47 protein-coding genes and 1 tRNA gene (2 of these 48 only partly in view) are annotated in these 57,466 nt (G+C 67.7%); 24 read left to right on the top strand and 24 right to left on the bottom strand.

Going from position 1 to position 57,466, the window contains the following annotated elements:
• From ASF16_RS15225 to ASF16_RS15235, 3 genes are all read left to right on the top strand, one after another.
• Nucleotides 1–520: the 3' end of a serine/threonine-protein kinase gene (locus tag ASF16_RS15225; protein ID WP_156372081.1), read on the top strand. Its footprint begins 2,174 nt before the window's first position; only the last 520 of its 2,694 coding nucleotides appear in the window; its start codon lies off the left edge, out of view; its stop codon occupies nt 518–520.
• A 203-nt stretch (nt 521–723) separates the two neighbouring features.
• Nucleotides 724–1,749, top strand: a complete 1,026-nt coding sequence (locus ASF16_RS15230) for a glycoside hydrolase family 5 protein (RefSeq protein WP_162241083.1) — start codon at nt 724–726, stop codon at nt 1,747–1,749.
• A 2-nt stretch (nt 1,750–1,751) separates the two neighbouring features.
• The gene (locus tag ASF16_RS15235; protein WP_162241084.1) at nt 1,752–2,852 is read left to right on the top strand and encodes a glycoside hydrolase family 5 protein; all 1,101 of its coding nucleotides are present in this window, start codon (nt 1,752–1,754) and stop codon (nt 2,850–2,852) included.
• 73 nt (nt 2,853–2,925) lie between these two features.
• On the opposite strand, the gene ASF16_RS15240 is transcribed toward ASF16_RS15235, so the two are convergent.
• The 3 genes from ASF16_RS15240 to ASF16_RS15250 all read right to left on the bottom strand — a co-directional run bounded on the left by ASF16_RS15240 (nt 2,926) and on the right by ASF16_RS15250 (nt 4,430).
• Nucleotides 2,926–3,528, bottom strand: coding sequence for a hypothetical protein (locus ASF16_RS15240; RefSeq protein ID WP_056168633.1), 603 nt, complete (start codon nt 3,526–3,528; stop codon nt 2,926–2,928).
• 160 nt (nt 3,529–3,688) lie between these two features.
• On the bottom strand, nt 3,689–3,982 hold the full coding sequence (locus ASF16_RS15245; RefSeq protein ID WP_056168635.1) for a hypothetical protein: 294 nt from the start codon (nt 3,980–3,982) through the stop codon (nt 3,689–3,691).
• A gap of 160 nt (nt 3,983–4,142) precedes the next feature.
• On the bottom strand, nt 4,143–4,430 hold the full coding sequence (locus ASF16_RS15250) for a hypothetical protein (RefSeq protein WP_056168637.1): 288 nt from the start codon (nt 4,428–4,430) through the stop codon (nt 4,143–4,145).
• Between the two features lie 499 nt (nt 4,431–4,929).
• Here ASF16_RS15250 and ASF16_RS15255 point away from each other — a divergent pair, with 499 nt between their 5' ends.
• The 5 genes from ASF16_RS15255 (at nt 4,930) to ASF16_RS15275 (ending at nt 12,721) form a co-directional block, all read left to right on the top strand.
• Entirely contained in the window at nt 4,930–6,234 is a 1,305-nt protein-coding gene (locus ASF16_RS15255) for an HD-GYP domain-containing protein (protein WP_056168648.1), read from the top strand.
• Between the two features lie 123 nt (nt 6,235–6,357).
• A complete protein-coding gene (locus tag ASF16_RS15260) occupies nt 6,358–6,762 on the top strand; it encodes a VOC family protein (protein ID WP_056168651.1) in 405 nt (134 codons plus the stop codon).
• A gap of 132 nt (nt 6,763–6,894) precedes the next feature.
• Nucleotides 6,895–7,785 (top strand): translesion DNA synthesis-associated protein ImuA, encoded by an 891-nt coding sequence (imuA, locus tag ASF16_RS15265; RefSeq protein WP_156372082.1) that lies wholly within the window; start codon nt 6,895–6,897, stop codon nt 7,783–7,785.
• On the top strand, nt 7,745–9,253 hold the full coding sequence (locus tag ASF16_RS15270; protein ID WP_056168653.1) for a DNA polymerase Y family protein: 1,509 nt from the start codon (nt 7,745–7,747) through the stop codon (nt 9,251–9,253). The genes imuA and ASF16_RS15270 overlap by 41 nt, the downstream gene beginning before the upstream one ends.
• 174 nt (nt 9,254–9,427) lie before the next feature.
• Complete coding sequence (locus ASF16_RS15275) at nt 9,428–12,721, top strand: error-prone DNA polymerase (RefSeq protein WP_056168655.1); 3,294 nt, start codon at nt 9,428–9,430, stop codon at nt 12,719–12,721.
• Between the two features lie 28 nt (nt 12,722–12,749).
• Here ASF16_RS15275 and ASF16_RS15280 read toward each other — a convergent pair whose 3' ends face one another.
• Entirely contained in the window at nt 12,750–13,265 is a 516-nt protein-coding gene (locus tag ASF16_RS15280) for a M23 family metallopeptidase (protein WP_056168663.1), read from the bottom strand.
• A 133-nt stretch (nt 13,266–13,398) separates the two neighbouring features.
• Entirely contained in the window at nt 13,399–15,771 is a 2,373-nt protein-coding gene (locus tag ASF16_RS15285) for an AsmA family protein (RefSeq protein ID WP_056168665.1), read from the bottom strand.
• Nucleotides 15,772–15,988: 217 nt separating this feature from the next.
• On the opposite strand from ASF16_RS15285, the gene ASF16_RS15290 reads away from it, so the two are divergent.
• Nucleotides 15,989–16,897 carry a pseudouridine synthase gene (locus tag ASF16_RS15290; RefSeq protein ID WP_056169336.1) on the top strand — a complete coding sequence of 303 codons (909 nt, stop codon included), beginning with the start codon at nt 15,989–15,991 and terminating at the stop codon, nt 16,895–16,897.
• Nucleotides 16,898–17,082: 185 nt separating this feature from the next.
• Complete coding sequence (locus tag ASF16_RS15295; RefSeq protein WP_056168667.1) at nt 17,083–19,101, top strand: Cache 3/Cache 2 fusion domain-containing protein; 2,019 nt, start codon at nt 17,083–17,085, stop codon at nt 19,099–19,101.
• Nucleotides 19,102–19,125: 24 nt separating this feature from the next.
• On the opposite strand, the gene ASF16_RS15300 is transcribed toward ASF16_RS15295, so the two are convergent.
• On the bottom strand, nt 19,126–20,004 hold the full coding sequence (locus ASF16_RS15300) for an AraC family transcriptional regulator (protein ID WP_056168670.1): 879 nt from the start codon (nt 20,002–20,004) through the stop codon (nt 19,126–19,128).
• A 94-nt stretch (nt 20,005–20,098) separates the two neighbouring features.
• Between ASF16_RS15300 and ASF16_RS15305 the strand changes: the two genes are divergently transcribed.
• On the top strand, nt 20,099–20,830 hold the full coding sequence (locus tag ASF16_RS15305) for an aspartate/glutamate racemase family protein (RefSeq protein WP_056169339.1): 732 nt from the start codon (nt 20,099–20,101) through the stop codon (nt 20,828–20,830).
• 134 nt (nt 20,831–20,964) lie between these two features.
• On the top strand, nt 20,965–23,646 hold the full coding sequence (locus ASF16_RS15310) for an excinuclease ABC subunit UvrA (RefSeq protein WP_056169342.1): 2,682 nt from the start codon (nt 20,965–20,967) through the stop codon (nt 23,644–23,646).
• A 195-nt stretch (nt 23,647–23,841) separates the two neighbouring features.
• On the opposite strand, the gene ASF16_RS15315 is transcribed toward ASF16_RS15310, so the two are convergent.
• Nucleotides 23,842–23,915 (bottom strand) — tRNA-Gly (locus ASF16_RS15315).
• 249 nt (nt 23,916–24,164) lie between these two features.
• Between ASF16_RS15315 and ASF16_RS15320 the strand changes: the two genes are divergently transcribed.
• The 3 genes from ASF16_RS15320 to ASF16_RS15330 all read left to right on the top strand — a co-directional run bounded on the left by ASF16_RS15320 (nt 24,165) and on the right by ASF16_RS15330 (nt 27,765).
• Entirely contained in the window at nt 24,165–25,058 is an 894-nt protein-coding gene (locus tag ASF16_RS15320) for a sulfurtransferase (RefSeq protein WP_156372108.1), read from the top strand.
• Between the two features lie 183 nt (nt 25,059–25,241).
• Entirely contained in the window at nt 25,242–26,453 is a 1,212-nt protein-coding gene (locus tag ASF16_RS15325) for a YeeE/YedE family protein (protein ID WP_056168674.1), read from the top strand.
• A gap of 166 nt (nt 26,454–26,619) precedes the next feature.
• Nucleotides 26,620–27,765 carry an ROK family protein gene (locus ASF16_RS15330; RefSeq protein ID WP_056168676.1) on the top strand — a complete coding sequence of 382 codons (1,146 nt, stop codon included), beginning with the start codon at nt 26,620–26,622 and terminating at the stop codon, nt 27,763–27,765.
• 109 nt (nt 27,766–27,874) lie between these two features.
• Here the strand turns inward: ASF16_RS15330 and ASF16_RS15335 are convergent, their stop codons facing one another.
• The 8 genes from ASF16_RS15335 to ASF16_RS15370 all read right to left on the bottom strand — a co-directional run bounded on the left by ASF16_RS15335 (nt 27,875) and on the right by ASF16_RS15370 (nt 36,834).
• A complete protein-coding gene (locus ASF16_RS15335; protein WP_056168679.1) occupies nt 27,875–29,365 on the bottom strand; it encodes an NAD-dependent succinate-semialdehyde dehydrogenase in 1,491 nt (496 codons plus the stop codon).
• 358 nt (nt 29,366–29,723) lie between these two features.
• On the bottom strand, nt 29,724–30,398 hold the full coding sequence (locus ASF16_RS15340; protein ID WP_056168681.1) for a GntR family transcriptional regulator: 675 nt from the start codon (nt 30,396–30,398) through the stop codon (nt 29,724–29,726).
• 172 nt (nt 30,399–30,570) lie between these two features.
• Nucleotides 30,571–31,965, bottom strand: a complete 1,395-nt coding sequence (locus ASF16_RS15345) for an FAD-dependent oxidoreductase (RefSeq protein ID WP_056168684.1) — start codon at nt 31,963–31,965, stop codon at nt 30,571–30,573.
• A complete protein-coding gene (locus tag ASF16_RS15350) occupies nt 31,962–32,240 on the bottom strand; it encodes a 2Fe-2S iron-sulfur cluster-binding protein (RefSeq protein WP_056168687.1) in 279 nt (92 codons plus the stop codon). The genes ASF16_RS15345 and ASF16_RS15350 overlap by 4 nt, the downstream gene beginning before the upstream one ends.
• Nucleotides 32,237–33,358 (bottom strand): FAD-binding oxidoreductase, encoded by a 1,122-nt coding sequence (locus ASF16_RS15355; protein WP_056168691.1) that lies wholly within the window; start codon nt 33,356–33,358, stop codon nt 32,237–32,239. Before ASF16_RS15355 ends, ASF16_RS15350 begins: the two co-directional genes overlap by 4 nt.
• A gap of 175 nt (nt 33,359–33,533) precedes the next feature.
• Nucleotides 33,534–34,487: a 4-hydroxyproline epimerase gene (locus ASF16_RS15360; RefSeq protein WP_056168694.1), complete on the bottom strand. Its 954-nt coding sequence runs from the start codon at nt 34,485–34,487 to the stop codon at nt 33,534–33,536.
• A 167-nt stretch (nt 34,488–34,654) separates the two neighbouring features.
• The gene (locus ASF16_RS15365) at nt 34,655–35,803 is read right to left on the bottom strand and encodes a branched-chain amino acid ABC transporter substrate-binding protein (RefSeq protein WP_056168697.1); all 1,149 of its coding nucleotides are present in this window, start codon (nt 35,801–35,803) and stop codon (nt 34,655–34,657) included.
• A gap of 113 nt (nt 35,804–35,916) precedes the next feature.
• Complete coding sequence (locus ASF16_RS15370) at nt 35,917–36,834, bottom strand: dihydrodipicolinate synthase family protein (protein ID WP_056168700.1); 918 nt, start codon at nt 36,832–36,834, stop codon at nt 35,917–35,919.
• A 343-nt stretch (nt 36,835–37,177) separates the two neighbouring features.
• Between ASF16_RS15370 and alaS the strand changes: the two genes are divergently transcribed.
• Both alaS and ASF16_RS15380 read left to right on the top strand, forming a co-directional pair.
• The gene (gene alaS, locus ASF16_RS15375) at nt 37,178–39,805 is read left to right on the top strand and encodes an alanine--tRNA ligase (protein ID WP_056168703.1); all 2,628 of its coding nucleotides are present in this window, start codon (nt 37,178–37,180) and stop codon (nt 39,803–39,805) included.
• Between the two features lie 419 nt (nt 39,806–40,224).
• The gene (locus ASF16_RS15380) at nt 40,225–43,230 is read left to right on the top strand and encodes an HD domain-containing phosphohydrolase (RefSeq protein ID WP_056168706.1); all 3,006 of its coding nucleotides are present in this window, start codon (nt 40,225–40,227) and stop codon (nt 43,228–43,230) included.
• Between the two features lie 76 nt (nt 43,231–43,306).
• Here ASF16_RS15380 and ASF16_RS15385 read toward each other — a convergent pair whose 3' ends face one another.
• The 5 genes from ASF16_RS15385 to ASF16_RS15405 form a co-directional block, all read right to left on the bottom strand.
• Nucleotides 43,307–44,356, bottom strand: a complete 1,050-nt coding sequence (locus tag ASF16_RS15385) for a GGDEF domain-containing protein (RefSeq protein WP_056168709.1) — start codon at nt 44,354–44,356, stop codon at nt 43,307–43,309.
• 34 nt (nt 44,357–44,390) lie between these two features.
• On the bottom strand, nt 44,391–45,149 hold the full coding sequence (trmB, locus tag ASF16_RS15390) for a tRNA (guanosine(46)-N7)-methyltransferase TrmB (protein ID WP_235507388.1): 759 nt from the start codon (nt 45,147–45,149) through the stop codon (nt 44,391–44,393).
• Nucleotides 45,146–46,159: a tRNA glutamyl-Q(34) synthetase GluQRS gene (gene gluQRS, locus ASF16_RS15395; RefSeq protein ID WP_082516942.1), complete on the bottom strand. Its 1,014-nt coding sequence runs from the start codon at nt 46,157–46,159 to the stop codon at nt 45,146–45,148. The genes trmB and gluQRS overlap by 4 nt, the downstream gene beginning before the upstream one ends.
• Nucleotides 46,156–47,298, bottom strand: a complete 1,143-nt coding sequence (locus tag ASF16_RS15400) for an NAD(P)/FAD-dependent oxidoreductase (protein ID WP_156372083.1) — start codon at nt 47,296–47,298, stop codon at nt 46,156–46,158. Before ASF16_RS15400 ends, gluQRS begins: the two co-directional genes overlap by 4 nt.
• Before the next feature lie 111 nt (nt 47,299–47,409).
• Nucleotides 47,410–48,348, bottom strand: coding sequence for a LysR family transcriptional regulator (locus ASF16_RS15405; RefSeq protein ID WP_056168716.1), 939 nt, complete (start codon nt 48,346–48,348; stop codon nt 47,410–47,412).
• Nucleotides 48,349–48,453: 105 nt separating this feature from the next.
• Here ASF16_RS15405 and ASF16_RS15410 point away from each other — a divergent pair, with 105 nt between their 5' ends.
• The 5 genes from ASF16_RS15410 (at nt 48,454) to ASF16_RS15430 (ending at nt 51,828) form a co-directional block, all read left to right on the top strand.
• On the top strand, nt 48,454–49,155 hold the full coding sequence (locus tag ASF16_RS15410) for a pirin family protein (RefSeq protein WP_056168719.1): 702 nt from the start codon (nt 48,454–48,456) through the stop codon (nt 49,153–49,155).
• 79 nt (nt 49,156–49,234) lie between these two features.
• Complete coding sequence (locus tag ASF16_RS15415) at nt 49,235–49,648, top strand: DoxX family protein (protein WP_056168722.1); 414 nt, start codon at nt 49,235–49,237, stop codon at nt 49,646–49,648.
• Between the two features lie 180 nt (nt 49,649–49,828).
• A complete protein-coding gene (locus ASF16_RS15420) occupies nt 49,829–50,383 on the top strand; it encodes a flavodoxin family protein (RefSeq protein ID WP_056168725.1) in 555 nt (184 codons plus the stop codon).
• An 85-nt stretch (nt 50,384–50,468) separates the two neighbouring features.
• Nucleotides 50,469–50,876: an OsmC family protein gene (locus tag ASF16_RS15425; protein WP_056168728.1), complete on the top strand. Its 408-nt coding sequence runs from the start codon at nt 50,469–50,471 to the stop codon at nt 50,874–50,876.
• A gap of 61 nt (nt 50,877–50,937) precedes the next feature.
• Nucleotides 50,938–51,828 carry a pirin family protein gene (locus tag ASF16_RS15430; RefSeq protein ID WP_056168731.1) on the top strand — a complete coding sequence of 297 codons (891 nt, stop codon included), beginning with the start codon at nt 50,938–50,940 and terminating at the stop codon, nt 51,826–51,828.
• A 177-nt stretch (nt 51,829–52,005) separates the two neighbouring features.
• On the opposite strand, the gene ASF16_RS15435 is transcribed toward ASF16_RS15430, so the two are convergent.
• The 4 genes from ASF16_RS15435 to ASF16_RS15450 form a co-directional block, all read right to left on the bottom strand.
• Nucleotides 52,006–52,848 carry a sulfurtransferase gene (locus ASF16_RS15435; protein ID WP_082516943.1) on the bottom strand — a complete coding sequence of 281 codons (843 nt, stop codon included), beginning with the start codon at nt 52,846–52,848 and terminating at the stop codon, nt 52,006–52,008.
• A gap of 174 nt (nt 52,849–53,022) precedes the next feature.
• Nucleotides 53,023–53,877 (bottom strand): MinD/ParA family protein, encoded by an 855-nt coding sequence (locus ASF16_RS15440; protein ID WP_056168733.1) that lies wholly within the window; start codon nt 53,875–53,877, stop codon nt 53,023–53,025.
• Between the two features lie 10 nt (nt 53,878–53,887).
• On the bottom strand, nt 53,888–54,658 hold the full coding sequence (locus ASF16_RS15445; RefSeq protein ID WP_056168736.1) for a GGDEF domain-containing protein: 771 nt from the start codon (nt 54,656–54,658) through the stop codon (nt 53,888–53,890).
• 83 nt (nt 54,659–54,741) lie between these two features.
• Entirely contained in the window at nt 54,742–56,427 is a 1,686-nt protein-coding gene (locus ASF16_RS15450; RefSeq protein ID WP_056168739.1) for a SulP family inorganic anion transporter, read from the bottom strand.
• A 146-nt stretch (nt 56,428–56,573) separates the two neighbouring features.
• On the opposite strand from ASF16_RS15450, the gene ASF16_RS15455 reads away from it, so the two are divergent.
• Together ASF16_RS15455 and ASF16_RS15460 are read left to right on the top strand one after the other, a co-directional pair.
• A complete protein-coding gene (locus ASF16_RS15455; RefSeq protein ID WP_056168741.1) occupies nt 56,574–57,065 on the top strand; it encodes a BON domain-containing protein in 492 nt (163 codons plus the stop codon).
• A gap of 86 nt (nt 57,066–57,151) precedes the next feature.
• Nucleotides 57,152–57,466, top strand: partial view of a PLP-dependent transferase gene (locus tag ASF16_RS15460; protein ID WP_056168744.1) — the beginning only. It continues 915 nt past the right edge of the window; only the first 315 of its 1,230 coding nucleotides appear in the window; it begins with the start codon at nt 57,152–57,154; its stop codon lies off the right edge, out of view.

Raw genomic sequence — 57,466 nt, forward strand, 5'->3', positions numbered from 1 at the left:
GGCGCTGGTGCGGCGCGATGGGGGCGTAGCGCTGTGGCGCTTAGGCCGTGAACGCGAGGCCCTGGCAAACATCCAGCGGGCACAGCAGCAGCTGCAGGCGCTGCACCAGACGGCACCCGATCAGCCATTGCTGCAGCTCGGCGTGGCCGAGGTGTCGCTGGCGTTGGGAGACATCCTGCTGGCAACCGGGACTGCCGATGCGGCTGTGCAGGCCCTCGCGCCCGCGGTGGCGCTGTGGACAGACCTGGCACCGTGGCCTTCCTCCGACAGGCGGGCACAGCTTCGGCATGCGCAGGCGCTTTATGCCTTGGGCAAGGCGCTGCTGGCGCGGGCACCCGTGTCGTCGAACACGCTGAACGAGCCCATTCCGGCTGACTGGCTGCAGGCCTGCGAGAGCTTTGGCCGCAGCCTGAAGCTTCTTGCGCCCATGCAGCCGCGCTGGCCCGGTGATCCGCTGGTGCCCGATGCAGCCCGTGTGCTGGAAATGCGGCAGGTGCTTCGCACCTGCCCGACCGCGTGATGCCGGGAGGCCCGCTGGGCGGGGATCGCGTCGCGCAGCGCTGGCCTTGGTGTGCGCAGGCGCTGGTTTTGTGGTTCGTGCCACTGCCACTGCCACTGCCGCTGCTATTGATACGGATATCGATGGCGATATTGGTACCGCTGCTTTTGCTGAGTGCAGGCATGCGGCAGGCCCAGGCGCAAAACTCGCCATCGGCCGCTGTAATGGCCCCTGTCGCCAGCCAGCCCATGGGCGCCGGGTCTGGTGCATCGCGCAAGGCGTGGGCCACGTCGGCGGCGTTGTCACGTGGCATCAACCTGACGGTGTATGCCGCGCCGCGCGAGGGAGACTGGGGCCTGCGCATGGACGACCAGTGGATCGACACCCTGGCCCAGGCAGGCTTTCGCAGCGTGCGGCTGTCGGTGCGCTGGAGCAACCACGCTGCCGCAAGCCCCGATGCGCTGCTCGACGAAGCCTTTGCCCGGCGCATCGACCGGGTGGTGGATGCCCTGCTCGCCCGCGACTTGCGGGTGGTCATGAACATGAGTTTTTACAGCCAGCTCAGCGGCTGGCCGCTGGACGAAGGCGAGGCTCCCGTCGCCGCCCGCGTCGTGCGCACGCGCTTCATCAACATTTGGCGGCAGTTGGCCCGGCGCCATGCGCATCGCTCGGATCGCCTGGTGTTCGAGCTGTACAACGCGCCGCAGGGCCCGCCGCAGCAGTGGAACAGCCTGGCCGCAGCGGCGCTGGCAGGCATCCGGCAGAGCAACCCCGTGCGCATCGTCGTCATTGCGCCCCTGCGCAATGAAGCCAGCCACCTGGCGGATTTGTCATTGCCCCGCGACCCGCATCTGGTGGTTGCCATTCACAACCGGGAGCCACGCACGTTCACGAACCAGGGCCTGCCCTGGTTTGCCGGTTCCGACAAATGGCTGGGTACGCACTGTTGCGACGAGGCTCAGCGCGTGTCGCTCGAACGCGATCTCGACCTGGCCAAGGCGTGGTCTGATGTGCATCGCTATCCCCTGTGGATCGGGTCTTTTGGCGCAGCCAGCACGGCGCCCATGGAGTCGCGGGCCCGGTATCTTCGCCTGATGCGCGAGGCTGCCGAAGCGCGTGGCATGGCCTGGGCCCATGCGGATTTTGCGGCCAACTTCAATGTGCGCGACCCGCCGCTGGACTCGGGCATCTACGACGTCGTGAAGCGGCAATGGCACCGCCCGTTGCTCGACGCGCTGCTCGGGCCATGAGGATGAAGATGCGCTGTGGCACGGGCTCGTGCTTGGCGGCCGTGGGCCTGTGGCTGGCCCTGCTGTGGGGTGGTGCAAGTGCGCAGGCCCAGGCGCTGCCATCGCCACCATCTACTCCATTGACGTCATCGCCACTACTGGGCGCTGCGTCCGGGGCTTCACGGCAGGCATGGGCCGCGGCTGCCGGGTTGTCGCGCGGCATCGGGCTGGTGGCGGCGCTGGAGCCCTCCACGCCACTGTCGGAAGGCAGAGAGATCGCCGACACCCTGGCGCAGGCGGGCTTTCGGTCCGTGCGGCTGACGGTGCCGCAGGCCTCCTTGCGCGCATTGGCCGGGCTGCAGAACCGCGAGCAGGCGGCGCGCCTGAAGGAGCTCGATGCCATGGTCGATGCGCTCCTTGCGCGTGGGCTGTCGGTGGTGCTGGCCCTGCGCAACGAGCCGGGGCATGGGGCCGCCGCTTCGACCGTGCAAGACAAAGGCGGGTCTGCGGGCCCAGCAAGGCATCGTGAAGCGATGGTGATCTGGCAGCACCTCGCGCAGCGTTATGCCACGCGGCCTCAGCGTTTGTTGTTCGAGGTGTCTCTGGTGCCGGGCGGGACTGGGGCGGTCAAGAACCAGCGAATGTCCTCGCTCTTGAAGGCCATCCGCCAGAGCGATGCCACGCGGGTCGTGGTGGTGGGGTGGAGCGAGGCTGTCGGCGTGTCGGAGCTACGTGTGCCTGCCGACAGGCATCTCATCGTCGGTATCACGCATGCAGAGCCTTTCCGATTCATCCGCCAGGGCGCGCCGGGCGTTTCCGGGTCCGACCTATGGCGCGGCAGCACGTGTTGCAGCCCACAGGAAAAGCAGTTGATGGCATTGCCGCTGGACATCGTGCACGCCTGGTCGCTGGAGCACCGCTACCCAGTGTGGGTGCAGGAGTTCAGCTCCTACCAAGACATTCCCGCCGAACTGCGCGCCCGCCATGCCCGCCTGGTGCGCCAGGCCGCGGAGGAGCGTGGGTTGCCGTGGGCGTACGGAGATTGGTCCGGCGAGTTCGGTGTGTACGACCCCGTACGCCGCGAATGGGAGCCTTCGATGCTGCGGGCCTTGACGGGGCCTTGATCGGGCCTTTATCGGGTCTTGAAGCCAGGGTGCCTTCAGGCCGGCGGATTCTCACTGCACCGGGTGCCGTGTGTCAGGACACCCACCAGTCCTGCACCAGGAAAGGCGCGCTCTGCCCAGGCACCGACACCATGAGGAGCCCGCGGCCACACAGCGGGCCGCAGCGGGTTCCCAGGTAGCGGATGGCCACCGCAGCGGCAGGGCGCTTGTCGCCCGCCACGAGCACGGTGGCCGAACCCGCCTCCAGAGCCGCCAGCAGTGTGTACTGCGCCTGGGCATCCAGCGTGGTGACCGTGTGCGAGCAGCCGTGAGCGGTGGCGGTGGAGCCGTTGGGTGGGACGGTGGCGGTTGCCGCGGCCAGCAACGCAGCGGCACGCTGGCCTTCGATCAAGGCCATGCGTTCGGACTCGGTCGTCCATTGCGCAGGCCGCGCGGCAGCCCTGACCGCCAGTTCCTGCGGGTCGAGCAGCACGGTCACGCGGCCCAGCGGGACTGCAATGCACGGCTGGGGTGGTGCAGTGCGTTGGCTGACCATGCGGGTCTCGTCCACGTCCGTGCCAGAAGGAGGGCGGACGACCGGGGCTGCAGTGAGGGCCGTGGAGACAAGCATCAGGGCGATGGAAAACAGCGTGCTGCGGTACCGCGGATACGCCGATGGAGGCAGGGTCTCTGGCATGGACAGCAGCGGGGTGGCCGAATGGGGGATGTGAAGCGCCTGTGATGGCCGCTGTGCATTGTGCAAAGGCCTGGGCCAGGAGTCTACCGTCGGCAAACGCGGCGCCCCAAGCAAAACGGGCTCCGAATGGAGCCCGTTCAGGGTGGCAGTCAGCCGCGAATTACATCGCGCTGATTTCGCCCGAAGGGATTGTGCCGGTGCGCACGGCTTCAGCAGCCTGTGCACGCACTGCAGCGCGGTCGGCCGTGGACTTGTAGGTCACCACGCGCGAGCCTGCTGGCTCGATGCTGCGGGTCTGGGCGACGCTCGAAGCTTCGGCAGCCACTTCAGCGCGGGTGCGGTTCGTTTCAAACTTGGTGGCGAACTGCGAAGCGTCGGCTTCGTCAGCGTGGGCGCCGAAGGCAGCGAAAGCGGACACAGCGGCGATGGAGAGGAAACGTGCGGTCTTGTTCATGATGAAAGTCCAGTGTATTTTTTAGAAATCAGGTTTTTATAAAGAGAGTCAGGAAGCTGAATCCGTCGGATTCAGATCAGCCTTGCTCACCCGAAGGGATCTGGCCGGTGCGCACAGCGTCAGCAGCCTGGGCACGCACAGTGAATCCGTCGGATTCAGATCAGCCTTGCTCACCCGAAGGGATCTGGCCGGTGCGCACAGCGTCAGCAGCCTGGGCACGCACAGCAGCGCGGTCAGCGGTGGACTTGTAGGTCACAACGCGCGAACCTGCTGGCTCGATGCTGCGGGTCTGAGCAACGCTCGAAGCTTCTGCAGCCACTTCAGCGCGGGTGCGGTTGGTTTCGAACTTGGACACATATTGCGAAGCATCGGCCTCGTCGGCTTGTGCACCGAAGGAAGCGAAAGCGGCAACGGCGGCGATGGAGAGGAAGCGTGCGGTGTTGTTCATGATGGAAGTCCTTGAATTAAATGAGCGTCTCAAAAAAACCGGAGAGAAGACAAACAGGTCGATGCTTCCTGCCGGGTTCGGTGAGTCGCCTTGCGGGTTCGGCTCATCGATGGGTTGAACTGTACGCGGATGGACGCTCAAGAAAAACCACCGAGTCGCGAACTAACTGTTCCAGTATTGGAAACAATCGGCGCGGAACTTTTCAGGGTTTACCCGCCACATACCGCTGGTGGGGGCTTTTCAGGGGTACCTATGGTGGAAACCCCTTATGCGATTTCGGGACAGTGAAATCGTACAGAACATGCTGTTTTCTGGCGGTGTCGGCTGGCAGAAGGCCTGCAAAGCGCCGGGTCTCCTACCTCCCATCTCTTGCCATCCCCTGCCATCTCTTCCCATTTGCACTTGATGCATCTCAAGGCTTCAAAGGCTGCGGCATCTTTGTGGTCCTGGCAGGCGGGCGAAGGTCTTATATTCGAAGGCCACCATTTGTGCCCTTTGCATGACCGAACCTTCCGTACCGGCAGACATCGATACCGCAGACAGTCCCCACTACCTGCGTGCCCTGACCGACATGGCCGACCGGCGCACCGTGGTGGCCGATGCAGCCATCTACACCGACAACGGCATCAAGCTGGTGGAGAAGGGCACGCGCATCGACAGCCGGCTGTACGACCGGCTGGTGCAGCACAAGCTGCGTGAGCCCATCGATCGGCACTTGTCCATCGAGAACCCTGTGGATGTGCCGGCCCTGATGGCCGCAGCCCAGGCGCTGGTCGAGCAGGAATCACTGCCCAACATGCTGGCCCAGGCCCTGGGCTCTGGTGCGCGGCTGCTGTCGCCGCTGCGAGCGGTACCGCTGCCGGCCCCCATGGCCTGCAAGCTCACGGTGATGCGCGAGCAGCGGCCGGAGTTGTTCCAGCACAGCCTGCAGATGATGACGGTGGCGCTGTTCCTGGGGTTCAAGACCGGCCTGGGAGAGCGCGACTGCGCCACCCTGGCCGCCGCCGCCTTGCTGCACGACCTGGGGGTGCTGCACATGGACCCGGCCTGGAGCGACCCGGACCACAAGGTGGTCGGCGTGCAGCGCAAACACCTGGTGGCGCACCCCATCACGGCCATGCTGATGATCCGGGACACCCGGGCGTATGCCAAGGCGGCTGAAGTGGCCGTGCTGGAGCACCACGAGCGCATGGACGGCAGCGGCTACCCGCGGGGCCTGGCGGGTGGGGACATCACGCCGCTGGGGCGCATTTTGTTGCTGGCCGAGGTGGTGGCCGCCTTCTACGAAAAATACGAGGACATGCCGGCGCAGCGGCTGTCGCTGGTGCTCAGGCTCAACCACCGCAAGTTTCCGGCGGCGCTGGTGGCCTGCATCCTGCCCCTGCTGCAGGAAGAAGTGGCCCGTGAATCGTCGCTCATGCCGCTGGGCAACGATGCCCCACGCCAGATCGAACTACTGGCCGAGGCCTTTGCCTACTGGGACAGTCTCAAGGCCGCAGTGCCGGGCGGTGCCAAGGCTTTGCCCGGCAGCGCTTTTGCATTTGCCGACGCCCGTCTGCTGGCCTTGCAGAAGACCTTGCTCGAATCGGGCTCCCATCCGCGGCAGCAAAGCGAACTCATGGCCCAGCTCGACGGCGATGCCATCGGTCTGGCCGAGGTGGCCCTGGTAGGCCGTGAAGCGCTGTGGCAGCTGGAAAGCATCCTGAACGCCTGCCACCGCCGCTGGCCCCAGTTGGCCGACCGTGCCACAGCAGAAGACACGGCCGTGGCCGACTGGTGCGACTGGGCTGTCCGCAGGCTGTAGTGGGCAGGACGCGCGAACATGCGCGCACAGGTGGCGAGGACACGTGGCCGTAGCGCGGCAGGCGGGTGGCGTTGGCCCGCGCGGATTTCATGCACATCGGAGATCTGAGATAGGAGGCTTGAAATGATCGACCACACAGGCATCACCGTTTCGCAACTCGGGCGCAGCCGGCAGTTCTATGAGTCCGTGCTGTCCACGCTGGGCTACGGCGTGACGCTGGCGCTGGAGGATGCCGTGGGCTTTGGTGCCCGGGCCCTCAAGCCCGGGGATGATCCGGGAGGGGATTTCTGGATCTCCGCCGGTCCACCATTCACGCCCCGCTCGCACATTGCGTTTCGCGCAGACAGCGAGGCCCAGGTGGTCGCATTCCACCAGGCGGCGCTGGCTGCGGGCGGCAGCGACAACGGCGCACCGGGCCTGAGACCCCGGTACCACGCGCAATATTTCGCTGCCTTTGTGCTCGACCCGGACGGCTACAACATCGAGGCCGTTTTTCATGGTGGGAGCGCTGCGCCCACCACGTCTTAGAGCAGCAGGTTCGTGCAGGCGCAGTCTTCCGCTGCGGTCAGGCGCCTGAAACAATCTGCTGAATTTTTGGGAGGTGCGGCAAAATACTGTGTATATTTACAGTATTGATGTTGTTGAAAGACGCCCCTTCCCATGTCTGCGCTGCCCATTCCCCGCCGGATGGTCGCATCCGATCTGCCGTCCGCCGTACCCGGCGTATGGCATGCGGATTCGCTGGGCGCGAGCTTGCAGCAGACCCAGCCGTCGGGCTATGCGCTGCTGGATGAGCAGCTGCCAGGCGGGGGGTGGCCGGTGGGTGCGCTGAGTGAGGTGCTGCAGCCTTTGCCCGGTTTGCACGAATGGCAGCTGGTGCTGCCAGCCCTGGCGCAGGCCGTGGCCGCGCGCACCGGCGCTGTGGTGGGCGTGGCGCCGCCGTATGAACCCTTTGGCCCGGTGCTGCAGGCCCGCGGGCTGGCTGCCCAGCGGTTGTGCCTGGTGCAGGCCGAGGGCGCCTCTGCGCTGTGGGCCGCAGAGCAGGCATTGCGATGCCGCGACGTGCTGGCCGTGATGGCGTGGCTGCCCCAGGTGCAGCCTGCCGCACTGCGCAGGCTGCAGTTGGCGGCCGCCCAGCATCAGCAACTTTTGTGGGTCTTCCGGCCTTTGGCGGCGGCTCCGCAGGCGTCGCCGGCCTTGCTGCGGCTGCAAGTGCAAACACCGACCCCGCAGTCAGGGCGCGGGCAGGGGGCGCAGGGCGATGCCTCTGCATTCCCTGCGATGCAGGTGCAGATCCTCAAGCGCAGAGGTCCCCCGCTGATGCAAGACCTCTACCTGCCCGGATGCCACCCCAGGCTGGCCCACGAACTACACGCCCAGGCCGCGCGCCGGCGGGCCCTTCATGAGGCCGCACACGGCATGGCTGTGTCCGCACCATCCCCGGCAGCTGCAGGGCTGCGCAGTGCGGACGTGGCGTGGGTGTCCCAAGCCGGCCCAGAGAGGAGGGGGCATGCACTGGATCGCACTGCCTTTGCCACGGTGGCAGGCTGATGCGCCCGCTGCCCTGGCAGACGCCACCGCCGTGGGCTGGTGGGCGCTGCGCTTTACCCCCCGGGTGGCGCTGGTGGATGGTGATGCCTTGCTGCTCGAAGTCTCCACCACCGAGCGGCTCTGGGGCGGGCGCGAGACCTTGCTGAGACAGGTGTGCGAGGCCTGGGCGCTGGCGGCTGAGGCGGCTGTCGATGCCGGTGCTGGTGCTGGTACTGAGGGCCTGCCGCCGCCTGGCCCCTCGCTCGTCTGGGGTTGCGGCCCTACCGCGCTGCTCGCGCAGGCGGTGCTGCGGATGGCGCTGGCCGGGCGGGCGCTGCCTGCCCGCATGCCGCAGGGCCTGCCCCTGCACACCCTGACGGCGCTGCGCCCCCATGTGGCCAGCCTGGAGCGCATGGGTTGTCGCACCTGGGGCGCCTTGCAGTCCCTGCCGCGCGCAGGGGTAGCGCGGCGCTTTGGTGCTGCCGTACTGCAGGTGCTGGACCAGGCCCTGGGCGATGCCCCCCAGGCGCACAGCTGGCTGGAGCTGCCCGAGGCATTCGTGCTGACGGCCGAGCTGCCCGCCTTGGCCGAGTCGGCCGATGCGCTGCTGTGGAGCGCGGGCCGCTGTCTCACGGTGCTGCAGGGCTGGCTGCAGGCGCGCCAGCAGGGCGCGCTGGGGCTGGAGCTGGCCTGGCGGCACGACCTGCGCCGCATCGACGGCGTGGCGATAGCGCCCACGTGTGCACTGCAGGTGCGCACGGCGCAGGGCACCCAGGACATGGCGCACCTGCGGCGCCTGCTGTCAGAAAACCTGACGCGCACCCAGCTGGCCGCGCCCGCCAACCAGATCACGCTGCGCCTTCTGGAGTCCGCACCGCTGCAGCAGCGCAGCGCCAGCCTGCTGCCCCCGGATGACCGCCGGGGCGGTGACGATGCCGCGGGCGCATCGGCCGAGGCCCTGCACCAGCTGCTCGAGCGCCTGTCCGCCCGCCTGGGCACCGACCGCGTGCTGGCCCCGGTGCTGCAGGCCGACCACCGCCCTGAGCACATGCAGCAGTGGCGCCCGGCGGCAGAGGTGCTTCGCGTGGCAGTGGCCACAGGCCGCTCTGCGTCCAGGGCGGCGCCCATCCATGCTGCAGATGCCGCCCTCGATGCCACGCCCGATGCCTTGCTGCAACCCACCTGGCTGCTGAACCCGCCGCGGCGCCTGGCGGTGCAGGGCAACCGGCCGTGCCACCACGGGCGGCTGCGCCTGCTGGACGGACCCCACCGGTTCGAGGCGGGTTGGTGGTGCACGGCCGAACAGGAAAAGGAAAAAGACCCGACCCACCCTGGCACCGGTCTGGCACTGCGCGACTACTTCGTGGCCTACAACGATGTGGCAGGGCTGGTGTGGGTGTTTCGGGAGCGCCTGGCACCGATGGCCGACGGCGCGCAAGCGGTGGTGGTGCGCCCGCACCGCTGGTTTCTGCACGGCATTTTTGCTTGATGCGGCAAGGGCTACTTCGGTGGGATCGGTCTCTTCATCTTTCAACGCGGTGGCGGCAGCGGCTGATGCTGCTTGTCCCATCGCTGTTGTCCCCGTGTGTGCAGCGGCCCTGGTTTTTGCCCGTGCCTTTGTTGCTGCCTTCGTCTTTTGCCTTGTCGCCGCGGGGATTTCCCCATGAGCAAGCCGGTGCCCCCAACCCCCAACGGCGCTGGCTCTGGTCGCTTGCCCGACTACGCCGAGCTGCACTGCCTGTCCAACTTCAGCTTCCAGCGGGGGGCGTCGCACCCGCAGGAGCTGGTCGAGCGGGCAGTGAAGCTGGGCTACCGGGCATTGGCACTGACCGACGAGTGCTCGGTGGCCGGCGTGGTGCGGGCGAAAGGGAAGGCGGAGGAACTGGGCCTGCATCTCATCGTCGGCAGCGAGTTCCTGTGGGGGGACCTGCGTCTGGTGGCGCTGGCGCGCGATGCCGAGGGCTGGGGCAATCTGTGCGAGTTCATCACCGCAGCGCGCGCCGCCGCACCCAAGGGCCAATACCACGTGGGCCCGGGCAGCCCGTTTGGTTTGCTGCAGGGTTGCGAGCTGCTGCTGGCGCCCATCAGGTCGCGCTTTGATGCTTCTGATTTGATAGCTGTCAGCGCTTGTGTAGCAAGCGGTAGGGCACAATTTGACGCTGGTTTTGAAGGCCATGTCTGGCTGGCTGCCGAGCTGCACCTGGCGGCGGACGATGGAATGTGGCTGGCTGCGCTGCAGCAGGTGGGGGCCGAGCTGAACCTGCCGCTGGTGGCCGCAGGCGACGTGCACATGCACGCCCGCTCCCGCAAGCCGCTGCAGGATGTGATCACCGCCGTGCGCCTGGGTTGCACCGTGGCCGAATGCGGCTTTGCGCTGCAGGCCAACGCCGAGCGCCACCTGCGCCGGCGCGTACGGCTGGCGGGCCTGTACCCGCCGGACCTGCTGGCCGCTACGCTCACCGTGGCGGGGCGCTGCACCTTCAGCCTCAACGATGTCAAGTACCAGTACCCGCTGGAGACCGTGCCCGAAGGCATGACACCGGCGCAAGCGCTGTCCTGGCTGGTGGAGTCGGGCGTGCAAGGTCATTACCCGGGGGGCGCACCCGACGCCGTGCTGGCGCAGATCCGCAAGGAGCTGGACCTGATCGCGTTCTGCAAGTACGAGATGTACTTCCTCACGGTGCACGACATCGTGCGCTACGCGCGCGGCGAGGGCATCCTGTGCCAGGGGCGCGGCTCGGCGGCGAACTCCGTGGTCTGCTACGTGCTGGGCATCACCGCAGTGCCGCCCGAAAACACCAATCTGCTGTTCGAGCGCTTCATCAGCAAGGAGCGCAAGGAGCCGCCCGACATCGATGTGGACTTCGAGCACGACCGCCGCGAAGAGGTGATCCAGTATATCTATGGCAAATACGGACGCGACCGCGCTGCCATTGCCGCCGTGGTCACCTGCTACCGCACCCGCAGCGCCTTGCGCGACGTGGGCAAGGCGCTGGGCGTGGGGCCTGCGCTGGTGGATGCGTTTGCCAAGGACCACCACTGGTTCGACGAAGAGATTGCCACCGACCGGCTGCAGGAGCTGGCCGAGGCCGTGGGCACGCCGCTGCACCGGCGCACGGCCCAGCTCTGGCTGGACCTTGCGGCCGAGCTCATCGACTTTCCGCGCCACCTGAGCCAGCACGTGGGCGGCTTCGTGCTCACGCAGGGCAAGCTCACGCGGCTGGTGCCGGTGGAGCCTGCGAGCATGGACAACCGCTCCGTCATCCAGTGGGACAAGGACGACCTGGATGACATGGGCCTGCTCAAGGTGGACGTGTTGGCGCTGGGCATGCTCAGCGCACTGCGCCGCTGCTTGAACCTGCGCGCAGTTTTGCGCGGCGAGCGCTGGGGCCTCAAGGACATCCCGCACGCCGACCCCGCCACCTACGACATGATCTGCGCTGCCGATACGGTGGGCGTCTTCCAGATCGAGAGCCGCGCGCAGATGAGCATGCTGCCGCGCCTGCAGCCGCGCGAGTTCTATGACCTGGTGGTGGAAGTTGCCATCGTGCGTCCGGGCCCCATCCAGGGCGGCATGGTGCACCCGTACCTGAAGGCACGAGAGCGCAGGCGCAGGGGCGAGCCGCTGCAGCTTGAAAAGCCCGAGCTCGAAACCGCGCTGGCGCGCACGCTGGGCGTGCCGATCTTTCAAGAGCAGGTGATGCAGATCGCCATGGTGGCCGCAGGCTTCAGTGCCGGCATGGCCGACGACCTGCGCCGATCCATGGCGGCATGGAAGCGCCGGGGCGGCGTGCACCGCTTCGAGCGCCCGCTCGTCGGCGGCATGGAGGCGCGTGGCTACCGCACGGAGTTTGCCCAGGCCATCTTCCAGCAGATGCTGGGCTTCGGCGAATACGGCTTTCCGGAAAGCCATGCCTACAGTTTTGCCCTGCTGGCCTACGCCAGCAGCTGGCTCAAGTGCCACGAGCCCGCGGCCTTTCTGGCGGCACTGCTCAACTCGTTGCCCATGGGGTTCTACACCGCATCGCAATTGGTGCAGGACGCGCGCCGCCACGGCGTGCGGGTGCTGCCCATCGACGTGACCCAGAGCGATCTCGACTGCACGCTGGAGGGCGACCTGGAGCACCTGCGGCCCCACAAGGGGCTGCAGGCGCCGCCCCTGCCGCAACCGGCGGTGCGGCTGGGCCTGCGCCTGGTGGCCAGCCTGCAGGGAGATGCTGCCGAGCGCCTGGTGCAGACGCGCCTGGCAGGCCCCGCCTTTGCCAACACCGAAGACCTGGCCCTGCGCGCGCAGCTGAGCCAGCAGGACCTGCAGGCGCTGGCCGCGGCCGATGCACTGGCCAGCCTGTCGGGCCACCGGCGCCAGCAGATGTGGGAGGCTGCTGCCCAGCATGCCGCGCCGGCCCTGCTGCGCGATGTGCCGGTGCACGAGGCGCCGCTCGCGCTGCCCGCCGCACCGGAAGGCGAAGAGATTCTGTTCGACTACGCCGCCACCGGCTTCACCCTGCGCCGCCACCCGCTGGCCCTGCTGCGCCCGCGCCTGGAGCGCTGGCGGCTGCTGAGCGCGCTGCAATTGAACGCCATGCCCCACGGCCGCAAGGTGCGCGCATGCGGCATCGTCACCGTGCGCCAACGCCCGGGCACGGCCAAGGGCACGATGTTCGTCACGCTCGAAGACGAGACCGGCCCGGTCAACGTGATCGTGTGGCCGTCGCTGGTGGACGCCTGGCGCAACGCGCTGCTGCGCTCACAGCTGCTGGCGGTGGAGGGGATGTGGCAATGCAGCGTGCCGGAAGGTGGTGCTCCAGGGCAGGGCCATGGCCCGTCTTCATCATCGCCATCGCAGGGCCCGGCACCGATGGTGGTGCGCCATCTGGTGGCCCAACGCTTCAAGGACATGACTCCGCTGCTCGGGCGCATGGCCCAGGCCCTGCAGGGCAGCCGGGATTTTCATTGAGGCGCCTGTGCACTGGCCCCGTGGAAACTCACCGCTCCAGCAGGTAGGTGTGCGGGTCGATAAAAAACGCCTTCTTGTAGCCCTGCGTGGAGCCATCGGCCTTCCACGGCGCGGGCAGCATCCGCACGATGGAATAGTGCAGGTGGGGCGGCTTGCCCTGCGCGTTGCCGCTGGCGCCCAGCGTACCGATGGCGCTGCCGGAAGCCACCACAGACAAGGCCCCGGTCTGGATCGAGTCCAGGTGCGCAAAGTAATGCAGCCGCCAGCGGGGCCCCAGCACCAGCACGACCTTGCCGCCTTTGGAGATCTCGCCCGTATACAGCACGATGCCATCCGTGGTGCTCAGCACGGGCGTGCCCACCTTGCCGAAGATGTCGATCCCCTTGTGCACACCCGAGGTGCCCCAGGGCTCGAACCAGAATGATTGGGGGTTCCAGTCCCGGGCCGATGCTCCGGCCACGGGGATGCGGATGCGCTCAGGGAGCAGCAGGCCGACCACCAGCACAGCCAGCAGACCCAGGCACAGGTTTCTTGCAATTTTCATGAACGGGCAACGCGAATGCGCCGGGGCGCGAGAGCGCGATTATTCCGCGTGGCAGGGGGAGGGCAGGAGTTGGGTCGCTGTAGCGCAGGGCAGGGCTGTGCGTGCGGCCCATGCCCTGGCCCCCCTGTGGGGCTCAGCGTGCGGTCGCTGCCTTGCTGGCCGCTTGCCGCGCAGGTTGCGACGCAGTCCCCGCTGCACCCTGGGCGCCCGGCTTCACGGGCTGCTTGCCCAGATCCAGCAGCGGCTTGCAGTGCGTGTCATCGTCGGCCGCCGGCACAGTCACCGGGATCAGCGCCAGCGCCACAGGGGCCACGGCCGCGGCCACCACCGCAGCGCCCGCGCGCAGCAGCAGCGGGCCGGCTTCCACGCCGACGTCGGGGTTTCCGAAGGTGCCCTTCACGTACAGCGGCGAGCGCAGCGAGAAGAACTTCCACTCCAGCGACTCGGGCTTGATGCGCAGGTTCAGCTCCTCGGTGCCCAGGTTGATGGTGCCGGTGGCCTCGATGATGGCGTCGTCGGTGCTCATCTTCACCACGCGCGTGGTGGCCAGGCCCTCCACCACCGTGAAGTCGGCCACCGCGCAGCGCAGGTGCACCTCCTTGGTGTCGCCAAAAAGTTTGCCCACCACAATGCTGCCCACGTTCAGCGCGGCCAGGTCCAGCATCTGCTTGCTCAACGTGCCCTCGCGCACATACAGCCGCATCTCGCCAGTGCCCTTGCCCAGCAGGCCGGCCACACTGTTGCCGGTGCTTTCCAGGGCGATGGCGCCATCCATGCGGCCAAAGCTCTTTTTCATGAGCTGCACCTTGGGGAACAGGGCCGACAGCTGCAGGCCCTGCACGGTGCCCCGTATCTGGGCCTTGAGCGGCGCAGCGCGCCCGTCGATGCTCACCTGCGACTCGATCTTGCCCTCGGCCACGCCGAAGGTCAGCGGCGCGAGCTTGAGCTGTGCGTTCTCCATCACGGCATGCACGCTCAGGTCTTGCAGCGGCAGGCTCTCGGGGCGGATGATGTGCCGGCCCTTGAACACGATGTCCATGTCCATGGCGTTCCAGCGCTCGGCCGCAAATTTCGAGTCTGGCAGTACCTTGCCCTTGCCCACCCGTTCGCGGCCGCGGTTGGTGTTGTCGGGCTTGCTGGTGCCGATGGTGGGACCCAGGTCCGCCAGGCGCAGCTGGTTGGACGTCATCGTGCCGGTCAGGCGCGGGCGTGGCTTGCCCGATGTGTACTTGAGCGATCCGTGCAGATCGCTCTGGCCCACCTTGCCGTCGAAGTTGTCGTACTGCCACACGGCGCGTTCAGGCTCCAGGCTACCGGTCAGGCGGCCATCGGTCTCGAACGGCGGCGTATTGGGCAGCACCAGCCCTGTCACTTCGTACAGGTCGGCCATGCTGTCGGCCTTGAGCAGCACCTGAAAGTCCAGCCCCGACAGGGCGCCCGGATTGGCCAGAATCCCTTCGGCCGACAGCGCCACGCTGCCTGCGCTCGCGTCGATCTGCAGCGGGTAGTTGACCACCTTGTTGCGCAGGCTGATCACCTGGCCCGCGCGTCCCTGGCCCTTGATCTGGGCCTTCATGTAGCGGCCTTCCAGTTCGAACCGCAGACCGTAGGGGACAGCCTCTGTGCTGCCGACGGCGGTGTTGCCCGCGGCGCTACTGCCTGGGGCCGATGCAGCGGCAACCGATGGCGCGGCGGCCTCCGACGACGCGCGGGCGGGTGCAGAAGCCTTGGCAGAAGCCGCTTTGGCGGACGAAGCCGGGCCGCCCTGGGCAGCGCGCCGCTTAGGAAGCTCTGGCGCGGTGGTATCCAGCCGGGCACGCACGTCCAGGTCTTTCATCCCGTCCGCATAGGCCAGAACCCCCTGGTGCACGATGAGGCGGTCCACATCGAAGGACCATCCGCTGCTCGGCCCATCCTTGCGCTTGAAGGTCCAGTTGTTGCTGCCGTCGGCCGTGCGGGCGAAGGCGATGTCCGGGCCCGCGAGGTCCACGGTGTCGATGGCCACATGCTGGCCCAGCAGCGGCCACAGGCTCAGCGTGGCGGTGGCACTGCCGATGCGGGCCATGTGGGTGCGGGCTTCGGCTTCCTGGGTCGATGGACCTGCCTTGCCGGCTGCTGCCTTGCCATCGGTGCGCCGAAATGGCGGAACGAATGCATCGGGGTTGTCCATCACGAGGTTGTCCGCCTTGACGGTGACACCGGGCAACCAGCGCTGCCATCCATCCTCCAGCGGCTGGGGCCAGCGCCAGGCGACCGACAAATCCCCTTCAATCGCAAAGTGCCGCCCCGTGGCCTCGCTCACCTTCGCGTTCACCCACGGCTTGGCGCGGTTCCAGTCCATGACGGCGACCAGGATGGCCAACACCACCAGCACGGCGAGCAGCAGACCCAGCAGCCACAGGCCCCAGATCGCCACGCGTTGCACAGGGCTGCGCGCCGTGCGCCGGGCAGCTGTGTCCGAAGCTGACGGGCGGGCGGGAGAAGGATGGATGGAGTCGGAAGGCATGCAGCGAAGGGTGATGGAGAAATGGTTGCGTGGGGGTCATGCGCCTGGGCGAACGGCGATGCGGCTGCGCAGGCCGGCCACTGGGGCCCGGTGCCCAGGGGCTGCACCATGTACGCGATGCTAGACCGCATCGCCGCAGACTGCGGCCCTGCGCTGCCAACTGCCGCCGTTGTCCTACAGTCCAGGCTTTGCTGCCGCCGCACCTAGAATGCGCGCCATGCACAACCCCCGCCACGCCTATGTCCCGCCCCCGCGCGACGGTGTAGGGGCCAGTTGCGTGGTGCTGCCCAGCCATGGTGTGGGCAGCATGCTCGACTTTCTTGCGCAGCGGCTGCAGGTCGTCTCGCGCACGGAATGGCTGCGGCGCCTGCAGGCGGGCGATGTGGTGGATGAGCGCGGGCAGACCGTGCAGCCCGACCGGCCCTTCGAGAGCGGCCTGCGGGTGTACTACTACCGCAGTCTGGACGACGAGCCCGCGCTGCCGTTCACAGAAACCGTGCTGTACCAGGACGAGCACCTGGTGGTGGCCGACAAGCCGCATTTCATGCCGGTCACTCCTTCGGGCCGCTACCTGCACGAGACGCTGCTGGTGCGCCTGAAGCACCGGCTGGGCTTGCCAGAGCTGTCGCCGCTGCACCGCATCGACCGCGACACTGCGGGCCTGGTGCTGCTGTCGGTGCAGCAGCACACCCGGGGCGCCTACCAGGCCTTGTTCAGAGACCGGCAGATCACCAAGCACTACGATGCCATTGCCCCCTGGCGCGCCGACATCGGCTTTCCCCGCGAGCACGCCAGCCGGCTGGAAGAAAGCGCGCAGTTCTTTCGCATGCAGGAGGTGCCGGGCGAGCCCAACAGCCTGACCCGTATCGAAGTGCTGGAAGTGGCCGAGCCCTGGGCGCGCTACCGGCTGTCGCCAGTGACCGGCAAGCGCCACCAGCTGCGCGTGCACATGGCGGCCCTGGGTTTGCCTCTGCGCAACGACCCGTTCTACCCCGTCGTGAATGACCCGCCCGAGGGTGACTACTCCCATCCCTTGCAGCTGCTGGCGCGGTCGCTGGAGTTCTGCGACCCAGTCACGGGCGGGATGCGCAGGTTTGAGACGGCTCAGTCACTGCCGCTGGGCTGAGCCGCGATCGGGGGAGGCGCATGCCCGGGCCAAGCGGAGGGCTGCCCGATGGCGCCCAGCAATACAAGGGTTTTCCCTATGTGCTAAAGGCCATTACGCGGTGTGTGGTTTTGTGTTTTGCAGTAGATGCGGTACTTTTAGCGGCCCCGATGCACATCGCTGCATAAATTACAGAAAAGCACAAGATGACTTCATCAAACATCCGCCATTCCGTGGCTTTCAAGCTGTCCCTGACAGCATTGCTCAGCCTGCTTGTGGTGTTGCTGGTGACCATGGGCCTGGTCAGCGTGCTCTTGTGGAAGGATTTCGGGCGGCTCTCACGCGACGACGGCGTGCAGTACGCGGCCCAGGTGCGCACCCTCGTGCAGTCGTTCGATGAAACGGCGCAAGAGCAGGCCAAGCGCGACTTCGGACTGTTCAAGTCCAGCCTCTCAGGCAAATTCGAAGTCAGCGAAACACCGGGGGCCGACGGCAAACCCGAAGCAGTGCTGTCGTTTGAAGGCGCAGCCCTGAACGGCGACTTCCAGGCCGTGGACAAGTTCACCAAGGACAGCATGGGCGGCGTGGCCACCATCTTCGCGCGCTCTGGCGAGGACTTCATCCGCGTCACGACCTCGCTCAAGAAGCAGGATGGAGACCGTGCCTACAAGACGCTGCTGGACCGCAAGCACCCTGCCTACGCGCTGATGAACGAAGGCAAGACCTACATCGGCCGTGCCAACCTGTTCGGCCGCGACTACATGACGGTGTACGAGCCCATCCGCGAAGGCAACCGCACCATCGGCATCTTGTTCATCGGCTCGGACATGGGCCCCATCCTGACGAAACTCAATGCCGTGATGGCCGGGCAAAAGCTTTACACCACCGGCGCGGTCTACTCGGTCAGCCTGGCGGCGGGCCCATCACGGGGCAATGTGTTCGGTCTGGCAGGTGCGCCGGTCAAGCTCGACGAGAAAGACAGCGACGCCAAGGCCTGGATGGCATCGCTGGAAGGCATCGAGCAAACAGGCTCGTTCGAGTCGACTTGGTCGCCCCGCCGCACCGGCGCGGGGGACACCGCTCAGCGCTTCGTGGCGGTGGAGCGCTACAAGCCCTGGAACCTGGCCATCGTGGCCGAGGCGCCATTGACCGAAATGATGCAAGAGGCGCGCACCGTGCTTACCTGGCTGTGGCTGGGCGTGCTGGTGGCGCTGGTGCTGCTGGCCGCAGTGCTGGTGTTCGTCACGCGGCGCCTGGTGGGGGCCCCGGTGCAGCAGCTGAGCACCGCCTTGGGCTACCTCGCCCAGGGCGACTTGTCACACGCGGTGTCGGTGCGGTCCCGCGACGAGATCGGCACGCTGGCCGAGGCCATGGAGGGCTTTCGCCGGCGCCTGGTCGAGAGCCTGAGCACCGTGCGCACCAGTGCCGACAGCGTCTCTGCCGCCAGCACCGAAATCGCCCAGGGCAACCAGGACTTGTCGGGCCGCACCGAAAGCCAGGCCAGCTCGCTGGAGCAGACTGCCGCCAGCATGGAGCAATTGGGCGCCACCATCCGGCACAACGCAGACAACGCGAGCCAGGCCAACCAGCTCGCGGTGGGTGCCAGCCAGGTGGCCACGCGCGGCGGCGAGGTCGTCTCGCAGGTGGTGTCCACCATGCAGGACATCCATGCCAGCAGCAACCGCATCAGCGACATCATCGGCGTGATCGATGGCATCGCCTTCCAGACCAACATCCTGGCGCTGAACGCCGCCGTGGAAGCCGCCCGTGCCGGCGACCAGGGCCGGGGTTTTGCGGTGGTGGCTGCCGAAGTGCGCAACCTGGCCCAGCGCACCGCGGCGGAGGCCAAGTCGATCAAGGAACTGATCGGCGCCAGCAGCGCCATGGTGCAGCAGGGCTCTGCCCTGGCCGACCAGGCGGGCACCACCATGCAGGAGGTGGTCGGCGCCATCCGCCGCGTGGCCGACATGGTGGCCGAGATCAGCTCTGCCAGCCGCGAGCAGACCGCGGGCGTGGGGCAGGTGGGCGAGGCGGTGACCCAGCTGGACCAGACCACGCAGCAGAACGCCGCCCTGGTCGAAGAAATGGCCGCTGCCGCCAGCAGCCTGCGCACGCAGGCGCAGCACATGGTGTCGGCGGTGGCGCAGTTCAATCTGGGCGGGGCAGGGCATGCGGGCGGCTCGCCATCGCTGTCGCTGCCGTCGTCCGCGCCGGCGCAGCGCTGAGCGGCGCCCGGCCCCACCCCGGGGTCAACCCCGCACGGCGGTGGCCTTTGAGGCTGCCGCGTATTGCCCGGGCGTTTGCCCCAGCACCTTGCGAAACGCCGTCCCCATGTGCGACTGGTGGGTGAAGCCGCAGTCCAGTGCGATGGACGCCAGCGGCTCGGTGCCGCGCCGTAGCAAGGCGCGGGCGGCCTGCACGCGCGTCTCGACGATGAAGGCATGGGGTGTCATGCCCACAAGCTGCGTGAATTCACGCAGGAAACGCAGGGGCGCCTTGCCCTCGGCCTGCGCCAGTTGCGCAATCGTCAAGGGCTGGGCGTGGTCGCTGGCAATGCGGTCCAGAACGCGTCCGTAGACGGTGCGCAATGGCCGGTCGGCGCCGCTCTTCCTGCCAGAGCGCTTGGCCCAGCCGTCGATTCCATCCAGTCCATCCAACCCCGCTAGGCCCGTTGAGCCCACTCGCCCTGCCAGTCCAACAAAATCCAAAGTCGCCTGCTCGACGGCCAGCGCATCAGGCGCAGGTTCCAGCAACAGCCGCCGCAGATGCTGAGCCGCCAGCAGCGCCTGGGCATGCCCCGTCCCCTCAATACGGCGGTATGCACCGCGGTGCCCGCCAGGCTCCTCTACAACACCGCCGGACCAGCGCACCACCAGGTACTCGCCACCCGTCGCGGATTCAGAGAAAACATCTACGCCGGGCGGTGTGTATGCCAGCGTGCCGGGCCAGGTGTCGAAGTCCTTCCGGCGGTCGGAGCCGATGGCGTGCACGCCCCGCTGGCGCTCCAGCGCCATGCCCACGGAATGCGTTCGCACCGGGTCGCTGGCGCTGTAGGGACTGCGGCTCAGCAGCGCCACCTGCAAGTCTTGCAGGGCGTTGGCATCCAGAATGAGGGGGTGGTCTGGCATCACGGGGCCGGGGCAACGGGGCAACGGGGCAACGGAGTAGCGGGGCTGAAATTTCATGATATCCGCCCGCCACATGCCCATCGATACTGCCCGCATGAACACCCCCGCACACCAGGGCACCGAGAGCGCCCGCACCATCGGCCTTATCGGCGGCATGAGCTGGGAATCCAGCGCCGAATACTACAAACTCATCAACCAGGATGTGCGCAGCCGCCTGGGGCCGCTGCGCTCGGCCCGCCTGCTGATGTTCAGCGTCGACTTCGGGCCCATCGAGCAGGCGCAACACGCAGGTCGGTGGGACGACCTGGCCGGCATGCTGGAGGGCGCCGCCAGGCGTTTGCACCGCGGCGGCGCGGACTGCGTGGTGCTGTGTACCAACACCATGCACAAGGTGGCAGACCGTATCGCGGCGGCGGTGCCCATTCCCTTCCTGCACATCGCCGACCCGGTGGGGCGCGAGGCCGCACGCACCGGGGCGCAAGTGCTGGGCCTGCTGGGCACGCGCTTCACCATGGAGCAGCCCTTCATGCGCGAGCGCCTCGCGCACGACCACGGCCTGCAGGTGCTGGTGCCGGATGAGCCGGACCGCGCCGAGGTGCACCGCATCATTTATGAAGAGCTCTGCACGGGCGTGGTCCGCGATGCGTCCCGCAAGACCTACCAGCGCATCATCGAGTCGCTGGCGCAGCGCGGCGCGCAGGCCGTGGTGCTGGGCTGTACCGAGATCACGCTCTTGATCCAGCCGCAGGACAGCGTGCTGCCCGTGCTGGACACCACGCGGCTGCACTCGCAGGCGGCGGTGGACTTTGCGCTCGGTGGCCGCTGATCCATCACCGCCATCCGCACAGGGGCCGGGTGTCCACCACATGAAGATGCGGCGAACGCCTGCACGAAGAGGCTGTGTCGTAGGCAATGATCCGGGGTTCATTCACCTTCCACAGCCTCGTGCTGCAGCGCCCCATGCCCAAATCCTCGCCCATTGCAACGGACCCTTCTGCTCGCGGCATGGTGCGCGTGCGCGGAGCCCGTGAGCACAACCTCAAGGACGTGGATGTGGACATCCCGCGCGATGCGCTCGTGGTATTCACGGGCGTGTCGGGATCGGGCAAGTCATCGCTGGCCTTTGGCACCCTGTTCGCCGAGGCGCAGCGGCGCTACCTGGAGTCCGTGGCGCCCTACGCACGCCGCCTGATCGTGCAGGCCGGCGTGCCACAGGTCGACAGCATCGAGGGCCTTCCCCCTGCGGTGGCGCTGCAGCAGCAACGGGGCACACCCAGCACGCGGTCTTCAGTGGGCAGCGTCACGGGCATATCGACCCCGCTGCGCATGCTGTACTCGCGCGCCGGCCGCTACCCTGCAGGCCAGCCCATGCTGTATGCGGAGGATTTTTCGCCCAACACGCCGCAGGGCGCCTGCCCGCATTGCCATGGCCAGGGGCGCGTGTACGAGGTGACCGAGCAATCGATGGTGCCCGACGATTCGCTGACCATCCGCGAGCGCGCTGTGGCCGCGTGGCCCACCGCGTGGCAAGGGCAGAACCTGCGCGACATCCTGACCACGCTGGGCCACGACGTGGACACGCCCTGGCGCGACCTGCCCAAGAAGCTGCGCCACTGGATCCTCTTCACCGACGAGCAGCCCACCGTGCCGGTGTACGCAGGCTTCAACGTGGCCGAAGTCAAGGATGCGATCCGCCGCAAGCTCACCCCCAGCTACATGGGCACCTTCACCGGGGCGCGCCGCTACGTGATGCACACCTTCGCCCACAGCCAGAGCGCGCTGATGAAAAAGCGGGTAGCGCAGTACATGGTGGGCACGCTGTGTCCGGTGTGCCATGGCAAGCGGCTCAAGACCGAGGCGCTGTCGGTCACTTTTGCCGGGCACGACATCGCCGCGCTGGCACAGCTGCCGCTCAAGGCGCTGGCCGACCTGCTCCGGCCCGCCGCAGAAGGCAGGCTGGGCGAAGGTGAGCCAGAACTGAGCGGCCGCGCCACCCGGGCACGCAAAAAGCGCACTACCCCTGGCGATGCGCATGCGGCGGCGCCCGACGTGCACCGCACGCACTGGCTGTCTGAAGAAAAGGTGATGGCTGCGCAGCGCCTGGCTGCAGAGGTGCACCGGCGCGTGCTGGCGCTGATCGACCTCGGCCTGGGGTACCTGTCGCTCGACAGGTCCACGCCCACGCTGTCGCCGGGCGAGCTGCAGCGGCTGCGCTTGGCGTCGCAGCTGTCATCACACCTGTTCGGCGTGGTCTACGTGCTGGACGAGCCCTCGGCCGGCCTGCACCCTGCGGACGGCGAGGCGCTGCTGTCGGCCTTGCAAAACCTCAAAGCCGGCGGCAACTCGCTGTTCGTGGTCGAGCACGACCTGGCCACCATGCAGCGCGCCGACTGGCTGGTGGACGTGGGCCCCGCCGCTGGCGAAGGCGGTGGCGAGGTGCTCTACAGCGGCCCGCCCGCCGGCTTGGCGAAGATCGAGCGGTCGCAAACCCGGCGCTATCTGTTTGGCGACGGCCATGCCGGTGTTGGCGGTGGTGCTGCCCCGGTGCACGCGCCGCGCCAGGCCCAGGACTGGCTGCAGCTTGAAGGCATCACGCGCAACAACCTGCAGGACCTGGATGTGGCTTTCCCCCTGCAGTGCATGACGGCGGTGACCGGTGTTTCCGGCTGCGGAAAATCCAGCCTGGTCAGCCAGGCCCTGCTGGAGCTGGTGTCGGCGCACCTGGGCCGCCCGGTGGTGGCAGACCCAGAGGACGATGCAGCCGACGCATCGGCTGCAGACGGCGCAGCCTTTGGCTCCATCCCGCTGGTAACAGCCGCTGCCACGGTGGGCCGCCTGATCGCTGGCAGCGAAGGCATCAAACGCCTAGTGCAGGTGGACCAGAAACCCATCGGGCGCACGCCGCGCTCCAACCTGGCCACCTACACCGGCCTGTTCGACACCGTGCGCAAACTCTTCGCCGCCACACCCGCTGCGCGCAAGCGGCGCTACGACGCGGGGCGGTTTTCATTCAACGTGGCCAAGGGGCGCTGCGAGACCTGCGAGGGCGAAGGCTTCGTGAGCGTGGAGCTGCTCTTCATGCCCAGCGTGTATGCACCATGCCCCGCATGCCATGGCGCCCGGTACAACGCCGCCACGCTGGAGATTGTGTGGAACGGCCTGTCCATCGCCGATGTGTTGGGCCTCACGGTCGATGCGGCGTGCGACGTCTTTGCCAACGAGCCGCAAGTGCTGCGCCCGCTGGCCGTGCTGCGCGACATCGGCCTCGGCTACCTGCGCCTGGGCCAGCCCGCCACGGAGCTCAGCGGTGGCGAGGCGCAACGCATCAAGCTGGCCACGGAGCTGCAGCGCCAGCAGCAGCGCGGCGGAACGCTGTACGTGCTCGATGAGCCCACCACCGGGCTGCACCCGGCCGACGTGGACCGCCTGCTCGCGCAGCTCGATGGCCTGGTTGAAGCGGGCAACACGGTCGTCCTGGTAGAGCATGAGATGCGCGTGGTGGCCGCCTGCGACTGGGTGATCGACCTGGGCCCCGGTGCGGGTGATGAGGGCGGGCGCATCGTGGCGCAGGGCACTCCCCAGGCCGTGGCATCCAGCCATGGCAGTCGCACGGCTCCGTATCTTTCCAAGGCCTTGGTTTGATACCTCGCAAGTGGCACTGAAAGGTTGCACGTGGTCAGGTGCCGGCCCCAAGTTAACGCATCGTCCAGCGGCAGCAACGGCCGCGGCACAAAAACAAAGAGCCTGTCACGTCATTCCCATTTTCAAGCGGGTATGCATGGCAGGCTCTGGGCGAATCGCTGACGATACAGTCGCCAGCGATCAGGGCGAGAAATCTGGAGCGGGTGAAGGGAATCGAACCCTCGTATGAAGCTTGGGAAGCTGCCGTTCTACCATTGAACTACACCCGCGAAGGCTGCAATTATAGGCAGCATCTGCCGGGGTCCAGAACCCCCGTCCACCCAAGCGCGCAAAACGCATATTCATAGCCGATCTTGTTGGTTGGGCAGATGGGCTGTGCGCCCTAAATTCCTTTCACCTGCTGCACACCGGCGCAGGTTCTCTTCACAGACTTGGAAAGGACGCCCATGACAGCCCCACGCAACCCTTCAACACGTTCCACCTGGAGCGCCTGGCTTCGCACCTGTGTGGCGGGCAGCATGGTGGTATGGGGCGGGGCTGTGCTGGCTGCCACGCCCATCCCGGCCGGACCTCTGGTCAGCACCGAATGGCTGGCGCAGAACCTGGACAACCAGCAGGTGCGGATTGTCGAGGTGAGCGTGAACCCGGGCCTGTACGAGCGCGGCCATGTGCCCGGCGCCGTCAACTTCTCGTGGCACCAGGACCTGAACGATCGCGTGCGCCGCGACATCGTGAGCAAGGAGGGCTTTGAAGCCCTGTTGTCCAAGGCTGGGGTGTCGCCCGATACCACCGTGGTGCTGTACGGCGACACCAACAACTGGTTTGCCGCCTGGGGCGCGTGGGTGTTCGACATCTACGGCGTGAAGAACGTCAAGCTGCTCGACGGTGGCCGCAAGAAGTGGGAGGCCGAGAACCAGCCGCTCAATAACCGCGTGCCCGAGTTCGCCGCCACCAGCTACAAGGTCGGCGCAACCAACACCCAGCTGCGCGCCCGTTTGTCGGACGCACTGGCCGCTGCCGAGGGCAAGACCAACGCGAAGCTGGTGGACATCCGCTCGGCCGATGAATACAGCGGCAAGATCTTTGCACCGGCCGGCGTGCCCGAGCTGAGCATCCGCGCCGGCCACATCCCGGGCGCGGCCAATGTGCCCTGGGGCCAGGCGGTGAAGGAAGACGGCACCTTCAAGTCTGCCGACGAGCTCAAGAAGATCTACGCCAACGCGGGCGTGGACGGCAGCCGGCCCATCATCACCTACTGCCGCATCGGCGAGCGCTCCAGCCACACCTGGTTCGCGCTGTCCAAGATCCTGGGCTACAACGTGAAGAACTACGACGGCTCCTGGACGGAATACGGCAACTCGGTGGGTGTGCCCATCAACAACCCGGCAGGCACCGTGTGGGCGGCCAAGTGAATTGGAGAGAGTGAAGCGACGATCGAGAGACAGCGAAAGTCTGCGACCAGTCCACGGCTTTTGGTAGGGGGTCTCTTTTACAGCCCGCTTCGTGCGGGCTTTTTTTTGTGTGTACCTGGGACCTGCGGCTGTCCGGCTCCATTCACATCGTCTCACCGGCCCCATTGATCCATCCACTGACCTATGCGCTCTTCATTCCGATTTCCCCCGGCCACGGCGTGGCTGGCCTTGACCCTGCTGGCCGCCCTGGTCGCCGGCGCCCAGTGGCTGCAAGGCCAGGCGGGCGGACGCACCCTGGTATTTGCGCTGGCCTGCGGTGCGGTGCTGGGCATCGTGCTGCAGCGATCACGCTTTTGCTTTTACTGCCACGCGCGCGACTGGTTCGAGGACCGCAACCCGCGGGGGCTGCTTGCCATCGTGCTGGCGCTGGCCGTGGGCGTGGTGGGCTACACCGTGGTGCTGGGCAGCTGGCTGCCCGTGCCGCAGCCCGGCAAGCTGCCGCCGGACATGCACATCGGCCCGGTGAGCTGGGTGCTGGTGGCGGCGGGGCTGTCGTTCGGCGCGGGCATGGTGGTGTCGGGTTCGTGCATCAGTGCGCACTGGTACCGGCTGGCCGAGGGTTCTGTGGTGTCGCCCTTTGCGCTGGTGGGGTCGGGGCTCGGATTCATCCTCGGCTTCAAGACCTGGAACGGCCTGTACAGCGCCAGCGTGGCCGATGCGCCGGTGGTGTGGCTGCCGGCGCACCTGGGGTACGGCGGCGCCCTGCTGGTGCAACTGGGCGTGCTCGCGCTGGTGGCTGCGTGGCTATGGCGCGGCTTTGCGCGTGAGGCTGGCGGGCCGCGTGCGGGCGGCGTCCCTCCGTTGCGCGAGGTGTGGCGCAGTCTCTGGACGGGGCGCTGGCACTACTGGGTGGGCGGGCTTGCCGTGGGTCTGATCGGTGCGTTCGCCATCGTGCGCATGCGGCCCCTGGGCGTGACGGCCACGCTGGGCGGTGCGGCACGGCAATGGGCGCAAGGGCAGGGGTGGATACCGGCCCGGCTGGACGGGCTCGACGGCTTTGCGGGCTGTGCCACGCTGCCGCCGTCCAACTGGCTCACGCCCAATGCACTGCTGCTGGCGGGGCTGGTGGCCGGGGCCTTCGTGGCGGCGCTGGCCAGCCGCCAGTTCGCGCCGCGCTGGCCCACCTGGCGCGATGCGGCGCGGGGCCTGTCGGGCGGAGTGCTGCTGGGGTGGGGTGCGATGACGGGGCTGGGCTGCACCATCGGCACCTTGCTGTCGGGCGGCATGGCGGGGGCGCTGTCGGGCTGGGTGTTTGGCGCTGCGGTGTTCTTTGCGGTGTGGGCGGGGCTGTGGGGCCGGCGCGTGGTCCGGCAGCGGGGCTTTGGCGCGCGTTGAGCCTGTTCGCCCAGGGCCTCCCGGGGCCTTAGTCCATGGCCTTCCTAGGGCCATTGCGGCCTGCGGTCCCGTGCGCGGTCACGGCGTTGGCTGACGCGCGAATACCGGTCACTGCGGCACGATGCCTGCTCGGCCCCGCGTGAGGGCCCACCGCGAGAGGGCATGAATGGCTTCGAAGGACACTGACGGCAAGGAACCCCGCACCGGCAAGGGGAGCGAAAAACAGGACGACAAGGACTCCAAGGCCCAGCGCGAGCTGGGCATCCTCGGCCTGCACGGCGACATGAGGCTGGCGTCCGTCATCATCAACGGCTACAGCCTCGAGCTGCGCGACCGCGAGAGCGACGGCTTCGTGGGCGACGTGGCCAGCGGTACCGCGTTTCGCCACATGCTCGATGCCTGGCGAAAGCTCGTCACCTCCATGTCAGGCAAGGACCCCTTCGGCAGCAAGGCCACGCGCGACTTCTCCAAGAAACAGCTGGACAAGCTGGCCGACAAGAACGACGACGCGGCGCACGCCCTGGAGCAGGCCGCCGAAGACTATGCACTGCAGCTGGCCGGCGTGGTGCAGCGCTTCATGAAGCAGCCCACCTGGCGCGATGTGGAGCGCGTCATCCTGGGCGGAGGCTTTCACCAGAGCGAGTTCGGCAGCCGCGCCATCGGCCGGGTGCGCGACATCCTCAAGGCCGACAAGACCCCGGTGGAACTGCATACGCTGCACCACCACGCCGACGAGGGCGGCCTGATCGGCTGGGTGCACCTGGCGCCACCGGCGCTGCTGCAAAGCTACGACGCGATCCTGGCGGTGGACATCGGTGGCACCAACGTGCGCTGCGGCATCGTGCAGACCCACCTGCACCGCGCGCCCGACATGTCGCTGGCCGAGGTGGTGCGCCGCGAAAAATGGACGCACAAGGACGACAGCCCGCGGCGCGATGAACTGGTCGAAGGCATCGCCGAGCGGCTGGAAGACCTGATCGCCCATGCCGAGAAAAAGAAGATCGCGCTCGCACCCTACATCGGCGTGGCCTGCCCCGGCCTGATCGTGGAAGACGGCTCCATCGCCGGGGGCACGCAGAACCTGCCCGGCAACTGGGAGAGCACCCGCTTTCACCTGCCGCGCGACCTGTGCGAACGCCTGCCCACCATCGGCCACGGCCGCACCCAGGTGTGCCTGCACAACGATGCGGTGGTGCAGGGCCTGTCGCAGCTGCCCTTCACGCAGGACGTGAGGCGCTGGGCGGTGCTGACCGTGGGCACGGGGCTGGGCAATGCGAGCTACACCAACCGGTCGCCGGTCGCTGACAAGTGAGAATTTGAATAAAAAGTGCCGCTCGCGCTGGATGCGCAAGCGGCAGCAGCTATCGAAATGATAGTGCGCGGCGCAAGGCCCGCCGCTACTGCAGCCAGCGCAGCCGGTATTACTGCTGGATGTCCCCCAGGCACAGGTACTTGATCTCCACGTAGTCGTCCATGCCGTGGTGCGAGCCCTCGCGGCCCAGGCCTGACTGCTTGACGCCGCCGAACGGCACGTGCTCGGTGGCCAGCAGGCCCACGTTGACGCCCACCATGCCGTATTCCAGCGCTTCGCCCACGCGGAAGATGCGGCTCACGTCGCGGCTGTAGAAGTAGCTGGCCAGGCCGAACTCGGTGTTGTTGGCGGCGTCGATGGCTTCCTGCTCGGTCTTGAACTTGAAGACCGGCGCGAACGGGCCGAAGGTCTCTTCGCGTGCACACAGCATGTCGGGGGTGGCGTCGGCCACCACGGTGGGTTCGAAGAACTGGCCCGAACCCAGGCTTTGCAGGCGCTGGCCGCCGGCCACCACCTTGCCGCCCTTGGCGAGCGCATCGTCAACGTGGCGCTGCACTTTCACGAGCGCGGCTTCCTCGATCAGCGGGCCCTGGTTCACTCCGGCTTCGAAACCGTTGCCCACCTTGGCGGTTTTGACCTTGGCCGCGAACTTGGTCACGAACTCGTCGTACACGCCTTCCTGCACATAGAAGCGGTTGGTGCACACGCAGGTCTGGCCGGCGTTGCGGTACTTGCTGGCAAAGGCGCCTTCCACCGCGCTGTCGATGTCGGCGTCGTCGAACACGATGAAGGGCGCGTTGCCGCCCAGCTCCAGCGACATCTTCTTGACCGTGGGGGCCGACTGCGCCATCAGGATGCGGCCCACCTCGGTGCTGCCGGTGAAGCTGATGTGGCGTACCACGTCGCTCGCGCACAGCACCTTGCCGATGGCAATCGAGTTGTCGCTGTCGGCGGGCAGGATGTTGAACACGCCCGGCGGAATGCCCGCGCGGATGGCCAGCTCGGCCGCGGCCAGGGCGGTGAGCGGCGTGAGCTCGGCCGGCTTGATGACCACGGGGCAGCCTGCGGCCAGCGCGGGCGCGACCTTGCGGGTGATCATGGCCAGCGGGAAGTTCCAGGGCGTGATCGCGGCGCACACGCCGATGGGCTGCTTGAGCACCATCAGGCGGCGGGTGTTGTCGAACTGTGGCAGGATCTCGCCGTTCACGCGCTTGGCCTCTTCGGCAAACCATTCCACAAAGCTCGCGCCGTAGGCGACCTCGCCCTTGGCCTCGGCCAGCGGCTTGCCTTGCTCGGCGGTCATGAGGCGGCCCAGGTCGTCCTGGTTCGCCATGAGCAGGTCGAACCACTTGCGCAGGATGATGCTGCGCTCCTTGGCGGTCTTGCGCTTCCAGAGGCCCCAGGCCTTGTTGGCGGCGGCAATGGCCGCCTCGGCGTCGGCCGGGCCCAGGTTGGCCACGTCGGCGAGCTTCAGGCCCGTGGCCGGGTCGTTCACGTCGAAGCGGCTGCTGCCCGCCACCCATTGGCCGTCGATGAGGCCGTCGGTCTTGAGCAGGCTGGGGTCGTTGAGCTGGGCGAGGGGGGATGTCTTCATGTCCATGGGAATGCTTCCGGATAGGCGAAGGATTGGGGCACAGAGTGCGCGGACTACGGGTGTCGTAGGTGGCGGCCAGAGCCTCTGCTGCGTGGGTAAAGGCTAGCACGGAGCGACGTCGCGGTTGTCACCCATGCGGCACTGGCATGAGCGACTGGGCCGGTGAGGACGGCTGGAACGGTGGGGGCGGATATACCTGCCTACTGCTGGTGCGGCCGCGCCAGCCGCAGCGAGGACAGATGAGGTGGCGGTGCCGCCAACTGGGCTGCAGCGCTTGTTGGTTAAGCGTAAGATGCTATGAAAAAAGTAGTAAAGACGTACCAGGCACAGTAGACTTGTCATCCGCCTGCCCGCAATGCAAGCTTCACCGGTCGATGATGTGCCGCGCAAACCGCTCCAGGTAGTCCAGCAACTGCTCGGCACCGGCCACGGCGTGCGCTTCGTCACCGCTGGCGATGCCCTGGGCCAGGTGCATGTGGGCGCGGGCCCCTTCGGACACCTCGCCCTCGTGCTGGTAGGCGTACCAGAACCGCCGGCACTGCACGATGAGCGGCTGCACGCTTTTGACGGCGGAATGGTTCTGGCAGGCCTGGTGCACCACCACGTCCAGCGCGTGGTCGGCCTGCATGTAGTCGTCCAGGTGGCCGCGCGCCGCGGCATCCACCATTTTCTCGGCGCACAGCACGATGGCCTGGCGCTGCGGCGCGGTGGCGCGGCGGGCGGCGCAGGCGGCGATCAGGCGTTCCAGCACACGGCGCGTCTGGATCACGTCCAGGTGGTCCGCCAGGTCGATGTGCGACACCAGCAGCCCGCGCCGCGGCTGCTGCGCGATCAGGCCGATGGACACCATGCGCAGCAGCGCCTCGCGCACGGGAGTGCGGCCCAGGCCGGTGCGTTCCACGATCTCGGCCTCGACCACCGGTGAGCCGGGCAGCAGTTGCAGCGTGGAGATCATGGTCTCGATGACGTCATAGGCCACGTCGGCCGCGCGCCGCTTGAGGGCCGGGTCTCGCTGGGTGGGGGCGCTGCGGATGGTCATGGAGGGCGTGTCCGGTGTTGTAAGTGTTGTGTTTGGAACGGAATCTTAGTGGCCTCAGGGTATGACCCCGCGGGCGCCACGGCAAGCAGCGCGTGTGCGCGGGGGGGGGCTGATGTTGCTCGATGGCAGTGGAGGCGCGAAAGGGGACCAGCCACCGCGCAGTGGCGCCTTGTCAACCGGTGTGCCGCGGGGCCTCGTCGGCACGGATGCCCGTTGCTGCCAGCGTGCCGATGCGCACGGGCGCCAGCAGGTGCCGCGGCGGGGCGGGCGTCCACCCCAGCAGGTGGTGCGTGGCTGCGCCGCAGATGCGGCCCTGGCAGGCGCCCATGCCGCAGCGGGTGTGCAGCTTGGCGTCGATCCAGCCGGTGCGCTGGGCAAGGTCGGCGTAGCGCACGTCTTCGCAGCGGCACACCAGCGTGTCCGGCTCGGCCAGCCGGCGCAGCGCGGGCTGCAGCGCAAAGTGCCGGTGCAGCGCGTCCGCAAAGGCATGCCAGCGGGCGCGCTCGGCGTGCAGTGCGCGGGCGGCGGCGATATCGCCCACAGCGATGTGGCCGGCAATGGCACCTTCGGCGCGCGAGCGCTCGCTGCCGCCAAAGCCGGTGCACTCCCCCGCGGCCAGCAGGCCCGGCACAGCATCGACGGGGTGTGGTTCGCCGGGGCCGTGGGCGGCGCCACCGCGCAGCAGTCGCTGGTCCGCATCGACCGCCAGGCCCTGGCGCTCGCTCACGCGCCCGCCAAGCATCTGGCCGAGTTCGGTGTTGGGCACCAGGCCAAAGCCGCAGGCCAGGCGGTCGCAGGCGACCTGACGCTCCTGCCCGCCCTGGCGGAGCGTGACCGACTGCACCGCGCTGTGTAGGTTGTGGGCGCCGTGGGCGCGCACCACATGGCTGTCGGCGCGGTACACCGCGGGCAGCAAGGCTGCGGCCTGTACGGCCTTGCCCGGCCAGCGCACCAGGCTGGCACCAAAGCGGGCCAGCGCAGTCCAGGGGGCCTGCTCGGCCACGGCGACGACCTGTGCGCCGGCTTGGCGGGCGGTGCGCGCAGCCGCCAGCAGCAGCGGGCCGCTGCCCGCCACCACGATGCGCTGGCCGGCCACCGGCAGGCCGCCCTTGATGAGGGCCTGCAAGCCGCCGGCGCCGGTCACGCCCGGCAGCGTCCAGCCGGGGAAGGGCAGCAGCAGTTCGCGCGCGCCGGTGCACAGGATGATCTGGCGGGCGTGCTGCACCCAGCCGCCCTGTGCGTCTTCGAGCCACAGCGCATGCAGGCCCGCGCTGCGCGCCGTCTGCTCGGCCAGGCCCACCACGCGCGTGCCGCAGCGCAACTGCACATGGGCGTGGCGCTCCAGCGCTTTGCGTTGCTGCCGGGCGGCGGGGGGCAGCGTGACGCCCGGGCCGTCGCGCCAGATCTGGCCGCCAGGGGCAGGGTTGTCGTCCAGCAGCACGATGCGTGCGCCGCTGGGCGCAGCCGCCAGCGCGGCGGCCAGCCCGGCAGGGCCTGCGCCCACGATGAGCAGGTCGCAGGTGGAGGGTGGGGCGTCGGGGGATGCGGTGGGAGTGGCGGTGGTCATGGTGGGCTGCTGTTCGCGGTCTGCAAGCCGGTGGCCACCTGCATGCCGTCGCGGCACAGCGTCTGGCAGGCCAGGCGGCGCACGCCGTCGATCTGCACGCGGCATTCGTGGCAGATACCCATGCCGCACAGCGGGGCGCGCACCTCGCCGCGCACCGAGCGGCGCGTGGCGCCCGGCGGCTGCGCTTGCGCCAGGGCCGCGGCCACGGTGGTGCCGGGGCGCACCTGCACGGAATGGCCGTCCAGCGACAGGGTGATGGTGGCGGGGTCGGTCATGCCTGCAGCGATGCGAAACGGTGGGCTGCGAAGGGCGCAGCGTCGAGCGGCAGCGGGGTGCCCGTGATCTGCGCAGCCAGCAACTGCGCCGTGGCCGGTGCGGTGGTCACGCCCAGCCCCTCGTGGCCCACGGCCAGCCAGAGGTGCGGGCGGTGCGGGTGCGCGCCGATGATGGGCAGGCCATCGGGCGTGGCCGCGCGAAAGCCTGTCCAGGTGCGGATGGCGTTCAGGTCGGCCAGGCCCGGCAGGTACTCCAGCGCGCGCTGCAGCATGCGCGCCAGCACGGCGTCGTTGACCGCCGGGTCGGTGGTGTCGAATTCGCGCGACGAGCCGATCAGCAGCTGCCCCGTAGGCCGCGGCTGCACGTTGAAGGCCACCGACGTGCCGTCGCTGTGGTGCGCGCTGGTGATGTAGCCCAGCTCCACCAGCTGGTGGTGCACGGTGCCGGGGTAGCGGTCGGTGATGAGCAGGTGGCCCTTCTTGGGGCGCAGGGGCAGGCCGGGGCACAGCGCGGCGGCGTGGATGCCGCTGGCCAGCACGATGGCGCCCGCCTGGCGCGTGCTGCCGTCCCGCAGCGTGGCGCACTGGCCGTCGATGTGCACGACCTCGGCCTCTTCGATGCACAGACGGCCAGGGCCGCCGTGCAGGGCGGCGTCGTCCAGCAGCCACTGCGCGGCGCGCGGGGCGTACACCACGCTGTCAGCAGCAACGCGCAGGGCACCGGCCATGCCGGGGCGCAGTGCCGGCTCGGCGCGCGCCAGGGCGGCAGCGTCGAGCAGTTCGCAGTCCACGCCGTGGGCTTGCAACGTGGCGCGCTTGTCCTGTGCGGCCTGCAGCTCGGCGTCATTGGCGGCCAGCCACAGCGTGCCGCAGGCGCTGAAGGCGCAGCCCGCATCCATGCGCGGCGCCCAGGTGTGCCAGAGGTTCAGCGACGCTTGGCTGAGCGCGAGCTCCGCCGGGTTGTCGTCCATCAGCACCAGGTGCCCCATTCCGGCCGCAGTGGCGCCGCCCAGGCGCGCGTCGACGATGCGCACCGACAGCCCGGCCTGCACCAGCGCGTGCGCGCAGGCCGCGCCGATGATGCCGGCGCCGATCACGAGGACATCGGTGTGCTGCATGGCAGAAAAGTACGCAGTGCGCTGGGGGATGGATTGCAGGCGTTCACGCCGTTTCGTGTCGCCAACTGCCGGTGGACAGCGCGCGCTCCGAGCGCGTGGACGGCCAGCAACGGCCGCCCTGCAGCACAGGCCGTTGTCCCCCTGGGGGGAAGGCGCGCAGCGACACCGGGGGCCTTCACAGCTTGATGCCCCAACCGAAAGGGTCGTTGTCTTCGATGAGCAGCGTGGCCTCGGCGCTCATGTGGGCACGGCCGCGCAGGGTGGGGATGACCTTGCCGCCGCCGTCAACGGCCAGCGTGTAGCTGGCCTCGAACTCGCTGCCGATGATGCTGGCCTGCCGCCACACCTGGCCCGGCTGCAGCTTGCCGTCGGCTGCGAGACATGCCACCTTGGCGCTGGTGCCGGTGCCGCAGGGCGAGCGGTCGTAGGCCTTGCCGGGGCACAGCACGAAGTTGCGGCTGTCGGCCGGGTCATCGGTGCGGTCGTCGTCGGCAAAGAGTTCGATGTGGTCGATCTCGCCGCCGTTGTCGCCGCGGATGCCCTGGTCCTTCAATGCCTGCTGGACTGCGAAGGTGTAGGCCGTCAGGGCATCGAGGTTGTCGCTGGCCACGCGCTGGCCGTGGTCCGCCACCAGAAAGAACCAGTTGCCGCCCCAGGCCACGTCGCCCACCACGCGCCCATAGCCCGGCACGTCGACTGCCAACTGGTGGTGCAGGCGGTACGCCGGCACGTTGCGCACGCTGACCGAGCCGTCATCGTGCAGCGTGGTGGTGACGGTGCCCACGGGCGTCTCGATGCGGTGCTCGCCCGGCGTGATGCGGCCCAGGTAGGCCAGCGACGCGACGAGGCCGATGGTGCCGTGGCCGCACATGCCCAGGTAGCCGGTGTTGTTGAAGAAGATCACGCCCGCCGCGTTGGCAGGGTCTTGCGGAGCGCAGAGCAGGGCCCCCACGATCACGTCGTTGCCGCGCGGCTCCAGCACCGTGGCCGCCCGCCATGCATCGTGCTGGCTGGCCAGCAGCGCGCGGCGCTCGGCCATGCTGCCTGCACCCAGGTCGGGAAAGCCGCCAACGATAAGCCGCGTGGGCTCGCCGCCGGTGTGGGAGTCGATGATCTGGATGCGTTTCATGGTGGCGAGTCGATGAGGGTTGTGAGGTTCTGGACGAATTCGAAATCGTAGCGGGCGCAAGATAGCGCGCCGGCCAATACCAGCGCCCCCGCGCAAGGGCCGCCCCGCCGCGCTGGGGGCGTCCCCCCTCGGGGGGGGAAGGCGCCGCAGGCGACTCAGGGGGGGCTTCAATAACTCGCCAAGGGAAAGGGCGCAGCGTTGCGGAAGGTCAGCACCGTGATGGGCGCCTGCTTCAGATTGCCCTTGTCATCGTAGGCATAGGTGCCGGCCACGCCCTGGTAGCTGGCGCTGTACATCTGCGCGCCCACCTTCGCGGGCTGGGTGGAGTTGGCCTTTTGCATCGACTCGCCCATGAACATCACCTGGTCGTAGTAAGACGCCGCATACGCGTCGGCATCCAGCTTGAAGCGCGCCTTGTACTTGGCCTTGAAGGCCGGGCCGTTGGCGGCTTTGTCGAGCATGGTGCCGCCCTGTGCGCAGAACACGGTGTCGTTGACGGCGTCGCCGCCGAGCTTGCCGACCTCGGGGCTGCACAGGGTGTCGCCGCCCAGCAGCTTGGCGGTCAGGCCCAGCTGCTTCATCTGCCGCGCCATGGGGGCCGCCTGCGGGGCATAGCCGCCAAAGAAGATCGCCTGCGGCTGCTTGCCCTTGAGGCTGGTGAGGATGGACAGGAAGTCCGTGGACTTGTCGGTGGTGAACTCCTGGCCCACCACGGTCAGGCCCTGCTTCTTGGCCTCTTTGGTGAACTGGTCGGCCACGCCCTGGCCGAAGGCGGTGCGGTCGTCGATCACGGCCACCTGCTTGACCTTCATCACCTGGGCGGCGTACACGGCCATGTTGGAGCCGATCTGCGTGTCGCTGGCGATGATGCGAAACAGGTTCTTGTAGCCGCTCTCCGTCACCTTGGGGTTGGTGCCCACGGTGGACACCATCGCACCGCCGTCGCTGTACACCCGCGACGCCGGGATGGCCACGCCCGAGCAGTACGGGCCCATGACGAACTTCACGCCGCTGTCCACCAGCTTTTGCGCCACGCTGACGCCGGTGCGGGCGTCGCACTGGTCGTCTTCGGACACCAGCTCGAACTTCAGCACCTTGCCTTCGACGGTGATTTTTTTGGCGTTGAGCTCCTCGACGGCCAGGCGCACGCCGTTCTCGTTGTCCTTGCCCGCAAAGGCATTGGGGCCCGAGAGCGGGCCGCTGTGGCCGATCTTCACCACCTGCTCCTGGGCGCTGGCGTGGTGGGCGTGGCCGGCCAGCATCAGCGCGGCGATGGCGGCAGGGGTCAGGGCGCGAAATCCGAAAGTACGTGTCATGGGAAACCTTCTGAACAGGAGCCACCTTGTGGGTGTGCGGTGAGGGAAAAGGCCGCTGTCGTCTGGGACCCGGCGGTGCGGCCCGGCGGTGCGGTCTGGCAGGTCGGGCCTGCTCAGGCCACGGACTGGTACTGGGTGGGGCGGGTGTCGAGCGCCTTCTTCACCACGCTTTCGACGAACGCGCGCTCTTCGCCCACCAACGGCAGGCGGGGGCGGCGCATGTGCTCGGTGCCCACGCCGACGAGTGCGTCGATGAGCTTGAGGTTTTGCACCAGCTTGTTCGATACATCGAGGTGCAGCATCGGCGTCATCCACTGGTACAGCGGCAGCGCCTCGGCAAACTTGCCGGCCTTCATCAGGTCGTACAGCGCCACGGTCTCGCGCGGGAAGGCGCAGCCCACGCCAGCCAGCAAGCCGTCGCAGCCCAGTGCCAGGCCTTCGTAGGCCAGGTCGTCCACGCCCAAAAAGAGCTGGTAGCGGTCGCCCACGGTGTTGCGCAGGTCGGTGATGCGGCGGATGTCGCCCGTGCTTTCCTTGATGGCGGCGATCCACTCGCAGTCGGCCAGCTCGACCATGTGCTCGGGCTTGAGGTCCACGCGGTAGGCCACGGGGTTGTTGTAGACCATCAGGGGGCGCTGGGCGGCGCCCGCCATGGCGCGCACATTGGCCATGGCCTCGCGGGCATCGGCGACGTAGATCACCGAGGGCATGACCATGTAGCCGGCCACGCCGAGCTTGTTGGCGCCGTCGATGTAGCGCAGGGCCTCGCGGGTGCTGGTCTCGGACACGTTGGCCAGCACCGGGATGCGGCCGTCGGCGGCGTCGAGCGCGATCTTGGCGACCTGGAGCTTTTCTTCCAGGCTGAGCGTGCTGGCTTCGCCCAGCGAGCCGCAGGTCACCAGGCCATGGATGCCGTTGCGGATCTGAAAGTCGATGTGCCGGGCCGTGCCCTCGGCGTCGATGGACTCGTCGGCGTGGAACTTGGTGGTGATGGCGGGAAATATGCCTTGCCAGCGGGGTTGGGGGTTCACGGATGCTCCTTCGGGGGTGAGGGTGAAGCGCTGCTGCTTCGGTGGATTTATAAATATATTAACAACATATCTAAAATTCACAAGCGGGATTTTCAGCAGGGCAGGAGGGGGACTGCAGCGCCAGGGCACACCCGCAGAAGTCCGTGGATTCAGTGATGGGGAGTCATCGCCTTGGTTGAGGGCGGAGGGTTTTTGGACCCTGATGGCTTGAGGTGCCCGCCTGTCGCTGCCCAACCACGGCCCCCATGGAGAGCAAACCTATAATGAAAGGTTGGTCCCGATGGGCGGCCCGCAGGCATTGGCCTGCAGGGCGGCCTGCTGTGTGAAACCACTCCTACACACCATGAGCACTCCCACTTTTTCCGTCGCAGACATCCGCAAGTCCTTCCTGGACTTCTTTGCCTCCAAGGGCCACACCATCGTGGCGTCGAGCCCGCTGGTGCCCGGCAACGACCCCACGCTGATGTTCACCAACTCGGGCATGGTGCAGTTCAAGGACGTGTTCCTGGGCACCGACAAGCGTCCGTACAACCGGGCCGTGTCCGTGCAGGCCTGCCTGCGGGCCGGCGGCAAGCACAACGACCTGGAGAACGTGGGCTACACCGCCCGCCACCACACCTTCTTCGAGATGCTGGGCAACTGGTCGTTCGGCGACTACTTCAAGCGCGAGTCGCTCAAGTGGGCGTGGGAGCTGCTGACCGAGGTCTACAAGCTGCCCAAGGAGCGCCTGCTGGCCACCGTCTACCAGGAAGACGACGAGGCCTATGACATCTGGACCCAGGAAATCGGCCTGCCGCCCGAGCGCGTGATCCGCATCGGCGACAACAAGGGCGGCCGCTACAAGTCCGACAACTTCTGGATGATGGCCGACACCGGCCCCTGCGGCCCCTGCTCGGAAATTTTCTACGACCACGGCGACCACATCCCCGGCGGCCCGCCCGGCAGCCCCGATGAAGACGGCGACCGCTTCATCGAGATCTGGAACAACGTGTTCATGCAGTTCGACATGGCCGCCGACGGCTCGGTCACGCCGCTGCCCGCGCCTTGCGTGGACACCGGCATGGGCCTGGAGCGCTTGGCCGCCATCCTGCAGCACGTGCACAGCAACTACGAGATCGACCTGTTCGACGCGCTGATCAAGGCCGCCGGCCGCGAAACCGGCGTGACGGACCTGGACAACAAGAGCCTGCGCGTAATTGCCGACCACATCCGCGCCACCGCCTTTTTGGTGAGCGACGGCGTGATCCCGAGCAACGAAGGCCGCGGCTACGTGCAGCGCCGCATCGTGCGTCGCGCCATCCGCCACGGCTACAAGCTGGGCAAGAAGACGCCGTTCTTCCACAAGCTGGTGGCCGACCTGGTGCGCCTGATGGGCGATGCCTACCCCAAACTGCGCGAGCAGGAGCAGCGCATCACCGAGGTGCTCAAGGCCGAGGAAGAGCGCTTCTTCGAGACGCTGGCCAACGGCATGGAAATCCTGGACTCGACCCTGGCCGGTGGCGCCAAGGTGCTGCCCGGCGATGTGGCCTTCAAGCTGCACGACACCTACGGCTTTCCGCTGGACCTGACCAACGACGTGTGCCGTGAACGTGACGTCGAAGTGGACGAGGCTGGCTTCAAGGCCGCCATGGAAAAGCAGAAGGCCCAGGCCCGCGCTGCCGGCAAGTTCAAGATGGACAAAGCGCTGGATTACACCGGTGACGTCAACCAGTTCACCGGCTACGACCAACTGGCCGAAACCGCAAAAATCGTCGCCATCTACGTGGACGGCACCAGCACCGCAGCCCTGAAGACTGGCCAGACCGGCGTGGTGGTGCTTGACACCACCCCGTTCTACGCCGAAAGCGGCGGTCAGGTGGGTGACGAAGGCACCATCACCAGCGGCTCGGCACGCTTTGTGGTGGGCGACACGCTCAAGGTGAAGGCCGATGTGTATGGCCACCACGGCACCCTGGAAGAGGGCACGCTGAACGTGGGCGACACGGTGCAGGCCGAGGTGAACACGGCCCTGCGCGCCGCAACGGTGCGCAACCACTCGGCCACCCACCTGATGCACAAGGCCCTGCGCGAGGTGCTGGGCAGCCACGTGCAGCAAAAGGGCAGCCTGGTGAACGCCGAGCGCACCCGCTTCGACTTTGCGCACAACGCAGCAGTCACCGATGCCCAGGTGCGTGAGATCGAGCGTCTGGTGAACGAGGAAATCCTGGCCAACCACCCCACGCAAGCCCGTGTGATGGACATCGAATCGGCCCAGAAGACCGGCGCGATGATGCTGTTCGGCGAGAAGTACGGCGAGACCGTGCGCGTGCTGGACATCGGCTCCAGCCGCGAGCTGTGCGGCGGCACCCACGTACAGCGCACGGGCGACATCGGTCTGTTCAAGGTCGTGGCCGAAGGCGGCGTGGCCGCAGGCGTGCGCCGCATCGAGGCTGTGACCGGCATCAATGCGCTGGCCTACCTGCAGCAGCTTGAAAGCACCGTGAACCAGGCTGCCGGCACGCTCAAGACATCGGCGACCGAGCTCAATGGCCGCATCGGCCAGGCGCTCGACAACGTGCGCGCGCTGGAGAAGGAAGTGGCCGCCCTGAAGGGCAAGCTGGCGTCCAGCCAGGGCGACGAACTGGTGAACCAGGCGGTAGAGATCAAGGGCCTCAAGGTGCTGGCCGCTGCGCTGCCGGGTGCCGATGCCAAGACCTTGCGCGACACGATGGACAAGCTCAAGGACAAGCTCAAGACCGCCGCCATCGTGCTGGCGGCCGTGGACGGCGACAAGGTGCAGATCGCCGCGGGCGTGACGGCCGACAGCGTTGGCAAGCTCAAGGCCGGTGAGCTGGTCAACTTTGTGGCCCAGCAAGTGGGTGGCAAGGGCGGCGGCAAGCCTGACATGGCCATGGCCGGTGGCACGGATGCGTCCAAGCTGCCTGCTGCACTGGCATCGGTCACGGGCTGGGTGACGCAGCAGCTGGGCTGATCGGCGGGTTCTGGACCACGTGGCCGGGCTGACGTCTGGCCAGGTGGTCTAGGCGGTCCAAGTGGTCCAGAGACCGATCCAGGCGGTGGCGCAACGAAAGAAGTCGTGACGCTGGTGGTCGGTGGGGCTGAGGCGTTTGCCGAGCACATCACGGGAAAAGGGGCACTGCCCCTTTTTTTGCGCCTGGCCGATGCGCCAGTGCCCGACCGAATCGCGCCGAGTCCTACCGAGTCCTACTGACAGTGAATGAGTTCGGAGGAGTTTGACTGCGCTCGACAGCACCTGTTTGCGCGTCACCTTGGTTGCTGCTGTTGTGCGGGTCTGACTGCGAAGGGGGATGTGTCACGGCAGGCCATCGCACTCTGCCCATGCCAAAAAGAGAGTGACGCACTACAGCCTTTCGCCCTACATTGCGGCGGATGGACTCACCGCGCCCGTCCCAGTCCCAGCCGCTGCCGCCGGGCACCGGTGCGCGTCAAGCCCGCCCCGCCAGGGCGGCAGACGAGCTGCCCTGGTGGCGCCGCATCACCGTCCCTTTCGAGGTGCTCATCGCCTCGGTCGTGGTGCTGGCCATGCTGCTGCTCACGGCGCTGCTGGTCTACCAGGTGGGTACCAGCGCGCGGCAGGCGATGATCGATGCGTCCGACGAGAACGCGCAGCACATCAGCCAGTTGATCAGCGAGCGGGTGCACCGCATCGTGGACCCTGCGGACGCCACCATCCGCCTGCTGGCTTTCGACCCCATCGCTGCGGCCACCAGTTTGCCCGCACGCCTGCATCGCCTGCCGGTGCTGGCCAGCCTGCTGGAGCAGAACAAGCTCTTGTCCGCCGTGTTCATCGGCTACCCCGACGGGCAGTTTCTGCTGCTGCGCCCCATCCGCAATGCGGCCCTGCGCGCACGGCTGGAGGCCCCTGCCGAGGCCGCGTACCTGCTGCAGTCGATGGCGCGGGAGCGCGGCGGTGCCAGCACCGTGGGCCGCTGGAGCTACTACGACGCAAAGCTGCGCCTGATCGATTCGGCCGTGCGGCCCGAATACCGGTACGACCCGCGCAGCCGGCCCTGGTATGCCGACGCGGCGGTGCAGAAGGCGCAGGTGCTCACGGCCCCCTATGTGTTCTTCACCACCCAGGAGGTGGGCGTGACCCTGAGCCAGCCCACCGACGATGGGCGCGCGGTGCTCGGCTTGGACGTGGCCCTGACCGACCTGGGCACCGAGATCGGCAGCCTGCGCCTGATGCCGCGCACCGAAATCGCCGTGGTGGACCCCGATTTGCGCGTGCTGGCCTACCCCGACATGGCCCGCGTGCTGGTGCGCAGCGAAGACGCTGGCTCGCCCCGGCTGGAGCTGCGCACGCTCAGCGCGCTGGGCGTGCCCAGCCTGCAGGCCCTCCAGGCGATGGGGCTCAAGGCCGGGCCGTCGCACCGCTTCATGGCCGACGGCGAGGAGTGGCTGGCCAAGGTGCTGCCACTCACCTCGCCCCGCTGGCAGGGCCTGCAGGTCCTGATGGCGATCCCGACCCGGGAATTGCTCTCGGGCGTGAACGACAACCTGCGCCGCCAGGTCTGGCTGTCGCTGGGCTTGATCGCGCTCATGTTGCCGCTGGGATGGCTGGCCGGGCGCAGGGTGGGGCGCAGCCTGTCGGGCCTGGCCATTCAGGCCCAGGCGCTGGCAAGGTTCGACTTTCGCCGGGCGGCGGTGCGCCGGTCGCCCGTGCGCGAGGTGCGGGCGCTGGGCCAGGTGATGGACCGCATGTCGGAGACCATTCAGGAGTTTCTGGACATTACCCACCACATCAGCGCCGAGTCGCGGCTGGACCTGATGCTGTCGAGCGTGCTGTTCGAGCTGGTGCGCGCCACCAGCTGCACCGCCGGGGCCGTGTACCTGGTGGAGCCGCAGCGCGCCGGGTTGCTGCGCACGGCCCGCTATTGCGAAGAGCCGGACCACCAGTCGCGCTACCCGGACCACCTGCCGATGGGCCACTTCATCAACCATGGCGAGCCGCAGCCCGGCGATGAGCACGAAGACGACGATGCCGAGACCGCCAGCCACCACCGCGTGCTGCGGGTGCAGCTGCGCACGCGCGACGGGCAGCCGCTGGGCCTGCTGGTGCTGCGCTACCGGGTAACGCAGGGGCATGAAGAGGGGCGGGAAGAGGACGTGCATTTTCGGGCGTTTGTCGAGAAGCTCTCGGGCACGCTGTCGGTGGCCATCGAGACGCGCAGCCTGATCGAGGGGCAAAAGAAGCTTTTCGACGCCGTCATCCGACTGATGGCCGATGCCATCGACGCCAAGAGCCCCTACACCGGCGGCCACTGCGACCGGGTGCCGCAGCTGGCCGAATCGCTGATGCAGCGCCTGTGCGATGCCACCGAGGGGCCATTTGCCCCTGTGGCGATGACCGATGCCGAGCGGTATGAATTTCGCCTGGGAGCCTGGCTGCACGACTGCGGCAAGGTCACGAGCCCTGAGCACATCATCGACAAGGCCACCAAGCTCGAAACCCTGCACAACCGCATCCACGAGGTGCGCATGCGCTTTGAGGTGCTGTGGCGCGATGCAGAGCTCGACTACTGGAAGCAGCAGGTGGCGGGCGTGGACCCGGTGCGTTTGCAGCGCGAGCTATTGCAGCGGCGCGACCAACTACAGGAGGAATTTGCGTTCGTCGCCCGGTGCAACGTGGGTGGCGAATTCATGGACGACGCCGACGTGCATCGCCTGGCAGCCATCGCGCGGCAGGTATGGCAGCGTCATTTCGACGACCGGCTGGGCCTGTCGAAGGCCGAGACGGCGCGCCTGGCCCCGGTGCCGGTGCGGCCCTTGCCCGCCAACGAGCCCTTGCTGGCCGACCGGCCGGAGCACATCGTGCCCTGGGGCGACAGGCGTCCGCCGGTCGAGGCGGGCAACCCGGCCAACCGATGGGGCTTCGACATGACGCTGCCCGCGCAGCAGGCGCACCTGGGCGAGCTGCACAACCTGTCCATCCGGCGCGGCACGCTCACGGCGGAAGACCGTTTCAGGATCAACGACCACATCGTGCAGACCATCGTGATGCTGAGCGGCCTGCCGTTTCCGCCGCACCTGGCGCGCGTGCCCAGCATTGCCGGGTCGCACCATGAAAAGCTCGACGGCACCGGCTACCCCCGCCGTTTGACATCGGCCGACCTCACGCTGGCCGACCGCGTGATGACGCTGGCCGATATCTTCGAGGCCCTGACCGCCGCCGACAGGCCCTACAAGCCGCCCAAGACGCTGTCCGAGTCACTGAAGATCATGGCCCACATGGTGCGGGACCGGCACATCGATCCGGAGGTGTTCCGCTTCTTTCTGGAGAGTGGTGCGTGGCGCGACTATGCGCTGCAGTTCCTGCCCGAGGCGCAGCGCGATGCGGTGGATGTGGAGGCGATCCTCGCGTCGCTGGAGTGAGTGTGGCAACCCGAGCCGGGCGCTACGGGTGGTGCAGCTCGGTTGCGGGCTTGCACCCCTTCAAGCAGCCCAGCGGTCAGAACAGCTCGACGTCGTCGTTGGCGACCTTGGCCGCCAGCTGGCCGCTGGACACCAGGTCGTCGTAGAAGCACACCTGGTTGCGGCCGTGTTCCTTGGCGTAGTAAAGCGCCTGGTCGGCCTGGCCCAGAATTTCGACCGGCGAGCCCTGCGAAGTGCTCACGAACCCCAGGCTCACCGTCACGGTGCCTACCTGCGGGAAGTTGTACTCCTGCACCGCCATGCGAAAGCGGTTGAACACGCGGTGCGCCGTGCTGAGCGTGGTGGAGCGCAGCAGCACCACGAACTCCTCGCCACCGAAGCGGAAGATGCGGTCGTGGCTGCGGAACGAGGTGCGCAGGATGTTGGCGATCAGGATCAGCACCTCGTCGCCGTACAGGTGGCCGAAGCGGTCGTTGACCTGCTTGAAGTGGTCGATGTCCACCACGGCCAGCCATTGCTGCACGGGCTCGCTGGGCAGGGGGCCTTCTTCGGGCGCAAAGGATTCGCTGATGGCCGCTGCATTGGCGCTGGCCAGCGCGGTGGCATGGCGCGAGAACTGTTCGTCGAAGGTCTTGCGGTTGAACAGGCCGGTCAGCGCGTCGCGCTCGCTATAGTCCAGCAGGCTCTGGTAGTTCTGGTAGACCTGGAACACGCCCTTGAGCACGTCGAGCTTGTGGGCCGAGAACGGGCGGGACTGCGTGATCTCAAGGCACGTGCTGACCTTGTCCTGCATCCACACCGGCAGCCACAGCACGTACCGGCCCCTGCGGGGCGATGCCAGCGCGCTGTCGCCGTGGTTGGCCACGCATTCGCGCAGGGCGGGGTATTGGTCCAGGGCTTCGCGGCGCGGGTCGGCGGCGGCTTCGGAGTCGGTGGACACCAGGTTGCCGTTGTCGACCCAGGTGCGCGGCCTCACGTGCGGCACGCCGGCGTGGGTGAAAAGCTCCAGGGCCCTCACCTCGACGATGCTGCTGAGCTTTTGCAACGTGGACAACACCGACACTTCCAACCGCAAGTGATCGCGGTGGCCGGTCATCTCAACCAGATTCTGGAGAATGGGCTTCATCGGGGATGTACGTTGGGCCAGCGAGGACACGTTGTCAATGGCGTCTTATGAACACAACATCCCACACACCGTGCCCGAGCCGCAATCCGCGGTTTTCGAACTTGGTGAGGGGTCGGTAGTCGGGCTGTGGGGCAAAGGCTTCTGCAGTGTTCTGCAGCAGCGGCTCGGCGCTCAGCACCTGCAGTATCTGTTCGGCATAGGGCTGCCAGTCTGTGGCGCAGTGCAGATAGCCGCCGGGCTTGAGGCGCGCAGCCAGCTTGGCCACCAGCGGCGACTGGATCAGGCGCCGCTTGTTGTGCTTGGTCTTGTGCCAGGGGTCCGGAAAGAAGATGTGCACGCCGTCAAGGCTGCCCTCGGGCAGCATGTGGTCGATGACTTCGACCGCGTCGTGCTGCAGGATGCGGATGTTGGTGAGCTCCTGCTCGCGGATGCGCTTGAGCAACGCGCCCACGCCAGGCTCGTGCACTTCGCAGCACAGGAAGTTGTCGTCGGGCCGCACCCGGGCGATGTGGGCCGTGGCCTCGCCCATGCCAAAGCCGATCTCCAGCACCAGGGGCGCGCTGCGGCCGAAGGTGGCGGTGGCGTCGATGGGGGCTGCGGTGTAGGGCAGCACGAAGCGCGGGCCGAGATCTTCAAAGGCCTTGGCCTGGCCGGTGGTCGTGCGACCGGCGCGGCGCACAAAGCTCTTGATGGTCTTTGGGTGGGTCACACCGGCGGGAATGCCACTGGTGGTGGCGGGGGCGACGGCAGGGGCTGCGTCGGCGGGGGCTAAGGCGGTGTTCTGTTCAATCACGGTGCGCCATTGTAGTTTCGTCGCCACGCTGAAACCCATGCTTGTAACGCGTCTGAAATGCAACCAGTGTTTGCATCCAACACACCGGGCAGTCCCAGCACGCTGGCCGCTTGTACCGAGGCCTGCGCCGGGCTGCTCAGGTCGAGGGCTTGGGCGCCATTTTGCTTGGACAGCTTTTCGCCGTTCTCGCCACACACCAGGGCCGTATGCAGGTAGCGGGGCGTGGGTACGCCCAGGGCCTGCTGCAGCAGGATCTGGCGCGGGGTGTTGTCGGCCAGGTCTTCGCCCCGCACCACGTCGGTGATGCCTTGCGCAGCGTCATCGACCACCACGGCCAGCTGGTAGGCCCACAGGCCGTCGGCCCGGCGCAGCACGAAGTCGCCCACGGTATCGGCCACGTTCTGCTGCTGGGGGCCCAGGCGGCGGTCTTGCCAGTGCAGTGCGCTGGTTGCTATTGAATTAATAGCTGCTTGCGCTTGCCCATCAGGCGGTAGAGGCCTTTTTTGCTTGAAATCGTGCACATTGAACCGCCATGAGCGCGCCGTGCGGCCCCCCAGGCCATGGCGGCAGGTGCCGGGGTAGGGCAGCGCCGCATGCCGCTCACGCGCATGGCCCAGGGCTGCCTGGGCGTCCTCGATGTCTTTGCGGGAACAGGCGCAGGGGTAGGCGTCGCCTTGCGCGATCAGCTGGTCCAATGCCTTTTGGTAGAGATCGCTCCGCGCGGACTGCCACACGGGCGGTGCGTCCGGCACGAGGCCACAGGCCGCCAATTGCTGCAGGATGAAGGTGTCGGCGCCGGGGATGCAGCGGGGGGTGTCCACATCCTCGATGCGCACCAGCCACTGGCCGCCGTGCGCCCGCGCGTCCAGCCAGCTGGCCAGCGCCGCTACCAGCGAGCCCGCATGCAGCGGGCCGGTGGGCGACGGCGCAAAGCGGCCGATGTAGCCGTCGATACTGCGGCCGACATGGCCGCCGAGTTGCAGGCCCCCCGGGGGCGGGCCAGCCGTCATGCCACGGCGAGTGCCAGCTCCAGGCCCGACACGAAGGCGTCTTCCACACGGTGCCCCAGGCACCAGTCGCCGCAGGCACCCAGGCCCATGCCGGCGTCCCACAGATGGGTCTTGCCCAGGGGGTGGGTGGTCTGGGCATAGCGCCAGCGGCGCGTGTCCGCATGCGCAGGCTGCGCGCGGATGCCGGTCACTTCGGAGAAGGCCTTGAGGAGCTTGGCCTGCACGCGGGCTTCGTCGTCTTCCAGGTGTTCGGCCGACCAGGCGGGGCTGGCCTGCACGGTCCAGCGCTCCACCACGTTTCGGCCGGGCTTGGAGGATTCGCGGGCCAGCCAGGCGATGCGGTGGTGGGTGCTGCGTGCGGCGTTCCACTGCGGGCCGAGCGTCGTGAGGCCGGGGCGCACGGCCTGCGGGTAGGCCAGCATCAGCGTCCAGCAGGGGGCGATGGCGACGGTGGACAACGGGTCGGACAGGGGCGTGTCGATGGCGGAGCTGGCCAGCAGGGCCTGCGCGGGCACGGCCGGCTGGGCCAGCAGCACGGCGTCGAAACCGGCATAGACGTGCTGCGTACCACCGGCGCCTTCGGTGCGCAACTGCCAGCCGGAAGCGTTGACGGCGTCGCGCTCGATGCGCGAAACGCGGGTGTCGGTGATCAGCTGGCCCGCCAGGCGCAGCGGCTCGGCCCAGGTGGCCACCAGCGACTGCATGCCGGGGCTGGCCACCCAGTGCGCCTCGCGGTGCGGCAGCCCTACGGCGGCCACGCGGCCTGCGGCGTCGAGCACCTGCACGGAGTTGGCGCTCCAGCGCTTGCATACGCCGGGCACGGTGTCGATGGCGCGTGCAAAGCGCGGGTCGCGCACGGTGAAGTACTGCGCGCCCGCGTCAAAGTTGCCAAAGGGGCTGTCGATGGTGGCGGTGCGGCCACCGGCGCGGGAGGATTTCTCGAACACCGTCACGCGGTGGCCGGCCTGCACCAGGGTGCGTGCGCAGGCAATACCGGCCATGCCGGCGCCGATGATGGCGAAGTGGCGCTGGGGCTTGCCAGACGCGGTAGTGGGGGCTGCAGGCGCTGCCTGCGGGGTGGAAGCGGGGGCGCTGGTGCGTCGGAGCCGTTTGGCGGGGAGGGGATCAGGTTTGCTCATGGAAGGCCTTTCGGTGACGGTCGACAGGTGAAATGCAATGCAAAACCAACAGGACAAAACCAACAGGAACCACTCTACACGCGGCGCTGCCTGCCTGGCGGCTTGATCGGGTCAGAAGTGATGGTGGTTTTCCAGCAGTGCGCGGCGGGTGGCGGCGCTTTGCAGCTGGGCCAGCCACCACTGCAGCGCGCGGCCCGGTGCGGTAAAGCCGGGGCCGCCCCAGGCATAGTGCACGCGCACGTTGCGCTCGGGGCGCGCCACCTGGCGAGCGACCAGGCGGCCGGCCTCCAGGTAGGGGCGCACCATGGGCTCGGGCAGAAACCCCCCGCCCAGGCCGCGCAGCTGCACGCGCACTTTGGCCTGCATGGTGTCCACGGTGAGCACGTCCTGCCCGCCCAGCAGCCCCATGGTGGCGCCGCCGCGCGTGGCCGAGTCCGCCACGGCCACGGCGCGGTGCTGCAGCAAGGTAGCGTCGGTGATCGGCTCGGGCACCGTGGCCAGCGGGTGGTGCGGCGCCACCACGTAGATGAAAAGCACGTCGCCCAGCGGTGCCTGCTGCAGGCCGGCGATGCTGGCGCCAGGTACAGACACGCCGATGGCCAGGTCCGCGCGGCCCGATGTCAGCGCCTCCAGCGTGCCGGTCATGATGCCGTCGCGCAGCTTCAGGCGTGTGGGCGGCGCCATGGCGTAGAACGCGTCCACCAGCTCCAGCATGGTGTGGGGCGAGATGATGCCGTCGACCGAGATGGTGAGTTGGGGTTCCCAGCCCGTGGCCACGCGGCGTACGCGGTGGGCGACGGCGTCGATGTCCTGCAGCAGCCGACCGCCTTCGCGCAGCAGTTCCACGCCGGCCTCTGTGGGCTTGGCCTGGCGCGCGCTGCGGTCGAACAGCAGCACGTCCAGCGCATCCTCGATCTGCCGCACGCGGTAGGTCAGAGCGCTGGGCACCAGGCCCAGTTGCCGCGCCGCGGCGGCAAAGCTGCCGGCCTCGGCAATCACCTGCAGCATGGCGAGCGCATCGGGGGTGAGGACATCGCGTGCGTTTTGCATGGTCACGCCATGGTAATTCAATTTTTTTGAACATTGCCATCAATCCAGCAGCGCCTGCGTGGCCACCCGCAGTTCTACAGTGGGGACTTGAAAGGAGCACACACCATGCTGACTGTTCGCAAATCCCAGGACCGCGGCTACGCCGACCACGGCTGGCTCCAGTCGTTCCACAGCTTTTCGTTCGCGGGCTACTACGACCCCGAGCACATGGGCTTTGGCAACCTGCGCGTGATCAACGAAGACCGCATCGCTGCCGGCAAAGGCTTTGGCGAGCATGGCCACCGCGACATGGAAATCATCAGCTACGTGCTGTCGGGCGAACTGGCCCACCGGGACAGCATGGGCAACGTGAAGGCGATCCCGCCGGGCGACGTGCAGCGCATGAGCGCGGGCTCGGGCGTGATGCACAGCGAGTTCAACCATGCCGACGGCCGCAGCACGCACTTTTTGCAGATCTGGATCGAGCCCAACGTGCGCGGCATCGCACCGGGCTACGAGCAAAAGAGCTTTGCCGACGCCGACAAGCGCGGTGCGCTGCGCCTGGTGGCATCGCCCGATGGCGCGCAGGACTCCGTGCGCATCCATGCCGATGCGGCGGTGTACGCGGGCTTGCTCGACGCGCAAGAGGCCGTCACACTGGCGCTGAACCCCGCACGCAAGACCTATGTGCACCTGATCCGCGGTGTACTCGAGGTCAACGGACAGCCCCTGTCGGGCGGCGATGCCGCGCTGATGGAAAACGAAACCGCCTTGTCGTTGACCCATGGCCACGACGCCGAGGTGCTGGTGTTTGACCTGGCCGCCTGAATTTTTAACCTCTCTCTCGCTCCGTTCTTTCGCACCGATTTTTTCTTTTCATTCACACCGTCAACCTGAGGAATCCACCATGCTCCCAAATCTGCAAAACCCTTTCGCCCTGGCGTCCCGCTTTCTGCTCGCTGCATTGTTCCTGCCTGCAGGCATCGGCAAGATCACCGGCTTTGCCGGCACGGTCGGCTACATCACGTCGGTGGGCCTGCCCATGCCCACGGTGGCGGCCGCTGTGGCCGCCGCGGTCGAGGTGCTGGGCAGCCTGGCGCTGATCTTCGGCTTTGGCACGCGCTTTGCGGCCCTGGCGCTGGCGGTGTTCACCCTGGTGGCCAGCTTCTTCTTCCATGCGTACTGGAGCCTGCCAGCCGATAAGCAAATGATGCAGCAGCTCATGTTCTTCAAGAACGTGGCGGTGAGCGGTGGCCTGCTGGCGCTGGTGGCCTTCGGCGCTGGGGGCTGGAGCCTGGACGCACGCCGCGGTGTCCGTTGATATTGGTGTGATGTGATGCGACCCCTTTGCCGCGCGCAGCCCCTGCGGCTGCGGCGACGGGGTTGCCGAATTGGGTGAGCCAACGCGCGTGCAGCATGCGCCGTTTCGCTTCGCTCGGCCCTTTCGTTGGCCTGCCTGACCGGCGTCCCTTCTTTCGCAGACCCTTTGAGGAGTTTTTCCATGGCACAGATCGCAGTTGTTTACCACTCGGGCTACGGCCACACGCAACGCCTGGCCCAGGCCGTGGCGGACGGCGCAGGCGCCGATCTCATCGCCATCGATGCCGACGGCAACCTGGCCGAAGGCGGCTGGGAGACGCTGGCCGCTGCCAGCGCGATCATCTTCGGCACGCCCACCTACATGGCAGGCCCGAGCTGGCAGTTCAAGAAGTTTGCCGACGCATCGTCCAAGGCGTGGTTCGGCCAGGCCTGGAAGGACAAGCTGTTTGCCGGCTTCACCAACAGCGGCAGCATCAATGGCGACAAGCAGATCACGCTGGACTACCTGTACCACCTGGCCATGCAGCACGGTGGCCTGTGGGTGGGCAACGGCATGATGCCGGCCAACTCCAAGGCTGCCACGCGCAACGATGTGAACTGGATGGGCTCCTTCAGCGGCGCGATGTCGCAGTCGCCCTCCGATGCATCGGCGGCCGAGATGTTCCCCGGCGACCTGGAAACCGGCCGCCAGTTCGGCCAGCGCGTGGCCGCCGCAGCGCAGCGCTGGGCGCGCTGAACCAGCACCGCGACGGCACTGAGCCTGCGCAGGATGGCGCTACAGTGCCAGCGACCTGACAACTACAAAGGCCCACAAGGAACCTATGGCAATCGATCTGCAGCGCATCCCCGGCGCGCCCATGGCCCAGGCCGTTCACATCCGCAGCCATGAATTCGTGGCAGATGGCAGCGTGGACGAGGGAGGGGCCGACGGCGGCCCCAGCCCGCACGACCTCTACGACGCGGCACTGGGCGCCTGCAAGGCGCTCACCGTGCTGTGGTACGCCCGGCGCAAGGGCCTGCCGGTGGAGGATGTGAAGACCGTGATCGAGCGCGACGCTTCTGCCGAGCGCGCCGGCACCTACCGCCTCACGGCACGCCTGCAGATCAGCGGCGACCTGACCGACGCGCAGATCGCCGAGCTGGAAACCGTGGCGCACAAGTGCCCGGTGCACAAGCTCATGACCACGGTCACCACCGAGATCGACACCACGGTGGAGCGCATGGCATGAGCGCCGTGCCCAGCCACCGGACACCCACCCGCACCGCCGCGTGCCGCACGGAGATTCACCCATGAGCGATGCCATCCTGCAACTGAAGGGCCAGGCCAAGGACCTGGGCGGCGGCTTCACCGTGCGCCGCTTGCTGCCGGCCGTGCAGCGCCAGGCGGTCGGGCCGTTTTTGTTCTTCGACCACTTCGGCCCCGTGACCGTGGTGCCGGGCGACAGCCACGATGTGCGCCCGCACCCGCACATCGGGCTGGCAACGGTCACGTACCTGTTCTCGGGCGCCATCATGCACCGCGACAGCCTGGGCTATGTGCAGCAGATCGAGCCCGGGGCCATCAACTGGATGACCGCTGGCCGCGGCATCGTGCACTCCGAACGCCGCCCCGAAAGCCTGGTGGACAAGACCTATGTGAACCACGGCATCCAGCTGTGGACCGCGCTGCCCGTGGCGCATGAAGAAGCCGAGCCGTCGTTCGTGCACACGCCGTCGGCAGACATCCCGGAAGTGCGGGTGGGCGATGCCACGGTGCGCGTGCTGATCGGCAGCGCGTTCGGTCAGACATCACCGGTAGCGACCCTTGCGCCCACGGTGTACCTGGATGTGCAGCTCCCGGCCGGTGCCACGCTGGAGATACCCGCGCTGGCGCAGGAGATGGCGGTGTACACCGTGGACAGCCCGGTGCAGCTCAACGGCGAGGCCGTGGGGCCGCAGCTACTGGCGGTGATGGATGCTGGCCAGGCCATGCACCTGTCGGTGCCCGGCGAGTCTGCCGCACGCCTCATGGTGATTGGCGGCGACGCGCTGGAGGCCCCGCGCCACATGTGGTGGAACTTCGTCTCCAGCCGCAAGGAGCGCATCGTGCAGGCGGCGGCCGACTGGGAAGCCCAGACCATGGGCCAGGTACCGGGCGAGGTGGAGTGGATTCCGCTGCCGGAGCGGCGCTTCAAGGCCTGACAGGGCGCGGCGCGGGCGGGTGCCGGGGCCTACAGGCACCCGGCATTCGTCGGCGTGAATCAGATCAAAAAAGCCCCTGCCGCGCGCTGGTAGGGCGCTGAATGCTCATTTTTCAATAGCAACAGTATTTGCGCATATTGTTGCGCTGCCCACTGCGTGCGCTGCGGCGTTGGCGCTTCACGCTGCGCCGGTGGCTGGTGGCAGTGCCGTGGACACTGCGGCAGCGTCACTGGCACCGGTGCCTGCAGCCTTGCTGGCGATGTCGCGCACATGGGTGGTCGCATCGGCCGACAGGTCACTGGTCAGCACCGCCCGCTCATCGAACACGAAGCAGCCGCCGTGGTAGTGCGCCCCATCGGTCAGTTCGAAGTACTTGAGGATGCCGCCTTCCAGCTGGTAGACATGCGGCAGGCCTTCCTCGTGCATCAGGATGGCGGCCTTTTCGCAGCGGATGCCGCCGGTGCAAAAGCTCACCACGGTCTTGTCCCGCAGTTCCTCCTTGTGCGCACGCAGGGCCGGGGGGAACTCGGTGAACTTGTCAATGCGCCAGTCGATGGCGTTGTCGAAGGTGCCCTGGTCCACCTCGAAGGCGTTGCGCGTGTCCAGGGTCACCACTTCGCGGCCCGCGTCATCGTGCCCCTGGTCCAGCCAGCGGCGCAGCGTGGCGGGGTCCACCGAAGGCGCGCGGCCCGCGGCGGGCTGGATGGTGGGGTGATCCATGCGGATGATCTCGCGCTTGACCTTGACCAGCATCTTGCGAAACGGCACGATGGCAGACCAGCTTTCCTTCGGGTCTACGTCAGCAAAGCGCGCGTCGGTACGCAGCGCATCGACAAAGCCGCGCACCGCATCGGCACGCCCGGCCAGGAAGAAGTTGATGCCTTCTTCTGCGAGCAGGATGGTGCCTTTGAGCCCGCCTTCCGTGGCGCGGGCGTGCAGCAGGTCGCGCAACGCTGCCGCATCGGGCAGGGGCACGAACTTGTAGCAGGAGATGTTGAGGATGGTGTCGGTGGAGTTCACGGCAAATAGGGCATTGCGGCTGCGCTGAATGCGCCGGGCTGTATAAGCTGTGCGGCGTGTGACTGTACGGTCGCTGCGATCGCTGGGCGGGCGCCGCCCATCAAACGGCAGGGAGTGCGCATAACCACAGCGCCTCGCGACCGCGGCTGAGCGCGTGCGGGCGGCGCGGCGCTGTCAGGTCACGGGCGTCAGCAGCGCGCCTTCGATCTTGTTGGCCAGCTGGGCAATCGCCAAAGCGGCCGGGCAGCCGGGGGTTTGCAGCAGCAGCAACTGGCGGCGCATCACGGCGTCGCGCACGGACGGGTCGGCCGGAATGTCGCCCATGTGGATCAGGCGCATCGGGCGGCCGGACTCGGTGGTCACGAAGCGGTCCAGCACCTGCTGCAACTGGCTGGCAATGGCGCGGCCATCGCCGGCGCGCGCCGCCTGGTTGATGACCATGCGCACGTGCTGGCGCTTTTGCTGCATGGCCAGCACCTTGATGGCGGCGTAGGCGTCGGTCAGCGAGGTGGGCTCGGGCGTGGCCACGACCAGCACCTCGGAGGCGAGCGAAATGGAGAACAGCACCACGTCGGAAATGCCGGCACCGGTGTCCAGCAGCACCACGTCGTACTGCGGGGTCAGCGCCTGGATGACGCTCAGGAACTGGCCGCGCACCTCCGGTGTGAGGCGCGAATACTCCACCATGCCGGAGCCTGCCAGCAGCACATTGAAGCCGCCGGGCGCCTGGATGACGGCCTGGTCGAGCGTGGCTTTGCCTGTGAAGACGTCGTGCAGGGTGATCTTGGGGTGCAGGTTCAGCACCACGTCGAGGTTGGCCAGCCCGAGGTCGGCGTCAAGCACCAGCACACGGTGGCCGCGGCGGGTCAGGGCGGCTGCCAGGTTGGCCGATACGAAGGTCTTGCCGACGCCACCCTTGCCGCTGGTGATGGCGATGATGCGGGCGCCGCCGGGCGTCTGGGCCTGGGGCGTGGCGTGGCCGGCAGGGGCTGCCGGCGAAGGGGGTTGGGGGGACAGCGCGTCGCTCATCTTCTAACTTTCAGTAGGCGCTGCCTGTTGGTGGGTCCAGTGGGGGCAGGTCGCCCCAGCCCGAGGGAGTGTAGAGCGGGCCGAACAACAGGCTTTTCTCTTCGGCACTGACGGTGCTGTCAGGTTGCTCCTCGATGCTAATGCGGTTGCGGCCCCCGGCCTTGGCTTCGTAGAGCTGCTGGTCGGCGCGGTCGGTCCACAACAGCGTGGTGGATCTGATCCACTGCATCGCAAACGCGCCGCCGATGCTCACGGTGATGTTGAGCTCGACCGAGCCCGACACCCGGATGGGCGTGTTGGCCACCGCGCGGCGAATGCGCTCGGCCACCACGCTGCCGAAGCCGGCCTGGCAGGCGGGCAGCACCACGGCAAATTCTTCGCCGCCGTAGCGGGCCAGGGTGTCCATGGGGCGCACGCAGGCGTCCAGGGTGCGGGCCACCGACTGCAGCACGATGTCGCCAGCCAGGTGGCCGTGGGTGTCGTTCACCTTCTTGAAGTGGTCGATGTCCAGCATGAGCAGCAGCGCGGCTTCGCCGGATCGGGTCACGCGGTCGATCTCGCGTTCGAGCACCGCCCGAAAGTGCCGGCGATTCGCCAGCCCGGTGAGCGGGTCTTTCAGGGAGAGTTCGCACAGCCCGTCGATGAGGCTTTGCAGATAGCTTGACGGAACGTCCTGGCGCAAGGCCGCTTCGCTGCCGCCAGCCTGTGCTACCAGCGCGTGTGCAGTATCCAGGCGGAGGTCGCGCAGATCTACAAGATGGGAGGCTGCAGGATCAGACACAAATCGGAGCAAAAAGAGTTTGCGGAGTGTACCAGCGCCCCAGCAAGAAGAGGGCCAGCCGCCGGCATAGGTTTAAACCCGAATCAGGCACCGCCGGCCGGCCGGTACAACTGCTGCAAGGCCATCAGCGCTTCGGTGTCGGTGCGGTACATCGCCAAGCCCGAGCCAGGCTCCAGCAGGCCTGCCTGGCGCAGCACTTTCTCGGCGGGGAGTTTGAGCCCGCTCAGGTGCAGCGTGCCTCCGCGGGCGCGCATCAGCGCCAGCAGTTGCGCAAAAGTTTCCACACCGGTCACATCGACGCGGTTGATGGGCTGGGCCAGCAGGCACAGGTGGGCGACGTCCGGGTGGGCGGCCATGTGCTCGGTCACCCACCGCTCCAGCGCGCTGGCAGAAGCAAAATCCAGTTCCGCGTCCATGCGCAGGGCCAGCAACTGCGGCGCGAGCGGCGGCAGGTGCCACAGGTGGCGGTCGCGCAGGCTGCCGTCCGGATGCAGGCCCACCTCGATGATGCGCGGGTGCAGCCGCTGGTACAGAAAGTGGCTCAGGTTCATCAGCAGGCCCACCAGCACGCCCCAATACATGCGGGGCGCCGTGGCCAGCGTGAGGGCAAAGGTCACGCCACCGATCACCGCCTCCACCCGCGATACACGCCACAGGCGCAGCAAAGTGCCGGGCTTGATGAGGCTGATGACGGCCGTTACCACCACCGCGGCCAGCACCGACTGGGGCACGTGGTACAGCGCCGGCGTTAGCCACAGCAGCACCACCAGCACCAGCGCAATGGCGAACAGCGTGGCCCAGCCGCTCTTGGCACCGGCATACAGGTTGATGGCCGAGCGTGAGAACGACGCGCTGGTGGCAAAGCTGCCGCACAGCCCGCTGCTGATCTTGGCCAGGCCCTGGCCGATGAGGTCCTGGTTCTCGTTCCAGCGCTCGCCCGAGCGCTGGCTTTCGACCTTGGCGCTGGAGGCCGTCTCCAGAAAGCTCACCAGCGTGACCACCAGCACCGGCATCACCAGCGCGCTGAACCCCGACCACGGCAGCATGCCCGGCCAGTACGGCGCGGGCAGGCCGGATGGCAGCGCCCCTACCACCGCGCCGCCCGCATCGGCGTAGCCCAGCGCCCAGCTCAGCGCCCCCGCGGCACCCACGATGACGATGGCGGCCGGAAAGTTGGGCCGCCAGCGCCGCGCCAGTATCAGCAGTGCCAGGCTACCCAGCCCGAAGGCCGCCGCCGTGAGGTCGAACAGCCCCGGCGACGGCGTGGCAAACAGCGCGCCCCAGTCTGCCCGCAGGCCCGTGAGCGACGCCAGTTGCGAGCCCAGGATCAGCAACGCCGCGGCCTGCGTGAACCCGCTGAGCACCGGCGAGGTGACCAGGTTGAGCAGCCAGCCAAAGCGCGCCAAGCCCATCACCAATTGCAGCAGGCCGGACAGCAGCGCCATCCAGGCGGCCATGGCCACCCATTGGGCGCTGCCTGGTTCGGCCAAGCCGGTCAGCGACGCACCGATGAGCAAACTGGTCAGCGCCGTGGGCCCCACGCCCAGCCGCGTGGACGAACTGAACAGCACAGCCACCAGGGCAGGAATGAGCGAGGCGTAGATGCCCGTGATCAGTGGCATGCCGGCCAGCGCCGCGTAGGCGACCCCCTGGGGCACCAGCATCAGCCCCACCGTCATGCCGGCCCAGAATTCCCCCTTGATCAGATGGCGGTCAGGGCGGGGCCAGGAGAGAAACGGAAGCCAGCGGGCCAGGGAAGTGGGCGACATGGCCCCGATTGTCGTGCCTGGCGGCGGCAGTCTTGGCCTGCGGACGCAGGCGCGAGCGTCCTACATAGGCTTCGGCACCGTCCGACCCGGTGCGCGCGGAGGCGTGCCTACAGTTCGATCCATACCTCAACCCAAGGAGTCTGACCATGAACACATCCGCGATTACCCTCCGTCCCGCCCACCGTATCGCCAGCATCCTGGCCGTGAGCGCCCTGGCCCTGGGCCTGTCGGCCTGCGGCAAGAATGAAGAGCCCACCGTGGGCCAGCGCCTGGATTCCGCCGTCGAAAAGACCGAACAGGCCGCGACTGACGCACGCATCAAGGCAGAAGCCGCGATGAAGAACACCGAAAACAAGGTCGAGCAAAGCGCTGCCAACGCAGAAGCCTCTGCCAAGGACGCAGCCACCAATGCCAAGGGCGCCATCGATGACGCCACCATCACCGCCAAGGTCAACGCTGACCTGGCCCGTGACCCCGATCTGAGCGCATTGAAGATCAATGTCGACACCGTGAACGGCAAGGTCACCCTGAACGGCCCCGCTCCCACCACCGTGGCCCGCGACCGTGCCGAAACCATCGCCAAGGCTGTGGACGGCGTGACCGCCGTGAACAACCAGCTGGTGGTCAGCGCCAGCTGATCCACCAACGGCGCCCTCCAGCGCCACTGAAGGTACCGCGCGCCGCGCGGGGTTTGAGGCCCCGCGCGGCGCGCTACCATGGCCGGATGAAAGACGCACATTCCGAGCAGTTGGCGACCCGCATCGTCCACCACGACTACCTTCCTCCCGGCGACTTCGTCTCGCCCCAGCCGGGGGTCTTCAAGGCTTCCACCGTCATCTTCCCCAACGTGGCTGCGATGCGGTCGCGGGAATGGAAAGACAAGAGCGGCTACACCTACGGCCTGCACGGCACCCCCACGACCTTCATCCTGGAAGAGCGCTTGTGCACGCTCGAAGGCGGCCTGCAGTGCCTGCTGGTCCCGAGCGGACTGGCGGCCATCGCCAATGTCGCCCTGGCGCTGCTCAAGCCCGGCGACGAG

The sequence above is a fragment of the Acidovorax sp. Leaf78 genome, assembly GCF_001422735.1.
Taxonomy (GTDB): Bacteria; Pseudomonadota; Gammaproteobacteria; order Burkholderiales; family Burkholderiaceae_C; genus Acidovorax.

Coding starts and splice junctions, on each gene's coding strand:
- ASF16_RS15230 (WP_162241083.1), top strand. CDS start 724: ATGGCCCCTGTCGCCAGCCAGCCCATGGGCGCCGGGTCTGGTGCATCG.
- ASF16_RS15235 (WP_162241084.1), top strand. CDS start 1,752: ATGAAGATGCGCTGTGGCACGGGCTCGTGCTTGGCGGCCGTGGGCCTG.
- ASF16_RS15240 (WP_056168633.1), bottom strand. CDS start 3,528: ATGCCAGAGACCCTGCCTCCATCGGCGTATCCGCGGTACCGCAGCACG.
- ASF16_RS15245 (WP_056168635.1), bottom strand. CDS start 3,982: ATGAACAAGACCGCACGTTTCCTCTCCATCGCCGCTGTGTCCGCTTTC.
- ASF16_RS15250 (WP_056168637.1), bottom strand. CDS start 4,430: ATGAACAACACCGCACGCTTCCTCTCCATCGCCGCCGTTGCCGCTTTC.
- ASF16_RS15255 (WP_056168648.1), top strand. CDS start 4,930: ATGACCGAACCTTCCGTACCGGCAGACATCGATACCGCAGACAGTCCC.
- ASF16_RS15260 (WP_056168651.1), top strand. CDS start 6,358: ATGATCGACCACACAGGCATCACCGTTTCGCAACTCGGGCGCAGCCGG.
- imuA (WP_156372082.1), top strand. CDS start 6,895: ATGTCTGCGCTGCCCATTCCCCGCCGGATGGTCGCATCCGATCTGCCG.
- ASF16_RS15270 (WP_056168653.1), top strand. CDS start 7,745: ATGCACTGGATCGCACTGCCTTTGCCACGGTGGCAGGCTGATGCGCCC.
- ASF16_RS15275 (WP_056168655.1), top strand. CDS start 9,428: ATGAGCAAGCCGGTGCCCCCAACCCCCAACGGCGCTGGCTCTGGTCGC.
- ASF16_RS15280 (WP_056168663.1), bottom strand. CDS start 13,265: ATGAAAATTGCAAGAAACCTGTGCCTGGGTCTGCTGGCTGTGCTGGTG.
- ASF16_RS15285 (WP_056168665.1), bottom strand. CDS start 15,771: ATGCCTTCCGACTCCATCCATCCTTCTCCCGCCCGCCCGTCAGCTTCG.
- ASF16_RS15290 (WP_056169336.1), top strand. CDS start 15,989: ATGCACAACCCCCGCCACGCCTATGTCCCGCCCCCGCGCGACGGTGTA.
- ASF16_RS15295 (WP_056168667.1), top strand. CDS start 17,083: ATGACTTCATCAAACATCCGCCATTCCGTGGCTTTCAAGCTGTCCCTG.
- ASF16_RS15300 (WP_056168670.1), bottom strand. CDS start 20,004: ATGCCAGACCACCCCCTCATTCTGGATGCCAACGCCCTGCAAGACTTG.
- ASF16_RS15305 (WP_056169339.1), top strand. CDS start 20,099: ATGAACACCCCCGCACACCAGGGCACCGAGAGCGCCCGCACCATCGGC.
- ASF16_RS15310 (WP_056169342.1), top strand. CDS start 20,965: ATGCCCAAATCCTCGCCCATTGCAACGGACCCTTCTGCTCGCGGCATG.
- ASF16_RS15320 (WP_156372108.1), top strand. CDS start 24,165: ATGGTGGTATGGGGCGGGGCTGTGCTGGCTGCCACGCCCATCCCGGCC.
- ASF16_RS15325 (WP_056168674.1), top strand. CDS start 25,242: ATGCGCTCTTCATTCCGATTTCCCCCGGCCACGGCGTGGCTGGCCTTG.
- ASF16_RS15330 (WP_056168676.1), top strand. CDS start 26,620: ATGGCTTCGAAGGACACTGACGGCAAGGAACCCCGCACCGGCAAGGGG.
- ASF16_RS15335 (WP_056168679.1), bottom strand. CDS start 29,365: ATGGACATGAAGACATCCCCCCTCGCCCAGCTCAACGACCCCAGCCTG.
- ASF16_RS15340 (WP_056168681.1), bottom strand. CDS start 30,398: ATGACCATCCGCAGCGCCCCCACCCAGCGAGACCCGGCCCTCAAGCGG.
- ASF16_RS15345 (WP_056168684.1), bottom strand. CDS start 31,965: ATGACCACCGCCACTCCCACCGCATCCCCCGACGCCCCACCCTCCACC.
- ASF16_RS15350 (WP_056168687.1), bottom strand. CDS start 32,240: ATGACCGACCCCGCCACCATCACCCTGTCGCTGGACGGCCATTCCGTG.
- ASF16_RS15355 (WP_056168691.1), bottom strand. CDS start 33,358: ATGCAGCACACCGATGTCCTCGTGATCGGCGCCGGCATCATCGGCGCG.
- ASF16_RS15360 (WP_056168694.1), bottom strand. CDS start 34,487: ATGAAACGCATCCAGATCATCGACTCCCACACCGGCGGCGAGCCCACG.
- ASF16_RS15365 (WP_056168697.1), bottom strand. CDS start 35,803: ATGACACGTACTTTCGGATTTCGCGCCCTGACCCCTGCCGCCATCGCC.
- alaS (WP_056168703.1), top strand. CDS start 37,178: ATGAGCACTCCCACTTTTTCCGTCGCAGACATCCGCAAGTCCTTCCTG.
- ASF16_RS15380 (WP_056168706.1), top strand. CDS start 40,225: ATGGACTCACCGCGCCCGTCCCAGTCCCAGCCGCTGCCGCCGGGCACC.
- ASF16_RS15385 (WP_056168709.1), bottom strand. CDS start 44,356: ATGAAGCCCATTCTCCAGAATCTGGTTGAGATGACCGGCCACCGCGAT.
- gluQRS (WP_082516942.1), bottom strand. CDS start 46,159: ATGACGGCTGGCCCGCCCCCGGGGGGCCTGCAACTCGGCGGCCATGTC.
- ASF16_RS15400 (WP_156372083.1), bottom strand. CDS start 47,298: ATGAGCAAACCTGATCCCCTCCCCGCCAAACGGCTCCGACGCACCAGC.
- ASF16_RS15405 (WP_056168716.1), bottom strand. CDS start 48,348: ATGCAAAACGCACGCGATGTCCTCACCCCCGATGCGCTCGCCATGCTG.
- ASF16_RS15410 (WP_056168719.1), top strand. CDS start 48,454: ATGCTGACTGTTCGCAAATCCCAGGACCGCGGCTACGCCGACCACGGC.
- ASF16_RS15415 (WP_056168722.1), top strand. CDS start 49,235: ATGCTCCCAAATCTGCAAAACCCTTTCGCCCTGGCGTCCCGCTTTCTG.
- ASF16_RS15420 (WP_056168725.1), top strand. CDS start 49,829: ATGGCACAGATCGCAGTTGTTTACCACTCGGGCTACGGCCACACGCAA.
- ASF16_RS15425 (WP_056168728.1), top strand. CDS start 50,469: ATGGCAATCGATCTGCAGCGCATCCCCGGCGCGCCCATGGCCCAGGCC.
- ASF16_RS15430 (WP_056168731.1), top strand. CDS start 50,938: ATGAGCGATGCCATCCTGCAACTGAAGGGCCAGGCCAAGGACCTGGGC.
- ASF16_RS15440 (WP_056168733.1), bottom strand. CDS start 53,877: ATGAGCGACGCGCTGTCCCCCCAACCCCCTTCGCCGGCAGCCCCTGCC.
- ASF16_RS15450 (WP_056168739.1), bottom strand. CDS start 56,427: ATGTCGCCCACTTCCCTGGCCCGCTGGCTTCCGTTTCTCTCCTGGCCC.
- ASF16_RS15455 (WP_056168741.1), top strand. CDS start 56,574: ATGAACACATCCGCGATTACCCTCCGTCCCGCCCACCGTATCGCCAGC.